Origin of the sequence: Limisphaera sp. 4302-co (assembly GCF_049537155.1) — a bacterium.
Taxonomy (GTDB): Bacteria; Verrucomicrobiota; Verrucomicrobiia; order Limisphaerales; family Limisphaeraceae; genus Limisphaera.
In genome coordinates this window covers 1-57,671 of sequence record NZ_JBMVQZ010000004.1, presented here as the reverse complement: position 1 = coordinate 57,671, position 57,671 = coordinate 1, and the positions used below count along the sequence as shown (strand labels likewise).

45 protein-coding genes and 2 tRNA genes (1 of these 47 running past the window's edge) are annotated in these 57,671 nt (G+C 66.2%); 22 read left to right on the top strand and 25 right to left on the bottom strand.

All coding sequences use genetic code 11. From position 1 onward, the window contains the following. On the top strand, positions 1-2,711 hold the 3' portion of the coding sequence (locus tag ACPDIX_RS05670) for a DUF5696 domain-containing protein (protein WP_423430810.1). The gene continues 7 nt to the left of window position 1, outside the view; the window shows 2,711 of its 2,718 coding nt (coding positions 8-2,718); its start codon lies off the left edge, out of view; it ends in the stop codon at positions 2,709-2,711. An 84-nt stretch (positions 2,712-2,795) separates the two neighbouring features. Here ACPDIX_RS05670 and amrB read toward each other — a convergent pair whose 3' ends face one another. The 10 genes from amrB to ACPDIX_RS05620 all read right to left on the bottom strand — a co-directional run bounded on the left by amrB (position 2,796) and on the right by ACPDIX_RS05620 (position 14,156). After that, positions 2,796-3,620 (bottom strand): AmmeMemoRadiSam system protein B, encoded by an 825-nt coding sequence (gene amrB, locus ACPDIX_RS05665; protein ID WP_423430809.1) that lies wholly within the window; start codon positions 3,618-3,620, stop codon positions 2,796-2,798. 281 nt (positions 3,621-3,901) lie between these two features. Beyond that, positions 3,902-5,263 carry a Gfo/Idh/MocA family protein gene (locus ACPDIX_RS05660; protein ID WP_423430808.1) on the bottom strand — a complete coding sequence of 454 codons (1,362 nt, stop codon included), beginning with the start codon at positions 5,261-5,263 and terminating at the stop codon, positions 3,902-3,904. 247 nt (positions 5,264-5,510) lie between these two features. After that, a complete protein-coding gene (locus ACPDIX_RS05655; protein ID WP_423430807.1) occupies positions 5,511-5,750 on the bottom strand; it encodes a CDGSH iron-sulfur domain-containing protein in 240 nt (79 codons plus the stop codon). A gap of 2 nt (positions 5,751-5,752) precedes the next feature. After that, positions 5,753-5,899 (bottom strand): hypothetical protein, encoded by a 147-nt coding sequence (locus ACPDIX_RS05650; protein WP_423430806.1) that lies wholly within the window; start codon positions 5,897-5,899, stop codon positions 5,753-5,755. 228 nt (positions 5,900-6,127) lie between these two features. Next, positions 6,128-8,221: an elongation factor G gene (locus ACPDIX_RS05645; RefSeq protein ID WP_423430805.1), complete on the bottom strand. Its 2,094-nt coding sequence runs from the start codon at positions 8,219-8,221 to the stop codon at positions 6,128-6,130. A 381-nt stretch (positions 8,222-8,602) separates the two neighbouring features. Next, positions 8,603-9,937 carry an ABC transporter permease gene (locus tag ACPDIX_RS05640; RefSeq protein ID WP_423430804.1) on the bottom strand — a complete coding sequence of 445 codons (1,335 nt, stop codon included), beginning with the start codon at positions 9,935-9,937 and terminating at the stop codon, positions 8,603-8,605. Beyond that, the gene (locus ACPDIX_RS05635; RefSeq protein WP_423430803.1) at positions 9,934-11,163 is read right to left on the bottom strand and encodes an ABC transporter permease; all 1,230 of its coding nucleotides are present in this window, start codon (positions 11,161-11,163) and stop codon (positions 9,934-9,936) included. The genes ACPDIX_RS05640 and ACPDIX_RS05635 overlap by 4 nt, the downstream gene beginning before the upstream one ends. Next, complete coding sequence (locus ACPDIX_RS05630; protein ID WP_423430802.1) at positions 11,160-11,849, bottom strand: ABC transporter ATP-binding protein; 690 nt, start codon at positions 11,847-11,849, stop codon at positions 11,160-11,162. The genes ACPDIX_RS05635 and ACPDIX_RS05630 overlap by 4 nt, the downstream gene beginning before the upstream one ends. An 89-nt stretch (positions 11,850-11,938) precedes the next feature. Next, complete coding sequence (locus tag ACPDIX_RS05625) at positions 11,939-13,267, bottom strand: efflux RND transporter periplasmic adaptor subunit (RefSeq protein WP_423430801.1); 1,329 nt, start codon at positions 13,265-13,267, stop codon at positions 11,939-11,941. A 97-nt stretch (positions 13,268-13,364) separates the two neighbouring features. Continuing rightward, positions 13,365-14,156 (bottom strand): hypothetical protein, encoded by a 792-nt coding sequence (locus ACPDIX_RS05620; RefSeq protein WP_423430800.1) that lies wholly within the window; start codon positions 14,154-14,156, stop codon positions 13,365-13,367. A gap of 436 nt (positions 14,157-14,592) precedes the next feature. Between ACPDIX_RS05620 and ACPDIX_RS05615 the strand changes: the two genes are divergently transcribed. The 5 genes from ACPDIX_RS05615 (at position 14,593) to ACPDIX_RS05595 (ending at position 20,150) form a co-directional block, all read left to right on the top strand. Beyond that, the gene (locus tag ACPDIX_RS05615; RefSeq protein ID WP_423430799.1) at positions 14,593-16,419 is read left to right on the top strand and encodes a 2-oxoacid:acceptor oxidoreductase subunit alpha; all 1,827 of its coding nucleotides are present in this window, start codon (positions 14,593-14,595) and stop codon (positions 16,417-16,419) included. 35 nt (positions 16,420-16,454) lie between these two features. Further along, positions 16,455-17,390 carry a 2-oxoacid:ferredoxin oxidoreductase subunit beta gene (locus tag ACPDIX_RS05610; protein WP_423430798.1) on the top strand — a complete coding sequence of 312 codons (936 nt, stop codon included), beginning with the start codon at positions 16,455-16,457 and terminating at the stop codon, positions 17,388-17,390. A 310-nt stretch (positions 17,391-17,700) separates the two neighbouring features. Next, a complete protein-coding gene (locus ACPDIX_RS05605; protein ID WP_423430797.1) occupies positions 17,701-18,555 on the top strand; it encodes a type II secretion system protein in 855 nt (284 codons plus the stop codon). After that, the gene (thiD, locus tag ACPDIX_RS05600) at positions 18,552-19,343 is read left to right on the top strand and encodes a bifunctional hydroxymethylpyrimidine kinase/phosphomethylpyrimidine kinase (RefSeq protein WP_423430796.1); all 792 of its coding nucleotides are present in this window, start codon (positions 18,552-18,554) and stop codon (positions 19,341-19,343) included. The genes ACPDIX_RS05605 and thiD overlap by 4 nt, the downstream gene beginning before the upstream one ends. Positions 19,344-19,721: 378 nt before the next feature. Next, entirely contained in the window at positions 19,722-20,150 is a 429-nt protein-coding gene (locus ACPDIX_RS05595; RefSeq protein WP_423430795.1) for a hypothetical protein, read from the top strand. 173 nt (positions 20,151-20,323) lie between these two features. Here the strand turns inward: ACPDIX_RS05595 and ACPDIX_RS05590 are convergent, their stop codons facing one another. The 3 genes from ACPDIX_RS05590 to ACPDIX_RS05580 all read right to left on the bottom strand — a co-directional run bounded on the left by ACPDIX_RS05590 (position 20,324) and on the right by ACPDIX_RS05580 (position 22,418). Beyond that, positions 20,324-21,199 (bottom strand): sugar phosphate isomerase/epimerase family protein, encoded by an 876-nt coding sequence (locus ACPDIX_RS05590; protein ID WP_423430794.1) that lies wholly within the window; start codon positions 21,197-21,199, stop codon positions 20,324-20,326. A 234-nt stretch (positions 21,200-21,433) separates the two neighbouring features. Then, positions 21,434-21,508, bottom strand: a tRNA-Val gene (locus ACPDIX_RS05585). Between the two features lie 418 nt (positions 21,509-21,926). Continuing rightward, positions 21,927-22,418: a Spy/CpxP family protein refolding chaperone gene (locus ACPDIX_RS05580; RefSeq protein ID WP_423430793.1), complete on the bottom strand. Its 492-nt coding sequence runs from the start codon at positions 22,416-22,418 to the stop codon at positions 21,927-21,929. Between the two features lie 258 nt (positions 22,419-22,676). Between ACPDIX_RS05580 and ACPDIX_RS05575 the strand changes: the two genes are divergently transcribed. Together ACPDIX_RS05575 and ACPDIX_RS05570 are read left to right on the top strand one after the other, a co-directional pair. Next, on the top strand, positions 22,677-23,522 hold the full coding sequence (locus ACPDIX_RS05575) for a sugar phosphate isomerase/epimerase family protein (protein WP_423430792.1): 846 nt from the start codon (positions 22,677-22,679) through the stop codon (positions 23,520-23,522). 48 nt (positions 23,523-23,570) lie between these two features. Then, positions 23,571-24,623, top strand: coding sequence for a Gfo/Idh/MocA family protein (locus ACPDIX_RS05570; RefSeq protein ID WP_423430791.1), 1,053 nt, complete (start codon positions 23,571-23,573; stop codon positions 24,621-24,623). Positions 24,624-24,638: 15 nt separating this feature from the next. Here ACPDIX_RS05570 and ACPDIX_RS05565 read toward each other — a convergent pair whose 3' ends face one another. The 3 genes from ACPDIX_RS05565 to gyrB all read right to left on the bottom strand — a co-directional run bounded on the left by ACPDIX_RS05565 (position 24,639) and on the right by gyrB (position 31,369). Further along, positions 24,639-25,994, bottom strand: a complete 1,356-nt coding sequence (locus tag ACPDIX_RS05565; protein ID WP_423430790.1) for a LysM peptidoglycan-binding domain-containing protein — start codon at positions 25,992-25,994, stop codon at positions 24,639-24,641. Between the two features lie 105 nt (positions 25,995-26,099). Beyond that, on the bottom strand, positions 26,100-28,784 hold the full coding sequence (gene gyrA, locus ACPDIX_RS05560; protein WP_423430789.1) for a DNA gyrase subunit A: 2,685 nt from the start codon (positions 28,782-28,784) through the stop codon (positions 26,100-26,102). A gap of 56 nt (positions 28,785-28,840) precedes the next feature. Continuing rightward, positions 28,841-31,369: a DNA topoisomerase (ATP-hydrolyzing) subunit B gene (gyrB, locus tag ACPDIX_RS05555; RefSeq protein WP_423430788.1), complete on the bottom strand. Its 2,529-nt coding sequence runs from the start codon at positions 31,367-31,369 to the stop codon at positions 28,841-28,843. Positions 31,370-31,832: 463 nt separating this feature from the next. Between gyrB and tyrS the strand changes: the two genes are divergently transcribed. Together tyrS and ACPDIX_RS05545 are read left to right on the top strand one after the other, a co-directional pair. Next, positions 31,833-33,107, top strand: a complete 1,275-nt coding sequence (gene tyrS, locus ACPDIX_RS05550; protein WP_423430787.1) for a tyrosine--tRNA ligase — start codon at positions 31,833-31,835, stop codon at positions 33,105-33,107. A gap of 61 nt (positions 33,108-33,168) precedes the next feature. Next, positions 33,169-34,467: an MFS transporter gene (locus ACPDIX_RS05545; protein WP_423430786.1), complete on the top strand. Its 1,299-nt coding sequence runs from the start codon at positions 33,169-33,171 to the stop codon at positions 34,465-34,467. A gap of 45 nt (positions 34,468-34,512) precedes the next feature. Here ACPDIX_RS05545 and ACPDIX_RS05540 read toward each other — a convergent pair whose 3' ends face one another. Next, positions 34,513-35,787: an MFS transporter gene (locus ACPDIX_RS05540; protein WP_423430785.1), complete on the bottom strand. Its 1,275-nt coding sequence runs from the start codon at positions 35,785-35,787 to the stop codon at positions 34,513-34,515. 147 nt (positions 35,788-35,934) lie between these two features. Here ACPDIX_RS05540 and ACPDIX_RS05535 point away from each other — a divergent pair, with 147 nt between their 5' ends. From ACPDIX_RS05535 to ACPDIX_RS05505, 7 genes are all read left to right on the top strand, one after another. Continuing rightward, positions 35,935-36,936, top strand: a complete 1,002-nt coding sequence (locus tag ACPDIX_RS05535; protein ID WP_423430784.1) for a PLP-dependent cysteine synthase family protein — start codon at positions 35,935-35,937, stop codon at positions 36,934-36,936. Positions 36,937-36,975: 39 nt separating this feature from the next. Further along, positions 36,976-37,833, top strand: a complete 858-nt coding sequence (locus ACPDIX_RS05530; protein WP_423430783.1) for a sulfurtransferase — start codon at positions 36,976-36,978, stop codon at positions 37,831-37,833. A gap of 92 nt (positions 37,834-37,925) precedes the next feature. Continuing rightward, positions 37,926-38,585 (top strand): endonuclease III, encoded by a 660-nt coding sequence (gene nth / locus ACPDIX_RS05525; protein WP_423430782.1) that lies wholly within the window; start codon positions 37,926-37,928, stop codon positions 38,583-38,585. 24 nt (positions 38,586-38,609) lie between these two features. Further along, positions 38,610-39,407 carry a lipoate--protein ligase family protein gene (locus ACPDIX_RS05520; protein WP_423430781.1) on the top strand — a complete coding sequence of 266 codons (798 nt, stop codon included), beginning with the start codon at positions 38,610-38,612 and terminating at the stop codon, positions 39,405-39,407. Between the two features lie 27 nt (positions 39,408-39,434). Next, a complete protein-coding gene (gene prmC, locus ACPDIX_RS05515) occupies positions 39,435-40,349 on the top strand; it encodes a peptide chain release factor N(5)-glutamine methyltransferase (protein ID WP_423430780.1) in 915 nt (304 codons plus the stop codon). A gap of 48 nt (positions 40,350-40,397) precedes the next feature. Continuing rightward, positions 40,398-41,660 (top strand): UDP-N-acetylglucosamine 1-carboxyvinyltransferase, encoded by a 1,263-nt coding sequence (gene murA, locus ACPDIX_RS05510; protein ID WP_423430779.1) that lies wholly within the window; start codon positions 40,398-40,400, stop codon positions 41,658-41,660. A 104-nt stretch (positions 41,661-41,764) separates the two neighbouring features. Beyond that, positions 41,765-41,840, top strand: a tRNA-Arg gene (locus ACPDIX_RS05505). Positions 41,841-41,958: 118 nt separating this feature from the next. Here the strand turns inward: ACPDIX_RS05505 and ACPDIX_RS05500 are convergent. Beyond that, positions 41,959-43,308 carry an MFS transporter gene (locus ACPDIX_RS05500; protein WP_423430778.1) on the bottom strand — a complete coding sequence of 450 codons (1,350 nt, stop codon included), beginning with the start codon at positions 43,306-43,308 and terminating at the stop codon, positions 41,959-41,961. A 372-nt stretch (positions 43,309-43,680) separates the two neighbouring features. On the opposite strand from ACPDIX_RS05500, the gene ACPDIX_RS05495 reads away from it, so the two are divergent. Then, positions 43,681-44,811 (top strand): haloacid dehalogenase-like hydrolase, encoded by a 1,131-nt coding sequence (locus ACPDIX_RS05495; protein ID WP_423430777.1) that lies wholly within the window; start codon positions 43,681-43,683, stop codon positions 44,809-44,811. A 107-nt stretch (positions 44,812-44,918) separates the two neighbouring features. On the opposite strand, the gene ACPDIX_RS05490 is transcribed toward ACPDIX_RS05495, so the two are convergent. The 5 genes from ACPDIX_RS05490 to ACPDIX_RS05470 form a co-directional block, all read right to left on the bottom strand. Then, on the bottom strand, positions 44,919-46,487 hold the full coding sequence (locus ACPDIX_RS05490; protein WP_423430776.1) for a glycoside hydrolase family 57 protein: 1,569 nt from the start codon (positions 46,485-46,487) through the stop codon (positions 44,919-44,921). A gap of 82 nt (positions 46,488-46,569) precedes the next feature. Further along, positions 46,570-46,800, bottom strand: a complete 231-nt coding sequence (locus ACPDIX_RS05485; RefSeq protein WP_423430775.1) for a hypothetical protein — start codon at positions 46,798-46,800, stop codon at positions 46,570-46,572. Between the two features lie 46 nt (positions 46,801-46,846). Continuing rightward, on the bottom strand, positions 46,847-48,235 hold the full coding sequence (locus ACPDIX_RS05480; RefSeq protein WP_423430774.1) for a DUF4912 domain-containing protein: 1,389 nt from the start codon (positions 48,233-48,235) through the stop codon (positions 46,847-46,849). 131 nt (positions 48,236-48,366) lie between these two features. Further along, positions 48,367-49,188, bottom strand: a complete 822-nt coding sequence (gene scpB, locus ACPDIX_RS05475) for an SMC-Scp complex subunit ScpB (RefSeq protein WP_423430773.1) — start codon at positions 49,186-49,188, stop codon at positions 48,367-48,369. An 8-nt stretch (positions 49,189-49,196) separates the two neighbouring features. Then, positions 49,197-50,018, bottom strand: coding sequence for a segregation and condensation protein A (locus ACPDIX_RS05470; RefSeq protein WP_423430772.1), 822 nt, complete (start codon positions 50,016-50,018; stop codon positions 49,197-49,199). A gap of 352 nt (positions 50,019-50,370) precedes the next feature. Here ACPDIX_RS05470 and ACPDIX_RS05465 point away from each other — a divergent pair, with 352 nt between their 5' ends. The 4 genes from ACPDIX_RS05465 (at position 50,371) to larA (ending at position 54,899) form a co-directional block, all read left to right on the top strand. Then, positions 50,371-51,768 (top strand): purine-cytosine permease family protein, encoded by a 1,398-nt coding sequence (locus ACPDIX_RS05465; RefSeq protein WP_423430771.1) that lies wholly within the window; start codon positions 50,371-50,373, stop codon positions 51,766-51,768. 4 nt (positions 51,769-51,772) lie between these two features. After that, positions 51,773-51,946 carry a hypothetical protein gene (locus ACPDIX_RS05460; RefSeq protein ID WP_423430770.1) on the top strand — a complete coding sequence of 58 codons (174 nt, stop codon included), beginning with the start codon at positions 51,773-51,775 and terminating at the stop codon, positions 51,944-51,946. Positions 51,947-52,001: 55 nt separating this feature from the next. Then, the gene (locus tag ACPDIX_RS05455; protein WP_423430769.1) at positions 52,002-53,501 is read left to right on the top strand and encodes a rhamnulokinase; all 1,500 of its coding nucleotides are present in this window, start codon (positions 52,002-52,004) and stop codon (positions 53,499-53,501) included. Between the two features lie 126 nt (positions 53,502-53,627). Next, on the top strand, positions 53,628-54,899 hold the full coding sequence (larA, locus tag ACPDIX_RS05450) for a nickel-dependent lactate racemase (protein WP_423430768.1): 1,272 nt from the start codon (positions 53,628-53,630) through the stop codon (positions 54,897-54,899). Between the two features lie 167 nt (positions 54,900-55,066). Here larA and ACPDIX_RS05445 read toward each other — a convergent pair whose 3' ends face one another. Beyond that, a complete protein-coding gene (locus ACPDIX_RS05445) occupies positions 55,067-56,530 on the bottom strand; it encodes a Gfo/Idh/MocA family protein (RefSeq protein WP_423430767.1) in 1,464 nt (487 codons plus the stop codon). Positions 56,531-56,554: 24 nt separating this feature from the next. After that, complete coding sequence (locus ACPDIX_RS05440; protein ID WP_423430766.1) at positions 56,555-57,607, bottom strand: PmoA family protein; 1,053 nt, start codon at positions 57,605-57,607, stop codon at positions 56,555-56,557. Positions 57,608-57,671: the final 64 nt, after the last annotated feature.

Sequence of the window (57,671 nt, the reverse complement as noted above, 5' to 3'; positions counted from 1 at the left end):
CCCGTTTGCGAACCCTGAAAGCCGGTCTGGCGATCGCCCTCCTGGCAGCGCCGGCCCCGGCAGCCCCACGCCAGACCGCCGGAGCAGAGATGATCCTCCTGGATCACGGATCCGCTCGCCTGGTCTTCTTCCCCCGGGAAAGCCGCCTGGTTTTGACCGACCTGGGGACGGGCGTGTCGTGGGAATCCGGCAGCAGCAAGACGCCCTGGGCGAACGTGACCTTGCAACTGCCCGGGGGAACGCGCACCGTCCCGCTCGTTCATTGCCACGTCCACACCGGGCCGGAAGGCCTGCAGTTGGAGTATCGGCCGGATCCCGCCCACCCGCGGAGCCGGTTGCAAATCCGCATCACACGCCCGCCGGATGGCCCCGGCCTGCTTTTCGCCTGGCAGGCCGATGCCGACCTGTCCGTCACACGCCTCCGCCTGTTCGAAGGTCTTGAGTTGGGAACTGCGGGCGAATCAGCAGCCGCGCTCGTACCGGTCCGCACCGGACTGCGCGTGCCGGCTGAAGGCAGGCAACCTTTCCGCCAACGATTCGAGACCTATGCCTACGAGGGTTGTCACATGGCGATGCTCGGCACCGTCCGACTCGGCGCGGCAGCCCTCTGGGCCTGGGATTCGACAGGAGTCACGCTGGATTTGCAACGCCGGGTAACGGGCGAAACCAACCATGCCTCCCCCGCCGGCCTCCTGGCGGCCTTCGAATTCCAACCCGGTTCATACCGGATCCGGTGGCTGCCCCTGGGCCGGGGTGACCATGTGGCAATTGCCCGCGCATACCGCAACCTGGCACGGGCCGCCGGGTGGTGGGTCCCCTGGCCGGAGAAACTTCGCGGCCATCCCGAGCGCGCCCGGTATTTCGGTGCCGCAAACGTGAAACTCTGGAGCCTGCTCACGCGCCGCATGGACGAAACCAGCACCCGCGAACAGGAGGTCCGCGTGAATTGGACCTTCGACCAGGCCGCACGCGTGGCCGAACATCTCAAAAACGAGCTGAAATTGGATCGGATCCTGTTCGGCATGGGTGGTTGGATCCACCGCGGCTACGACAACCAGCACCCCGACATCCTGCCCCCTGCGCCCGAGTGCGGCGGTGAACCCGCTTTTCGTGAGGCCTGCCGCAGAATCCTCCGACTCGGCTACCTGCTGAGCCTGCACGACAATTACCAGGACATGTACCGCGACGCGCCTTCCTGGGACGAGTCGTGGTTGAACAAGGACCCGGACGGCTCGCCCACGCGCGGCGGAGTGTGGGCGGGCGGGCGCGCGTGGATCGTCTGCTCACGCAAGGCCCTGGAACTGGCCATGCGCCCCTCCAACCTTCCCGCCGTCAGGGCCTTGTCAGGGGCCAACGCGTACTTCATTGACACGACCCTCGCGGCCGGGCTCTACGAGTGTCACGACCCGCAACATCCCCTCACCCGGCGCGAGGATCTTTACTGGAAACAGGCCCTCTGCGACTACGCCCGCGCCCTGTTCGGCAGTTTCGGCAGCGAAGACGGCCGGGAATGGGGCATCCCTCACGCCGATTATTTCGAAGGCCTCGCCGGTGTGGCCGGCCACCCGTTGCACAATCGTGAGCTGCTGACCCGCTTGGAAGCCGAACCGGTGCCGTTGTTCGAACTGGTCTATCGCGAGTGCATCCAGGTTTATGGCAAATACGGGTACGACCCCGCCCAGGCCGCCGATTACGTACTGCACCATCTCATGCTGGGCCGTCCCCTCCACTATCACAACCTGCCAGCCGGCCTGTACTGGGAACAGGACCCACAGGAACACGCCCGGCCCGAGGTCGCCCAGGTACAGCCCCTGGGCCCGCGCACCTTCACCATCCGCTACGCGTGGCACGTGACCGCGCCACCGGATCGAGACTGGCGTGTGTTCGTCCACTTCTGCGACGCGCGGGGCAACATCCTGTTCCAAAACGACCACGACGCGGACCCGCCCACCTCGCGCTGGTCACCGGGCCGCCACGAAACGGGGCCCTTCCGCATCACCGTTCCCGAGGGTCTGACCGGCCCCTTCTTCATCCGGATGGGGTGGTACGATCCGGCCTCCGGCCGGCGTGCACTCCTCAAGGGACCGGGCGATGCCGAGCGGCGCATTCGGGGCGGACGGCTGGCCCTGACAGATTCCGGGGTGCGATGGGAACCCGAACCCGACCCGCCCGAATCAACCGGGCTGAACCCTGCTCTGTTCCTCCGGGCCGACCGGGGCTGGGCGGAAGGGTTCCATCCTTGGGACAGGTTCGTGAAGAACACATATGAACTGCTCAGTCCCCTCAATGCATTGACCGCCACGCAGGCGATGACCGCACACGCCTTTCTCACCACGGATCATCGAGTACAAATGACCACGTTCGGCACCGGCCGGCAGGCCACCACAGTGGTGGTCAACCGGGGTTCCCAAACCTTCCGCTGGGTAAGCAGCCGGTCCGGCTCCATACTCCTTCCTCCGGGCGGGTTCATGGTCGAAGGCGACCGTTTCATCGCGTTCCACGCCCGGGAGTGGAACGGCCTGACTTACGAAGACGCACCGTTCTTCACGCTCCAAAGCATGGACGGCCAACCGCTGGACCGCTCCCGGCAAATCCGCGTCTATCACGGGTTCGGAGATCCACGAATCCGGCTCGGGCGCCATACCTGGGAGGTCGAGCGGGAACAAATCGTGGATCCGGGCCCGGCGCAACGGTCGGTACAACCCGACTGACAGGCTCACCGGGCTGCCTCACATGGTGGAAGGGTGGCTTTCCGCGCTCTTGCGGCCCACACTCGCGCCAATCCCCCAGCCTACTCAGGAGCCGCCGGCCGGTCGTGCCTCGAACTGGAACGCCCCGTACCCCACCACGCGATCCCGCGGCCCGGCGGTGTCACCAGAATTGCGCAGATCCACCGTTTCAGCGGCCAGGTTCTGCGCCGCTTGCGCGCGCAACAGCCCGCGAATGGCGCGGAACCCACAAGCGTTGCGTGAGGTGAGGCTCTCGGCCCGACCTTCCTCGATGGCCTCCGCGGTCGCACGATCGAGGCGCACAGCCATCTCGTAAGGGTGATAGTGGCTGAGGTCGGAACTCACCACGATCCGGGTTTCCGGCCCGCCCCACAACCGGTCCAGAACTTCCGCCACCTCTTCGTCCGACGCTTCCCCTACCACGAGGGGGACGATCGTGAAGCGGTCCAACAGCACCTGCAGAAACGGCAGTTCCACCTCCAGGCTGTGCTCGGCCGCATGAGCGGGGTCGAACAGGCAGACCTGCGGCAGATCCGCGATCCGTTCCACGGCCTCCCGATCCACGGGCACGCGCCCCAGCGGAGTCACGAACGCTCCGGCACGCGGCAGCGCAATACCGTCGAACCAGACGTGATGAGAGGGCCCGATCAGGACGATCCGCTCGATCCGGTCGCGCGCACCTGCCCAGGGCCGGAAGGCCGATCCCGCCACGGGGCCCGAATACACATAGCCGGCATGCGGCGCAATGATCGCTTTCGGATCCGTGCCGCCGCCAGGTCGGCCCTCCTCAACGAAGCGCTCCACCCACCGGCCCAGTTCGCGGGGATCGTCCGGGTAAAACATCCCTGCCACCGCCGGCGGCCGTGTCTGCTGGAAAAAACCCGCGTTCATGACCCTGAACCTCGAGTACCCTTCCCACCATACGCCCTTGAAGGCCTTCTGTCAGGGGACGGTTCAGGCAACCCTGCCGCGCCGCTGTCTGGAAACCGCAAACGTCAAGCCGGCAGAATCGCGTCCGCCTACCCGCTCTCAGAAAAGGGAGGAGGATCACCCCATCGCCGGGAAGCTGCGCACCCACACGCGCCGTCCCGATGGATCCGGTGGCTTCACAAACCGCCGGCAGAAAGGGCCCAACCGCCCGGCACCGATCGCCCCTCCGCCATGACGGGGGTTCAACCCAAACGGTACCGGCCCGGGATCGGCACCTCCGGAAAAGGCAGCGGACCGAACTCGTATTTGTCCGGTCCGAGCCGGCGCTCCGACTTGATCAGGCTGTCCCACTCTACGGTTTTGCCGCTGTAGGCGGATTCGCGCCCCATGATCCCGGTGAAGGTGGACTGGGCGATCGCCTGCGCCTCGTTGAGGGGCTCCCCCTTGCGGATGCTCTCGATCAGGTCCAGGTGCTCCTGCTCGTAGGCATTGACCTCCGGCTCGCGGAACCGCCAAGTCTCGCCTCCCTTCACCCGGATCCAGCTCTGACAGTTGCTGGTGCCCTTCGTCCCGGCGATGAACTCCTCGACCAGATTGTCGCAATGATCCATCTGCCGGCACTGGCTGAAGACGCGGATGCCGTTGGGGTACTCGTATTCCACGGCGAAATGATCGTAAATGTGGCCGTAGGTGGGACCGGGCGGCCGGGCCTGCCGGCCACCCAGGGCCCGCGCGCGAATCGGGTGTGCCCCGATCACCCAGTTCATGATGTCCAGGTTGTGGACGTGCTGCTCCACGATGTGGTCCCCCGACAACCAGGTGAAATAGTTCCAGTTGCGGATCTGCCATTCCATGTCCGACCATTCGGGACGCCGTTCCACGACCCAGATGACCCCGCCGTTCCAGTAACAGGTGCCGTACATCAACTCGCCCAACGCACCGTCCCGGATCCGTTTGATGGTCTCGTTGTAACTCCGCATGTGCCGGCGCTGCGTCCCCGCCACAATGCCCAGGCCCTTTTCCTTGGCGATCCGCCCGGCTTCCATGACCATGCGCACCCCGGGGGCGTCCACGGCCACCGGCTTCTCCATGAACACGTGTTTCCCGGCCTGCACCGCCGCCATCAAATGCATCGGCCGAAAATGCGGCGGCGTGGCCAGGATCACGTAGTTCACCTCCGGAATGGCCAGCAACTGCTTGTACGCATCGAACCCGGTGAAACAGTGGTCGTCCGGCACGGTGATGCCCACGCGCGCCAGATTCTGACGGCACGCAGCCAGACGGTCCGGAAACAAATCCGCCAGCGCGATCACCGAAACGTTCTTGCGCGTCACGGCGGCCCCTTCTTTGACCGTCTCCGTATGGTAGCCCTCGCGCGGGTAAACCACTTCCGTCTGAACCCCCAACACGTCCAGGACCGCCCCACCTCCACGCCCGCCACAGCCGATCACGCCAACCCGGATCGGATCGTCCGGCTCGGCCCGGCTGGTGATCACAAAAGGAAACCCGCTCACCGCGGCCGTTCCCGCCACGGCCAAGGAGGTCTTGTGAAGAAACGTGCGTCGGCTGACGCCCGAACGTCCCTGGGTCTGATCCTCTTTCATGATGCTCCGGAAATCACCTTGTTCCTGAACCAAAAAGAAGTATGCAGCCCACACGCCCCGCTGTTCAAAACAAAATCCGCATCCCGCATTGCAGGCGGGGTCCGGCCAGACAAGCCCCGGCGCCTGGAGGCCCGGCGAAAAAGCCGGCGACGATCCCCCCACGCCCTCTCGCGTCTGCGCGCCGCCCAATCGACCCGCCACGCGGCCGGCCGGGCTCACCGGCGGGCGACACCACGCCAGCACCGGGTCAACCCAGCCGTGCGTGGGTCCCGTCGCAAAACGCGCCGTTGCCGGAACGTTTGCACCCGCACCAGGCCACGGTGCGCGGAGTTTCGATCACCACCTTCACCGGGCCCAACCCGGTGCCCTTGTGGGAACCATCGCAAAAGGGTTGCTCCTTCGAATGCCCGCAGGCGCACCACCAGTAGGTGCCCGGCTGCATCTCCCTCACGTAAGGCTGCCGCGCGGCGATTTTGGGCTCGCTCATGGTCAGTGCGAAACGGAGGAATTCACGTGGGTAGACCGCTGCCGGTTCCGTTCCGAACGCCGTTCCACGAACACCCAGGCGATCAGCGCCGGTCCGAAACAGAGCAGCACGCCAATCGGCACGCAAAAAATGCTCCAAAAGATGTCCATAACCCCGGCTCAAAATGTTCGAAACCCGGCCCGGTGTAAAGCACCAGCCGGAGCGCCGCGCCGTACCGGCGCGGCCGGTCCGGCCTGGCCGCACGACCCTTTGCCACCCCGCCGGCGCTGGCCGTCCCGGACGCCACCGCATTTGCCGCGCCGGCTGTCAAACACCTCCCCGCCGGCCCCGGGCCCAAGCCGCCCGCCGGAATCCAGGGCACAGGAAAACCTCGCCGGCTATTTCTCCGCCGCCTGTTGTTCCCGTTGCCGTCGGCTTTCCTCGATGACCTTTTGCGCCAGGGCCGCCGGCATTTCCTCGTAGTGGCTGAATTCCTCCGTGTGAACACCCCGGCCGCCGGTCAGGGAACGCAGCGTCACGGCGTACCGGTACATTTCCGCTGCAGGCACCTGGGCACGAATGATCTGCATGCGGCCCAGACTTTCCATGCCCAAGATCTTGCCCCGGCGACTGGAGAGGTCCCCCATGACGGCACCCATGTATTCCTCGGGCACGCGGATTTCGACGTTCTGGATGGGTTCCAGCAGGATCGGGTTGGCCGAACGAAACGCCTCCTTGAAGGCCTCGTAGCCGGCGATCTGGAAGGCGATGTCCTTCGAGTCCACCGGGTGCATCTTGCCGTCGTAGAAGTCCACCTTCACGTCCGTAACGCGGTATCCGGCCAGGATCCCTTCAGCGGCGGCCCGTTGCACACCCTTCTCCACCGAGGGCACGAAGACGCGATCCACGTTCTGGCCCACCAACGACTCGGTGAACTCCAGGCCGGTGTCGCGCGGCTTCGGTTCGATCCGCATCCACACCTCGGCGAACTGGCCGGCGCCACCGGTCTGTTTCTTGTGCCGATATTTGGCCTCGCCCCTGGACTTGATGGTCTCGCGGAAACGGATCCGGGGCGGGACCAGGTCCACTTCCACGCGAAACCGCTTCTTCAGTTCGTCGGTGATCACCATCAGATGAAGCTCGCCCTGGGCGGACAGAATGGTCTGGCGCAGCTCCGCATCCACGGTGTAGGTGAACGTGGGATCGGCCGCATGCAGGGCTGCCAGGCCCTGGGAAAGCTTGTCCTCCTCACCCTTGACCTTGAGTTCGATCGCGGCGTGGATGCTCGGCTTGGGCCATTCCACGCCCGGCAACCGGCAGATGAACTTGGGGCTGCAAAGGGTGTCACAGGTGTGGGTGCTTTTGAGTTTCACCGTGGCACCCATGTCGCCGGCCGGAATCTCGTTGATGGGCTCCCGGTTGGCCCCGTTCAGGAGATAGAGCTGACCCACCTTTTCGGTGGCCCGGCTGCGCGGGTTGTACAGTTCCGAGCCCACCGCGACCTTGCCCGCGTACACGCGGAAGAACGACACCTCGCCAAACTTGGGTTCGCTGACCGTCTTGAAGACGTAGGCCACCGGTTCGGGATCGGTGAGCGACACCTCCACAGGCTGATCGTTGGCATCCAACGCCCGAACCTTGGGGCGATCCGTGGGTGCCGCTCCGTACTTGGCGATGAAATCCATCAGCCGCGCCACGCCCACATTGTGCTCCGCACAGGTGGCAAACAACGGGATGAAACTCTGCCGCAAGATTGCCTGATGCAACCCGCCCCGCAGCTCTTCCTCGGTCAGACGGCCCTGTTCAAGATACTTCTCGGTGAGCGAATCGTCCGCCTCGGCAATGTACTCCATCAGTTTTTCGTGCAGTCGGTTGACCAGGTCGGCCTCCGGTCCCCCGGCAGGGGCCTCGGCAAACTTGCCCGCGCCGTCCCGCTGGTACGTGATGATCTCACTGCGCGGCACGTCCAGGACCTTCTGAAAGCTGGGACCGGCGTCCAGCGGCACACTCAACGGAAAGACCCGTTCCCCGGCAAATTCGCGGATCTGGGCAAGCGTGCGTTCAAAGTCCGCATTCTCCTTGTCGAGGCCGTTAACCACAAAGACCTTCGGCATGCCGAACTGCGTGGCCCAGTCCCACACCTGCATCGTGCCCACCCCGGGACCGTCCTTGGCATCCACCACAATCACCGCCAGATCGGCCACCCGCAACGCGCCCAAGGCCTCGGCAATGAAATCGAGATACCCCGGACAATCGAGGATGTTGAACTTCCGGCCCAGCCATTCCAGGTGCAGCATCGAGGTCTGGATCGAGATCTTCCGCTCCCGCTCGTTCTCGTGGTAGTCGGAGACCGTCGAACCCTGCGCCACGCTCCCCAACCGGTTGATCACGCCTGCACAGGCCAGCATGCATTCGCTGAGCATGGTCTTGCCGGAGGAGGCGTGGCCGACGATGGCGAAGTTCCGAATGTCCGAAGGTTGATAAGTTTTCATGCCGTTTCGCGTCGTGTTCAATCACCCCGGGAGACCGGGGTTGACGGACCCCGGACCTCCCACCCCTGCGGCCGTGTGCGCAGCTTGGTTTCCGGATTCGCCACCGGCGTGGCCCCGGAGAACCGGCCTGCGCCCGGGCCGCGCACGTCAACATTCGGGCGCCAACTTAGGACGCCGCCGCCGATCACGTCAATGGCGCGACCCGGTCCGCGGCTCGTGTCAAACGGTTCTCCGCCCGCCTGCATCGCCGGCGGGCCCTGCCCGGGCGGCCCTCACACCCCGGGAGCCCCGGCAGGAGCCACGCTTGGTGGCTCCCTCCCCGGGGACCGCCGCCGCGTGTGCGGATCCGGCACGTGAGGACCCGCCACCCGGCGGGGCTCCCTACTCATACCGCAGCGCCTCGATGGGATCCAAATAGGCCGCCTTCAACGCCGGGTAGGTCCCGAACACCACCCCCACGGCCGAACAACTCAGCAGCCCCACCAGCGTCCAGTCCCACGGCAGGGCAGGGGGCACCTTGAAATACCAGGCCGTCAGGTTCCCGCCCACAATCCCCAACAGGATGCCCAGCACGCCGCCCACCTGGCACAAGACCACCGCTTCCAGAATGAACTGGCCCAGGATGTGGCGCCGTTTCGCGCCCACCGCGCGTCGGATCCCGATCTCCCGGGTGCGTTCCGTCACCGACACCAGCATGATGTTCATGATCCCCACGCCGGCCGCCACCAGCGCAATGGAACTGATCACCGCCACCCCGACGCGCACCGCCAGGGTGAACGCCTGAAACTGCTCGATCAGAGAGTCGTTGGAGAAGATCTCGAAGTCGTCCTCCTCCCCCGGCGGCACCCGGCGGGCCAGCCGGAGCAGGCCCCGCACCTCCTCCACACAATCCTCGAACACCGCCGCATCGCGCGCCTGCACCAACAGGGTCAGACTGCGATTGCTCCGGCCGTACCGGTTCAAGGCCGTCTGCAGCGGCACCGCCACGAAATCGTCCTGTTCGCTCCCTTGGGCGCCCCCCTTGGGCGCGATCACGCCCGCCACACGGTACGGCACGCCGTCCATTTTGACGGTCTGCCCGACCGCGCCGCCGAACGGAAACAACACCCGCGCCACGCCATCGCCCAACACGCATACCTCGCGGGCATTGACCACGTCATCCTCCGTCAGGGCCCGTCCCTCGGCCACGATCCAGTTCCGGGCGGGAAAACAGCCGGGGGTCACACCGAGCAACCGGATCGTGGGCGCCGTCCGGCCGTACCGGCTGGAGACCTCACCGGCCCAGAATTCGTCCTCCACACCGATGGCCGCCGTCAATTCGGCACGCGCCGCCACTCTCTGGGCCTGTTCCCAGGTGATCGGCTTGCGGCGCCAGTATTTTTCGAACCCTTCCGGTCCCCCGAAGTAGAGCGCGGGCCACTTGCGCACCGCGAACGTGTGTGCCCCCAGTTGGCTCATCTCCCTCTCCACGTTCCGCTGCAACACGCGCAGCGCGGTCATGGTGACCATGATGGAGAACACGCCCACCAGCACACCGAGCAGCGTCAGTCCCGAACGCAACTTGTGCGCCGACAGGGCCGCCATAGCCATGCGGAACGCCTCGGCCATCTCGGCCCAATACCAGGTCCGCCGCGATCGTTTCCGCCCCGGCGACACTACGTCCAAAACCGGAGGAACCGCCGCGCCCGGTCGGGAGGGATAAGACCGCTCGTTCATTCGGCTCGCAGTGCGTCCACGGGATTCAAGCGGGCGGCCCGCCACGCCGGCATCAACCCGGACACCAACCCCGTTGCCAGCGCCACTCCCAGCGCCAGAGCCGCCACCCGCAACGACAGTTGCACCGGCAGCATCAGTTGAAGCACCCACGTCAACGGCCAGGCCAGCGCCAGCGCCAGCAGACCACCCATCAAACAGATGGCGGCCGCCTCCAACAGAAACTGCATCAGGATCGCCCGCCGTTTGGCCCCCACCGCCTTCCGAATCCCGATCTCACGCGTGCGCTCGGCCACGGAGACGAACATGATGTTCATGATCCCGATCCCTCCCACGAACAACGACAAACCGGTGATGAACAATCCCACCACCGCAAGAGTCCCCCCGACCTGTTCGAAGACCCGGATGAACTGCTGCTGCTGGTTGATCGAAAAATCGTCCGGTTCCCCCGGTTCCAACCGGCGCACCCGACGCATGGCCTGGCGGAGTTCCTCCCGGGCGTCCTCCAGGGCCGCCACGTTGCCCACCTTGACCTGAATCTGCAGGTCCGGCCGGTTCTGAAACCACGTCAGAAACGCCCCCAGCGGTACGATGATCTGGTTGTCCAGACTGAACGCCCCGAGAAAGGTGCCCTGCCGCTCCAACACCCCCACCACCTCGAACGTGCCGCCGCCAATGCGAACGCGCCGCCCCAGCGGCGACTCGTGGCGAAACAGGTTCGTGGCCACCTCGGTGCCGATCACACAGACCGGTCGTGCACCGGCCACCTCCGACCCGCTCAGGAACCGCCCCAGCGCCACCCGCACACCTGCCGTGATCGGATACTGCTCGGTCGTCCCGATGATGAACACACTGCCGGCGCTGCGGTTCTGATAGCGCACCGGCTGGTTCCCCCGCGCCACCGGGGCCACCGCCAGCGCAAAGTCCGCCTCCCGCGCCAGGGCCCGCGCATGAACCGGCTCGATCCGCGGCCGTTTCTGCATCCGCAGCCAGACCTCCCGCGAACCGATGAACCAATCCATCCGGTCCACAAACAGCACATCCGCGCCGATCCTCGACACGCTCTGGAGGAACGAACGGTTCAACCCCTCGATGGCCGTGCCCATCAGCGTGACGGTGGCCACCCCGATCACGATCCCCAGCGTGGTCAGCGCGGCCCGCAGCTTGTTGGCCACCAGCGCCGCCAGCGCCATGCGCAGGGCTTCTCCCAGTTCAATGGCCAGCCTCATGGACCCGACCGCCTTTCGTCAGCGGCAATCCGCCCGTCACGGATCCGCACCACGCGCCGCGCGTGCCGGGCCACGTCCTCCTCGTGTGTCACCAACAGGATCGTGTGGCCCTGCCGCCACAGGCTGTCGAACAACGCCAGGATCTCCTCGCCCGTTTTCGAATCCAGGTTCCCGGTGGGTTCGTCGGCCAGCAACAGCGCCGGCCGGTTCACCAGCGCCCGGGCAATCGCCACACGCTGGCGCTGCCCGCCGGACAGTTCGTTCGGCCGATGATGCACCCGATCCGCCAAACCCACCCGTTCCAAGGCCTCCCAGGCCCGGCGGCGCCGCGTCTCCGCCGGCACACCGGCGTAAATCAATGGCAGTTCCACATTGTGCAGCGCCGTCGAACGCGGCAGCAGATGAAAACTCTGGAAAACAAAACCGATCCGTTCGTTGCGAACCTCCGCTAGTTGATTGTCGTCCATCCGACTGACGTCCACCCCGTCCAGTTCGTACCGGCCGGAAGTGGGACTATCCAGGCACCCGATGATGTTCATGAGCGTGGACTTGCCCGAGCCGGAAGGCCCCATGATGGCCACGTACTCGCCCCGTTCGATCTCCAGGTCCACCTCCCGCAGGGCATGGATCGTCTCCGCGCCCATGCGGTAACAGCGTCCCACCTGAATCAACCGGATCAGACTCATCCTTCCCCTCTTCGGCCCGGAGACCGTCCTCACGCACCGGCGGGAGCAGCCCCCTTTCGATCGGGCCGCGCCGGGCACCCGGGTCCGGATCAACCGCCCGTTCCCCCGGCACGTCCCTCCCGGGGAACCACACGCACCCGCGCGCCGTCGGTCAAATCCCGATGGATCACCTTGTATCCGCCCGAAACCACTTCCTGCCCCTCCTCCAGCCCCTCCAGCACCTCCCAATGGTCCGCATCACTGATTCCCACCTTCACCGGTACCATGCGCACACGGTCGCCCTCCACCACAAACACCACCGACTGCGTCTGAGGCTTGTCACGGTCCCGCCGCCGGGCGGACGCATCACCGGCCGAATCGGTCGATTCGGCGCCGTCTCCCATCCGCTCCGCGTCACTCTTTTGCGCCGAACCCTTTTCTCCACCGGAAACCTCCAACGGACGCGCGGTCACGCTGGCCAGCGGCACCGTCAGGACATTGGTTCGATAACGGGTCTCGATCTCGGCCGTCACGCTCATCCCGGGACGAAACACCTCCTTTTCGTTGATCCGGATCCGCACCTCGAACTTCGTGGCCTCCTGGGAACCGAGCGGCTGGTCCAGGTTGCGCGAGGAGTTGGCAATCTCCGTGACGTAACCGGTGAACGTGCGGTCGCGGAACGCGTCCACCTCCAGCCGTGCCCTCTGTCCCGGACGCAACAGCACCACGTCGGTCTCGCCCACCTCCACCCGTGCCTCCATGTTGTTCAAATCGGCGAGGGTCATGAGTTCGGTCCCCGCCATCATGGTGTTGCCGGCCACACGCTCGCCCCGCTCCACACTCAACCGGCTGATGGTCCCGCTGATCGGAGCGTAGATGGTGGTCTTGGCCAGTTCCTCCTCCGCCCGTGCCAGGGACGCCCGGGCCACCTCGACCTGATGCTGCGCATGCTCCAGTTGTGCGCGCGCCACTTCCAGGGCCGTGCGGGCCTCCAAAAACGCCGATTCGGATATCAAATGCGCCCGGTACAACTCCTCCTGACGCCGAAACTCCAGTTCTGCCTTCCGCAAATTGGCTTCCGCCTGCGCCCGGGCCGAACAGGCCGCCTGATACGACGCCTCCGCCGAACGACGGTTGGCCTGATACACATCCGGCTTGATCCGAGCCAGCAGCTCACCCTCCCGGACGAACTGCCCCTCCTTGACCGGCAGCTCCACGATCTCACCGCTCACCTCCGCACTGATCTTGATCTGAACCACCGGCTGGATCCGACCGTTGGCCACCACCACCTCCGTCAAGTTGCGGCGTTCCACCCTCTCCGTCTGCACCTCGTAAACCGGTGCGCGCCGCTGCCACAACACCCCACCCACCACGCCGGCCGCCATCACCACCACGCCTGCCAGCGCGACCCAACGCCATGCCTTCCTGCCCTGTGCCATTTTGATCCATTTCCGTGTCGGAAACCTCCGCCACCAACCCATGCTACGCGCGCAAGGGCCCGGAGGTTTCAATAAACTTGCTCCCGCGTTCGCGGCCTTACATCCCCAACCCCAGCCCCACCAAACCGGCCACCACCATCCAGATCAATCGAAGGCCGACCAACCACCACAACACCCGCACCCAATCCAGGCCGGTCAACTTCGACATCCCCAGGCCCAACACCGCCATGTGCCAAAACCCCAGCAAACTCTGCACGAACCCCACCATCCACAACCATCGTTCGATGGCCGGCGAAAGTGCTTCGCCTTCGGATGAGGCAGCCGCGGGAAAATCACCACCGGGGACCAACAACAGCAGGCTCACCACATCCCCCAGCAGGCCGATCAAACTGGCAAGCCCGGAAACCTCGCAGCAGCGTAACCACGGGACCTTTCTCCGCCAGACCCACCTGGCCAGCGCCCAGCCCACCCCCGCCCACACCAGAAACCGCAGTCCGCTCTGCAGCCCGCCTTCCAACACCACCGAACTCCGGAACCAGGGCGAGTCCAGCGTACGTTCGGCCCTGGCCAACCGTTCCTCCGCAGACGCCCGATCCGACAAGCCGGCCTCCACCCGCGCTTCCCATATCGCCCGATGCCGCATCAGCCAGAGCTGGCGCAAGCCCGCCCCCTCCCACGCCCACCACGTGGCCACCACCCCGATCCAGAATCCCAAAGCCGCCGGCAACCACCAATGAGCCGGATGCGGCCGCGACCGCAACAGGTCGTCGAACACCTGCCCCGGCACACCGAACACGTTCACCATCCGAGCCCATACCGTGAACAGGGGCGGCGTGGACTCGGACCGGGCATCCTGCGGCTCCGGTTCCAACACGGGTGGCTGTTCCATGGCTGACCCGGCGTCTCGCTGGCGAGCTGCCTTCCAATTGGCCCACGATGAAACATGTGCCCGGCAATGTCCAGCCGCTGCAGACCGGCACAACACGCGGCTCTGCAAAACCCTGCTCCACCCGACCACGCAGCCGCACCTTTCGGCTCTCCCGCACCCCACCCGGACTGCCGTGGCAGGGGAACGGACAAACCATACACATCTTTTGGCATCACACTTGCAAATGCTGTGGTTGTGAAACCTTTCACGCGCCGGCGGGTCCAACACCAGGATGAGACCGGCGGGCGCCGAAAGCCCTTAAACGGGGGCATAAGCATTTGACATAACCCCCGGCCGGAGTAGGCTACGGGTGAGGTGCGGGCCAGCCGGTTGCCGCGGGCAATCCACCCGGCAAAAACCCCGGCTGAACCGCGTAGAAGGCAGGTTCCATCGGACCATGAGCGAGACAATTCAGAGCGCCTCCCCGCCGATGGCGGACGAGAGGATGCACCCCATTCAGGAAGCGGTCATTCGGATTGCGGGCAACTCCCAGGACGGCATTCAGGCCATGGGCCAGATCCTGGCCCGGCTGGCCGGCCGGAGCGAACAGGAGGTCATGACGTACATGACCATCCCGTCCACGATCTCCGGAGGGCCGTCCATCTTCCAGGTCCGTATCGGCTCCGGTGAGGTGCTGAGCGCGGGGGACGAGGCGGATTTTCTCCTGGCATTCTACCAGCATTCCTACGAGAACCACATCTATTCGCTCCGGAAAGGCGGGATCGTCCTCTACGACACCGACAACGTGGAGCCCAAGCCGGACTGGCAGAAGGATTACGTCCACATCGGCGTCCCCATCACCAGCCAGACCATCGAGGCCATCGGCGGCACCGCCCGCGACAAGGGCAAGAACATCTTCGCCCTGGGTTTGGTCGCCCGGTTCTTCGACCTCAACGTTCCCAAGTTGGAACAGCTGATTCGCGAGCGTTTCCAGGGCAAGGACGAGAGCGCGGTGCGGAATGCCCTGCTGGCCTTCCACGCAGGGTATGCGTACGCGTCCAACCACCTGAAGGAGGTGTATCGCCTGGCCGAGAGCCGGAAGCGCGAACGTCCCCAGGTGGTCATGAGCGGAAACGAAGCGTTGGCCTACGGGCTGATCGCCGCCGGCGTCCGGTTCGGTGCCGCCTACCCGATCACACCCTGGTCGGACGTGATGGAGACCCTGCGCCGCGAACTGCCGAAGTACGGCGGGACATTCGTCCAGGCCGAGGACGAGATTGCAGCGGTCTCCATGGCCATCGGGGCCAGTTACGCCGGCTACCTGGCGGTCACGGGTTCGAGCGGTCCGGGTATCTCGCTCAAGAGCGAGGCCGTGGGCTGGGCGGTCAACGCCGAGGTGCCCCTGGTGGTCATAGACGTGCAACGAGCCGGGCCTTCGACGGGGATGCCGACCAACCCCGAGCAGTCGGACCTCTACATCGCGTGTTTCGGCAGCCACGGCGACGCGCCTCGCGTGGTACTGGCGCCGGCCGATGTGGAGGACTGTTTCTACACGGCCATCGAGGCGGTCAACATCGCCCGGGAGTACAGTGTACCAGTGTTCATCCTGAGCGACCAATCCATCGCCACCCGCATCGAGGCGTTTCTGGAGCCCGAGCTGGAAAAACTCTGCCAGGACATCTCCCCCAAATTCGACCCGGTACCCGATCACAAGCCCTACGATCTGAACGCACCCGACGGCGTCACCCGGCACATCCCGCCGGGCACCAAGGTCCTGAGCGGCAAATACCCGGTGCTGACCGGCTTGGAACACGATGAAATGGGACATCCGTCCGCCTCGCCCAAGATCCACGCGGCCATGACCGCCAAGCGCCGCCGCAAACTGCAGGCCCTGGCAAAGCGGCTGCCCCGGCCGGAAACCTACGGCCCCAACGAAGGTCAGGTCCTGCTGGTGGGCTGGGGCTCGACCCGCGGCCCCATCCGCGAGGCGGTGGACCGCGCCCGGGCGCAGGGGCTGAGCGTCTCCGCCCTCCACCTCCGGCATCTGAACCCGCTGCCGAACGGGCTCGATGAAATCTTCTCCGGCTTCCGCCACATTTTCGTGGTCGAGATGAACGACGAAGGTCTCTACGGGTATGGCCAACTGGCCACCCTCCTGCGGGCCCGCTACTGCAACCCCAACATCCGGGGAATCAACAAGACCGACGGGCTCACCTTCAAGGTGCGCGAAATCCTGGAACGGTTGCAGGAGAAGCTCAACGCCTTGCAAGCCCAGCCCGTATGAACCCGGTTTCCCAACTTTCAGCCAGGAGCCAGACCATGAGCACTGCCACCACCGTCCCATCCTCCACCGGTCAACCGCCGGCCGCACCGGCCGCCCAGGAACCCAAGCCGTTGACCAAACGCGAGCTTGCGGCCGATCACCCCACGTGGTGCCCCGGCTGCGGCGATTTCTCCGTGCTGGCCATCTACTTCAAGTTGATGGAACGCGCCAGAATCCGGCACGAAAAAATCGTGAGCGTGTCCGGCATCGGCTGTTCCAGCCGGTTTCCTTACTTCGTCCAGGCCCACGGGGCCCATTTCATCCACGGCCGGGCCCTGGCCTTTGCCACGGGGCTGTCGCTCACCCGCCCCGATCTGCATGTCTTCGTCTTCAGTGGCGACGGAGACGCCTTCTCCATCGGAGGCAACCACTTCCTCCACGCCGCCCGGCGCAACGTCAACCTGACCCTGGTGGTCATGGACAACCAGGTCTACGGCCTGACCAAAAAGCAGACCTCGCCCACCTCCCCCATCGGATTCAAGAGCAAAACCGATCCCTGGGGCGCCGTTGACCAGCCGCTCAACCCCATCAAGACCGCCATCGCCGCCGGCGCCACCTTCGTCGCCCGCACCATCAGCACCAATCCCAATCACCTCCTCCAAATGATGGAGGCGGCCATGCAACACGAGGGGTTCAGCTTCGTCGAGTGCCTCAGCGAATGCGTGGAGTTCTACGAGGGCGCCTTCGACGGTGCCAACCCTCGAAAGGGCGGCGTGTTCAACACCGTGCCGGCCAACCACGACGTCACCGACGAACTGGCCGCCTACGAACTGGCCAACGCACCTTTCCCCGGCTACTTCGGCATCTTCTACCAGGTCAAACGCCCCACGCGAAACCAGCGGGAGCAGGAAATCATCCGGGCCGCCCGGGAAAAGGTCAAAGACCTGAAAGATTGGCAGATCCTTCAGCGGACGTTCGACCGGATGAAATGATCGCGCGCGGCCGCCGGGTGCCTGCAGACGCAGCAGCCGGCTCCCGTTTGCTCTTTTCCCCAAGGGCCGGGCAGACTCTGCATCCGCTGCCCGGCCTTCGTGCGTTTGAACCGTAGAGCCCCCGATCTGAGACAGGAAGGGCCCCGCCCCGCCGGCCGCCCCCGTCGGTTCGGCGCGCAACCCGACCCGCCGGTCCCCGGGCACCGGCTGCACCCGTTTGGCGGGCGCGCCCGGGTCGACCAGGCACGTCCATTGCCGCAAACGGATTTCTGCAGTAGGCTGCCAGTCGGAGGCCGTCGCCATGCGCCCCATGCCGATGGAACACAAACAGGCACGAGCGGGAGAGCCCCGCCGGGCCTTCACCCTGATGGAACTGCTCACGGTGATGGCCGTGGTGGCGCTGCTTGCCGCGCTGCTGTTGCCGGCGCTCGGCCGCGCCAAGGCCCGTGCCACGCGCACGGTCTGCCTCGGCAACCTCCGCCAACTGGGGCTGGCCTGGCAGATGTACGCCCAAGAGAACAACGACCGCCTCGTGCCGAACGGATATGGCACGCGCCAGACGGCCGCCAACGTGCGGCTCTGGGTCCTCGGCGCCACCCACGCCGCCGCACCGGAACATCGGGCGACCCTGACCAACGCGGCCTTCCTCACCGATCCGGCCCTGGCCGCCTTTTCGGGCTACGTCCGCGATCCGACCCTCTACAAATGTCCCGCCGATCACGGGCTTGTGGACGGCACGCCCAAGGTTCGGTCCTACGCCCTCAACGCCTATCTCGGCTGGACCCTGCCCGAAGGCGGCGGCGAATTCCTCCTGAGCCCGCGCCACCTCAATTTCCGCACGCTGAACCAAGTGGCCGCAGCCGCGCCGGCTGAGCGACTCCAATTCGTGGACGTGGCGCCGGATTGGCTTTGTCACTCGGCCTTCGGTGTGGCCATGTCGGCCATGTTCTACCAGTTTCCCACCGCCGAACACGGAAAGGCTTCCCCCCTCAGTTTTGCCGACGGCCACGCCGAGGTCCGGCGCTGGCAGGATCCGTGGACCCTGAGCATGGCCCGTTCCCGATTCGTGACCCATCTGAACTGGGCCTTCCAACCCTCGGCCGATCTGCTCTGGCTGCGGGAACATGCCACCGTACCGGCACCGGTCACCGCCGACCCGCCATGAACCGACGCCCCTCCCGCCCCATCGCGCTGACCATCGCAGGATCCGACAGCGGCGGCGGCGCAGGCATCCAGGCCGATCTCAAGACCTTTGCCGCCCTGCACGTGCACGGTACATCGGCCATCACCTGCGTCACTGCCCAGAACCCACGCGAGGTCCGGGCCGTGCAACCCCTCCGACCCGACATGGTCCGGGCGCAACTGGAGGCGGTCTGCGCCGAACTGCCCCCGCGGGCCGTCAAGACCGGGATGTTGTATTCCCCCGCGATCATCCGCGTGGTCGCCGGGTTCACTTTCCCCGGCAACCCTCCGCTGGTGGTGGACCCGGTGATGGTGGCCACCAGCGGCGCCCCCCTGCTGCAACCGCGGGCGGTGCGGGTCCTCACCGCCGAGCTGTTGCCCCGGGCCACCCTGGTCACGCCGAACGTGCCCGAAGCCCAATGGCTTGTGGGCCGGCCGCTGAAGGACATGGAAGATCTCAGGCAGGCAGCCCGGTCCCTGCACGAACGTCACGGCTGCGCCGTTCTCATCAAGGGCGGGCACCTGAAAGGGCTGCGGACCGCGCCGGACCTGTTCTACGACGGCAGACAGGAGCTCCTGCTCGAAGCCCCGCGGATCGCCCGACTCCACACCCACGGCACCGGCTGCACCTATGCTGCTGCCGTCACGGCTTGCCTCGCCCGTGGCGAGTCACTCGTCCGGGCCGTGACAACGGCGAAGGCATTCATCACCCGGGCCCTTGCAGGGGCCTACCGCGCCGCGCGCCACGACGTCCTGCACCCGGGGGCCTGAGCCCGGCCCGGCCCGACCCGCCTGCTTCACGGGGACCGCCGCATCCTTGCCGGAGTTGCCCGGCTCCGGACCCGCCGGCTGACGCACTCCAGCCTTGCGAAGCCTTGGAGATTCAGCCTGTCCTGCAGCGTCCTTCGCGACTCCGAGGAACTCCCCGGCATGGCAGCGACCGTGCACGATCACCGGCTGCACGATGCCGGCATCCGTCGTGCGCATGCATCTTCTTTCTTCAGACTTCGACCGCCTGCGCCAACCCGCCAGACGCCGCGTCCAGAACCGCCGCCCCTTCGGATCCCGGGTCGCACTCGTGGCTTGGCCCATGCGGCCGTGCAAGGTTATGGTTCCAACAGAAAAGCAGGAAGGTTGCCGCAGGAAGCCATGGGCCGAACGTTCATCTTCGAATGTCCCAAGTGCCAGTACCGCGCCCACGTCTCCGGTGGACCCGACTCGGGCTTCCGCTTCAGCGTCCAGACGATCCTCTGCCAGACCTGCAAGGAGCTGCACGACGCGGTGGTGCGGCTTCGGGTGCCCGTCCTCAGTCCGCTGCAACAGTCCACCCGCTGGGGTTTCCCGGGCGCGCTGGCCGGCAGAAAACGGGTGGAAACCCCCAAACATCCGCCTCCGTTCCAGCAGGTCCTGAACCAGCTCTGGCCTCCGGGGGTGCGCCAGTCCCGGTGGATCCAGTATCCCCTGGTCTGTCCGAGGGGTTCATGGCACAACGTTCGGGAGTGGAACAACCCGGACCACTGCCCGCGCTGCGGCGTGCTGATGGAGCAAACCGTGCTCCCTTACCGGCTCTGGGAGTGAAACGCCCGCCCCGCAGCGGACCGGGATGGCCCTTGCAAAACCCGCCTCCACCGGCGGCCAACCGTTCCCGCCCGGGCGAAGCGAGCGCCCGCAATCCGATCAACCGGCCCGGCGTGGATCCGATTGGTTGACAGCGGGGAAACTCCGTCGAAGGAGTCCGGGCCGTGCCCGGTTCAATGCGTTGCGGCGCGGCAGGCTGCGTACCCGCGGAAGAACCCGATGCACTGCGCCACATCCGGAACGTTGTTCTCCCACTTGGTCTCGTACTCGATGGAGATGTTGCCCGCAAAACCCTGGCGGCGCAGTTCCTCCAGCAAGGCACCGACGTTGACCACGCCCGCACCGTAGGGCACGTCGGTCGTCAGCCGCCCGATGGCGGTCCGATCCTTCAGATGCACGCTGACGATGCGACCCGCCAACAGGCGGAGTCCTTCCAAAGGCACGATGCCCGAGGTGGCCCAGTGTCCCGTATCGGCCGCGGCACCCAGGCGCGGATCACGGTTCCTGACCATCTCCAGCACGTTGGTCGGGCTCCACACCCGGTAGTCCGGGTCATTGGGCCGGCGCGGATGATTGTGGATGCCCACGCGGATGTCGTACTCGCGCGCCAGCCGTTCCAGCAGATCCAGCTTGTCCACGTCCTCGGTGGTGACCGCGTAGAGGTCCAGCTTGCGCGCAAACTCGAAGATCCGCCGCCACTCGGCCTCGTCCCGGCCGTGCACCACACCGTAGTTCACCGGCCGGATCCCGTGCCGGGCCAGGTGTTCCTTCATCCGGGCGATGACCTCGTCGGAAGCATTGTGGTCCCACCGCTCGTCGCTGTCCGGTCGCAGGCGCTGTCCGGGGTAGAACTCGATCACCCGGGCACCCGCCGCCGCGGCCTTTTCCACCGCTTCATAAGCCGTAAAGCGGTTGAAGGTCCAGGCCTGACAACCGACGGCAAACCCGCCGATCTTCACCTCGTCAGGAATCGGCCCCGCCGTCGCCACGATCACACCGCCGTATGCAAAGACGGCCGCCAAGCTCGCCATCCAGGAAACAGTTCTCATGGTATCCTCGTCGGTTCGGGCGCTCCGGTCCGACTGGTTCCGCGTGCCACGACCGGTCCGCACGCCGCGGTCTTTTGCCGCACGGCCCGGAGCCTTGCCCATCCCTACCCGCACCCACGGCCGCTGCCAAGTAAAACCTCTGCCCCTCCCACACCGCAGGGGCACCCGCACCTCTGGCAGGGCCGGGCTCCGGCCATCCCGTGGAGCCGGCCGGAAAACGGGGACAAAAAAATATGGTGCGCGCTGCAGGATTTGAACCTGCGACCCCCAGTGTGTGATACTGATGCTCTACCGCTGAGCTAAGCGCGCAACCGACTTCACTGTATCGCGGGCCGCGCCGTTTTCAAGCCTTTCGATGGGGCAATTTGGCAGAAGCGACCTTGGGAACTTTCCAGCCGGCGCAAGGCCGGACCGCCGGCCCGGCCCGCGTGACGTTTGACCGCCCGAACCTCTGGACGCCTCCGCGGCCGCCTGAGTCCGTCGGCAGGTCCCGCCCAACCCACAGCCGCTCCGCCCTTACGGGGCGCCGCGGTTCTTCAGAAACCGCGCCGGGGACGGCCGTCGGGACACCCTTTGTTCCCATCCCTACGAAACGCCTCCCGCGTTTGAAAAGAAAAGCAGCCCCGCTGCATCGGCGGCGCTGCTTTTCCCGTCGGTTTCGGACACGCCGGTCCCGGGGGCAAAACCCGCCAGGAGCCCGACACGCGCCCGTCGTCAACCTCGTCGCTCAACGGTCGGCCGGTGGTGGAGGGGGCCGTCGTTCGGGCCGCGGGCCCGGACGGTCCGGACGCGGGCCCGGACCCGCCGCCGGACCCCGGCGATTGCGCAGTTCCTGCCATTTTTCGAACTGCTCCGGTGTGAGGATTTCCTTCATTTTTTCCGTCTGCTTATCGCGGAGGGCTTGCATCTTCTCGCGCCGTTGCTCGGGTGAGAGTTGGGTGTCCTGGCGAATCTTTTGGGCTTCCTCACGGAATTCCTGCATGGCAGCGCGCATTTTTTCGCGCTGTTCCTGCGTCAGATGCAGGTCCGCACCCGGCCGGCCGGGCCGAGGTTGATCGGCACGCCGCAGACCCGGCCCGGGCGGTTCACCGGTAGGAGGTCCCAACCGCCTTGGCGGTCGGTCTGCCGGCCTGCCATCGGCGGCCCACAAGGTCGGGCCGCCAACCAAGAGGGTGGCCAAACCCACCAGCCACACCTGCTTCCACACGTTCGTTTTCATATTGGATCCTCCTGTTCTGTTTCGTCCTGCTTGTTTGATCGTTCTGGCCTTTGGGGAGGTTTCCCTCCTTGCCATTCCATCTCATCAGACGCAGGCGGGGGTGTGCAGGTTACTCCTCCCGCCCCCAGCAGGCCGCAAGGAGCTCGGACCGAACCCCTCCCCAAGGCATGGCCGGGCAAGCTGGCTGGCAAGGAGCAGTCCCCGCGTCCACCTCGGTGCTGGACAGGGGCGGTCCTTCTGGTGTAGAGCCTGCGCACGATGAACGGGACCCGATCACTGGCGGAACGCCTGGCCGTCTGCAGTTGGTCACTCCTGCCGGAGGGAACGGACCATTTGATTCGACTGCTGGAGCAGGTGGGTCTGTTCCGCATTCAGCTTGCGCTGGACCCGTTGCATGAATCGCCGGTGGCCTGGCGCCTGACGCGCGAGTCCCTGGCCGTCAATGGCGTGGAGGTCGTTTCCGGAATGTTCACGACCGTGGGGGAGGACTATTCCACCTTGGAAAGCATCCGCCGGACCGGCGGTCTGGTCCCGGACGAACATTGGGAGGAGAACTGGCGCCGGGTGCAAATCGTGCGCGACATCGCCCGCAGTCTCCATATCCGCCTGGTCACCTTTCATGCGGGTTTCCTGCCCGAAGACCCGGGCGACCCTGCCTGTCAGCGGTTGTTCGAGCGCGTTTGCCGCGTGGCCGACTGCTTCGGCGAGGCCGGCATCCAACTGGCCTTTGAAACGGGCCAGGAAACGGCCGAGACGCTGGCCGGGTTTCTGACCCGATTGAACCGGCCCAACGTGGGGGTGAACTTCGACCCGGCCAACATGATCCTGTACGACAAGGGCGATCCAGTGCAGGCCCTGCGCGTGTTGGCCCCCTGGTTGCGCCAGTGTCACCTGAAGGATGCCCGCCGCACACGTGTTCCCGGCACCTGGGGCGAAGAGGTCGTGCTGGGCACGGGCGATGTGGATTGGCCGGCCTTCTTCCGCACCCTGGCCGAAATCGGATTCGACGGCAACCTGTGCATCGAACGCGAGGCAGGCAACCGGCGCGTGGAAGACATCCGGGCCGCGCGCGAGTTCGTCGCACGCTTCGACGCACCGCGGTGATTCCCTCCTCCACATGCCGGCAGGCTTCCTCTCACTCGGAGCACTCACATGAGCAGGCGAACCTCCTCAACCGACCGAACGGTGCGCGTGGGCGTCGTGGGACTGGGTTTCATGGGCCTGACGCATCTGCGCGCCTACGAGAAGATCCCCGGGGTGACCATCGCGGCTGTCAGCGACCCGGTGAAACGACCGGTGAACGGTCTCCTGCCGGGTGTGGGGGGCAACCTGAGCGCGGCCGACGCCCGGCCACTGCCCAGCCACACGCGCTTTTACGAGGACGCCCACGATTTGCTGGCTGACCCGGAGGTGGAACTGGTGGACCTTTGCGTGCCCACGCCGTTGCACGTACCCCTCTCCATCGCGGCGCTGCAGGCGGGCAAGCACGTGCTGTGCGAGAAACCGCTGGCCCGCACCGTCCGTGAAGCCCGTCGCCTCGTGCAGGCGGTCGAAAAAGCGCACACCTTTTTCATGCCCGCGATGTGCATGCGATTCTGGCCGGGCTGGGACTGGGTGGCCGAACGGATCCGGCGGCGGACCTTTGGCCGCGTGCTGGCCGCGCGGTTCCGGCGCGTCAGCACCCCGCCGGGTTGGAGCCGCGCCACCTATTTCCGCGGCGAGGCATCCGGCGGCGCCCTGCTCGATCTGCACATCCACGACACCGATTTCGTCCAGTTCTGTTTCGGCCCGCCGCGCGCGGTCTTCACGCGGGGCCTGACCCGTTTCAGCGGGGCCGTTGATCACCTGGTCACCCAGTACGTCGTCGAGGGGGACGCCGTGGTGAGCGCGGAGGGCAGCTGGATCATGAACGGCGATTACCCCTTCCAGATGACCTTCACCGTGAACTTCGAACGCGCAACCGCGGAATTCGATCTGGCGCGCGGCCCGGAGGCGTTGCGCCTCCACCGGGACGGCCATCCCGCCGAAACCATCCCCCTGCCCCACACGGACGGCTACGTCGAGGAACTGCGGTACTTCGTGACGTGTATCCGGCAGGGACGACCCCCGCGGCGGGTCACGGCCTCGGACGCCCTTCGCGCCGTGGCCATCTGCGCCGCTGAAGAGCGCTCGGCTCGCACGGGCCGACTGGTCTCCGTGGCGTGAGGACCCGCGCGCGGCTCACTGCGACGGCACCGGGATGTAGATCGTGTCCCCGGGGCGGAGCCGGTGAAAGTCCAGCCCCGGATTGGCCTTGAGAATGGCGCTCAACGGCACGTCGTACTGGACGGCCAGGCTGATGATCGTTTCCCCGGCCCGATAGGTGTGTGCCCGCAGCGTCGGCGGAGGAGGAGGCTCCGGCAATCCCTCGCCCAACACCTCGGCCTGCGCCTTCAAGGCTTCCAGCTCGAGCTGGCGCCGCTGGATTTCCCGTTGGAGCGCTGTCAGGCCGGTGTTGGTCTGGACCCGGGCGACCTCCTCGGCCAGGGCCTGGCGGATGGCGTGGAAAGTGTCAGCCAGTTCGGGCCGACCGCTCCGTTGGGCATCGGCAAGGGCCGCGCGATACTCGGGATCCTGCAATCGCTGGTACAGCCGGTAACGGTCTTCGCCCAACGCCAGCCGGATCGCCTCCCGGTACTGCGCCTCCAGTTGCTGCAATTGCTGGGCGGTGGCGGGGCTGTCCGACTCGGCCAGCGCGGCCCATGCCTGTTCGTACCGCCGGCGTGCATGGAACCAGGCGCGGAACTGGTCGGGCGTGAGCTCAAGCCCGCCCAGTTGCGCCAGTTCCTCCCGCAACGCCCGAGCCGTGGGAGAGTACCGGAGCAGCAGTTCTTCCAGTGGTGCGGGCGACAGGATGCCGGCCAATTCCTGTTCCCACTGTTGTTGGAGGCGGAACTGCTCGGCCTGTGTGACCGTGCGCTGTTCCGCCACGGCAAGCTGCTGGAGGGCGGCCCATCGTTCCTGGTGACGGCGGTAGCTGTCCTGAACCTGTTGTTTCACCTCGGCCGGCAAAGGCCCCAACAAGGGGCCGTCCAGGGCCAGGCCGGGCTGGGAGGGACGCGGCAGGCTGATCTGGTCGCCCGTCTCCCAACCGGGACCCAGCAGGGCCGTCAAAAGGGCGCGCCGCTCGGTCTCCAGGGCCTCCAACTGGGCGCGAGCCCGGGCTTCGACCTCCGGATCCGGCTGGGTCCGCCACCACTGTTGCTGGGGTGTCATCACCTCCGTGGCCCGGCGCCGCGCAAACAGGGCGTTCACGTCGGCGATGATGATGTCCCGAATGGTCTGTTCCGGACAACCGATGGCAAGCAGGTTGGCCACGTAGGTGGCGTAGTCGGGCGATTCGATTTCGCTCCAGTGAAAGAACTGGCGGCGGGGGACGAAATTCGTGCGGGTGAGCGGCGCGGCTGCCGCCGTGTTGGTGAGGGCAACCGGTGACGGCTCCGGTGCCGTGGCCCGATGCCTCCAGGCGGTCCACCAGCCGGCGGCCAGGACCACGTTGGCACCCAGCGAAAGGTACAACCAGATTCGTCCGCGCATAACAGCGGCTGCCCCGCCGGCATCCATGCCACATCGGGGCACCCGTGGCAACGGCCAACCGAGCCCCACCGGCGGCGCGGCGCACCCGCGCGGCCGCGGCGGATCTTACGTCCCGGCGGCCTCCCCGTCCGGGGCCGCCTGATCCGGCGCCGGCGGCCGGCCCGCCCGCGGCAGCGACCGGTCCACCACGGCGTCCTCCTCATGTTCCGCGATCACCGGCGCCACGGCCTGAAGCCGGTCCCCCTCCTCCAGGTCAATGATCTTCACCCCCTGGGTGTTGCGACCGGCCTCGCGGATGCCGTGCACCCAGGTCCGGATCATCTGCCCCCGCCAGGTGATCAGCATGATCTGGTCGGAGTCCCGCACCGTCAGCGCACCCACCACCGGCCCGGTTCGCTCGGTGGTTTTCATGGTGATGATGCCTTTGCCACCCCGTCCCTGGGTCCGGTATTCGTCGAACGACGTGCGTTTGCCCAGGCCGTTTTCGCCCACGACCAACAACGTCGCGTCCGGCTGGACCACGGCCATGGCGACCACCTCGTCGCCCGGCTCCAATTCGATGCCCCGCACACCCGCCGCCGGCCGGCCCATGGGACGGACCTCCTCCTCGGAAAACCGAATGCTCATCCCCTGCCGGGTGATGAGGACCACCTCGTCCCGGCCGGAGGTCCATTTCACGTCAATGACGGTGTCCCCCTCCTCGATGCCGATGGCAATGATGCCGCCTTTGCGAACGTGGGCGAATTCTTCCAACGCGGTCTTTTTGACCTTGCCCAGCCGGGTGGCAAAGAACAGGTAGCCGGGTTGCGACCAGGTCACGTCCCGGCGCGCGGCATCGGTCCGCGACGGGATGCGGATCAACGCGGCGATGCGCTCCCCCTCCCTGAGTTCCAGCAAATTGGCAATGCTGCGGCCCCGGGCCGTCCGGCTCATGTCCGGTATCTCCAGCACGCGCTCGACGTGCACGCGACCGGTGTTGGTGAAGAACATGAGATGGTCATGGGTGCTGGCGGCGAAAAGGTGCTCGATGAAGTCGGCCGGTTCGCCCTCCGGGGTCGGGCCTTCTTTTGTGCCCATGCCGATCACGCCCTTGCCGCCGCGGTGTTGGGCCCGGTAGGCACTCAGCTGGGTGCGCTTGATCAGGCCGTTGTGTGTGAGGGTGATGACCACCGGCTCGTTGGCCACCAGATCTTCAATGGCCATGTCGCCGGCCTCCTCGAGGATCTCCGTCCGGCGCGGCGTGGCGTACTTCCGTTTCACCTCCTGCAGTTCGTCCTTGATGATCCCCAGCAACCGTTCCTCGCGTGCCAGGATGTCCTGCAGGTCGCGAATCTTCTCCAACAAGTCGCGATACTCCCGGATGACCTTGTCAATCTCGAGCCCGGTCAACTGATAGAGCCGCAGCTCCAGGATCGCGTCCACCTGCGCCTCGGACAGGGCATAGCGACCGTTCACCAGCCGGTCCTCGTGACGGAGGTGGATGTGCCACGCCTCGATCTGCTGGCGGGTCCATTCGAAGGCCAGCAGTTTGACCCGGGCCTCCTCGCGCGTGCGCGAGTTGCGGATGATCCGGATGAACTCGTCGAGGTTGGCCAGGGCAATGAGATAACCTTCCAGAATCTCGGCCCGTTCCTCGGCCTTGCGCAGCTCGTGGCGTGTCCGGCGCAGGATGACCTCACGCCGGTGCTCGATGTAACAGCCCAGCGCATCCTTCAGGGTCAACAGGCGCGGCCGGCCGCGGTCGATCGCCAGCATGTTGACCGCAAAGGTGCTTTCCAACTGCGTCAGGCGATAGAGGTTGTTGATGATCACCTTGGGCGTCGCGTCGCGCTTGATCTCCAACACCACGCGGGTGTTTTCGTCCGATTCATCGCGGATCCCGGTAATGTCGGCCAGACCGGGAGTCTTCTGGTTGACCAGCTCGGCGATGCGCTCCACCAGGGCGGCCCGGTTCACCCCGAAGGGGATCTCGGTGATCACGATCTGCTCGCGGCCACCTTTGAGTTCCTCCACATGGACGCGCCCGCGCACCTTCAGGGTGCCGCGACCGGTTTCGTAATACTGGCGGATCCCCGCGCGGCCGCACACCATACAGCCGGTGGGGAAATCCGGCCCCGGCATCAGGCACATCAACTCCTCGACGGATATGTCCGGGTTGTCGATCTGGGCGCAGACGGCGTCAATCACTTCGCCGAGGTTGTGCGGCGGGATGTTGGTGGCCATGCCCACGGCAATGCCCGTGCCCCCGTTGACCAGCAGATTGGGAAAGGCGGCCGGAAAGACGGAGGGCTCGGTCCGCGTGTCGTCGTAGTTGGGCACGAAGTCCACCGTGTCCTTGTCCATGTCCTGCATCAGCAGGGCCCCCAGCGGCGCCAGACGCGCCTCGGTGTACCGCATGGACGCCGGAGGATCGCCCTCGATGGAACCGAAATTGCCCTGCCCGTCCACCAGCGGCTCGCGCATGGACCACGGCTGGGCCATGTGCACCAGCGTGGGGTAGATGGCCTGATCGCCGTGCGGGTGGTAATTCCCCATCGTCTCCCCGACGATTTTGGCGCACTTGACGTGTTTCCGGTTGGGCCACACGCCCAGCTCGTGCATCGCATACAGGATGCGCCGTTGCGACGGTTTCAGCCCGTCGCGCACGTCCGGCAGGGCGCGCGAGATGATCACCGACATCGAGTAGTCGAGGAAACAGCTCTTGATCTCCTCGGCCACGTTGACGGTGGCGACCTTTTCACCGGCGGGTTGCGGAGCCGCCGCGGAGTGAGATTCGGGTGTCTCTGGCATGGATCAGAATCGCTCGCGAAAAGGGTGGACGGGCACCGGACGCCCCGCCCGCTGAATCAAATGTCCAGATTGCGCACGCTCAACGCGTTGTCCTCGATGAAGCGCCGGCGCGGTTCGACCTCCTCCCCCATGAGGGTGGTGAACATCCGCTCGGCCTCCACGGCATCGGTCAGCTCGATGCGCAACAACTTGCGCCGGGCCGGGTCCATCGTGGTTTCATAAAGTTCCTTGGGATTCATCTCGCCCAGACCCTTGAAGCGTTTGATCTGCAGGCCGCGCCGTCCCACCTCCTTCACCGCCGTCAGAATCTCCGGAATGGAAAACAGCGGCCGCACCCGGGCCTCCTCGCCCTCGCCCTCGATGAGCTCGAACAACGGCTGGTCCTGCGCGGCGTAATGTTCGAGATGGAACCCCTTGCTTTCGAGCTTCCGCAAAAGCTCGCCGATGGCCTTGCTCTCATGCAGCTCGACGTGAACGGCCCGGCGCGTCGGGCCGTTGCGGGATTTGCCGGGGGGCTGCGCCTCCTCCTCGTCACCGAAGAGGCCCAGGTCCGGATTGGCATCGCCGAACTCGCGCAGTTGTTGTTCGGTGTGGAAGTAGTGCACCTGCTCGTCGTTGCCCTGGCGCACCCGGACGAGGTGCCGCGGCAGCTCGTGGTTGACCGGGTGGCGGTGTTCGATGTAGTCGGCGAAATCCGCCCCGTGCCGGGCCAGCGCCCGCGCGTACTTGTCCAACTGGTCCAACAGGCCCAGTGTTTCCTCCAGTTGCTTCTGTGAAAGTTCCCGCTGGTCCGCCAGGTTGCGGAGGCGAACCTCCTCGGCCCCGAGCCGGATGAGGATCCGGTTCAACTGCGCCTCGTCCTCGACGTATTCCACCCGTTTCTTCCGGGTGACCTGGTACAGGGGAGGCTGTGCGATGTACACATGGCCGCGTTTGATCAGCTCGGGCATCTGCCGGTAGAAGAACGTCAGGAGCAACGTGCGGATGTGCGAGCCGTCCACGTCCGCGTCGGTCATGAGGATGATCTTGTGATACCGGAGCTTCTCAATGTTGAACGCGCCCTCGCCCTCCCCGTTGCCGATGCCCGTGCCGATGGCCGTGATCATGGTCCGGATCTCGGCATTGTCCAGCACCTTGTCCAGCCGCGCCTTCTCCACGTTGATGAGCTTGCCGCGGATCGGCAGGATGGCCTGGTAGCGCCGGTCCCGACCCTGCTTGGCCGAGCCGCCTGCCGAGTCCCCCTCCACGATGAATAGCTCGCACTGGGCGGGGTCGCGCTCGGAACAATCGGCCAGTTTGCCGGGCAAGCCGCCGCCGGTCAGCGCCGTCTTGCGGACCGTCTCGCGCGCCCTCCGTGCCGCCTCGCGCGCCCGCGCCGCCAGCAGCGCCTTTTCCACGATCTTCCGCGCCACCGCCGGGTTGGCGTCAAGGTAGCTCATCAGCCCGTCGTACACGACGGACGAAACAATCCCCTCAATCTCCGTGTTGACCAGCTTGACCTTGGTCTGTGATTCGAAGCGCGGGTTCGGCAGTTTCACGCTCAACACACAGACCAACCCTTCGCGCACGTCGTCGCCCGTCAGCGTCGGATCCTTTTCCTTCAACAAGCCCTGCTGCCGCGCGTACTGGTTGATCGCCCGCGTCAGGGCGGACCGAAACCCGGTCAGATGCGTGCCCCCGTCCGGGTTGGGAATCGAGTTGGCAAAGCAAAGGATCTGATCGTTGTAGCCGTCGTGGTACTGGAGCACGCAGTCCACGAACACCTCCTCCGGGCGGCCCTCGATCTCCACCTCCCGGCGACCGGTGATCACGATCGGTTTCGGATGCAGCACCTGCCGGCTCTGATTGATCTGCCGCACGAACTCCTCGATGCCGTGCCTGTAAAAGAACCGTTCGGTGCGCTCCACCCGCTCGTCTTTCAGCGTGATCTCCAGGCCGGGATTCAAAAACGCCAGCTCCCGCAGCCGGTTGGCCAACAGATCAAACTTGAATTCCGTGGTCAGGGTGAAGATCTCCGGATCCGGCTTGAAGGTGATCAACGTACCGGTCTGCCGCGACTTGCCGATCACCTCCAACGGACGGACCGTCTTGCCGCGGCTGAACTCCATGTAGTACACCTTGCCGTCGCGGCTGACCTCCACCTTGAACCACTCCGACAGCGCGTTCACGCACTTGGCACCCACACCGTGCAGGCCGCCGGAATACTTGTACGCCCCCTGCCCGAACTTCCCGCCGGCGTGAAGATTCGTCAGCACCAGCTCCACCGCCGGAATCCCCCACTTGGGGTGAATGTCCACCGGAATGCCCCGGCCGTCGTCGCGCACCGAAACCGAGCCGTCCACGTGCAGCACCACCTCGATCTTGCGACAAAAACCGGCCAGGTGCTCGTCAATCGAGTTGTCCAGCACCTCGAACACGCAATGGTGCAACCCGCGCTCGTCCGGATCGCCAATGTACATGCCCGGCCGCTTCCGCACCGCCTCCAGACCCTCCAGCTTGTCGATCTTGGAAGCGTCATACGGCTCGGCCGTCGAAACCACTGCCGCGCTTTGCTCCGCCCGCGTCTCCAACGTCTCTTCAGGCATACAGAATCGCTTCTTGAACCTCGGTCGAAGATCAGTCCCCGACCGACCTGATCATAAAAAATTTGCATCCCGGACACAATCGCCTTTTCGGCAGGGAAGCGCCTGTCGCTGCCCGGACAAGTCATTGTGAACAAATATGTTACACTGCCGCACGTGGACCCCCGGCCGCTGCCGCCGGAAAAAGCGGTTCGCACGAGGCAAAAACATGCCCTCCCGCGCCTCGTCGTTTTCCGTTGCCGCCCGAAGCCGCACCCGGCGCCGGAGGGCCCGGCCCGGTGGTCGCTCTCCCCGCAGGAACTTGCCGGCCGGGCAAGCATCGGTTGGTCAACCGGCCCGCCCGAGCAGGCGCTCCGCGCCCGGCGGCCGGATGCCGGGCCCGCAGCACCTGGGCCACACACCACCAAGCCGATTGCCCGTTGGCAAACCGCCGGCCCGCGTTTTACCCTGCGCGCCGATGCGTGCCATGAACATCTGGCAGGAGTTGTGCTGGCGGGAATTGATCGCCGACTGCACCGACGCGGCGGCACTTCAGGGTCGGACCCACCCATGGACACTGTACTGCGGGTTCGATCCCACCGCCGACAGCCTGCATGTGGGGCATCTGGTGCCCCTGCTGGCCCTGCGCCGTTTCCAGCAGTTCGGCCATCACCCCATCGCAGTGGCCGGCGGAGCCACCGGCTGCATCGGCGATCCCAGCGGCAAAAGCACCGAACGGCCCCTGCTGACCAAGGAACAGATCCGCGCCAACCTCGAGTCCATCCGCCCGCAACTGGAACGGTTGCTCGATTTCGAGTCGCGCACCAATCCGGCTCGACTGCTGGACAACGCCGATTGGACGGCGTCGGTCACCTACCTCGATTTCCTCCGCGACATCGGCAAGCACTTTTCCATCAACCAAATGCTGACCAAGGAGAGCGTGCGGGCCCGGCTGGAGGATCGCGAGGCCGGCCTCAGCTACACCGAGTTCAGTTACATGCTGCTGCAGGCCTACGACTTCTACGTCCTATGCCGCGACCACCAGTGCGAACTCCAGATCGGCGGCAGCGACCAGTGGGGCAACATCACCGCCGGCATCGATCTGATCCGCAAAAAACTCGGCCGCACCGCTTACGGGCTCACCCTCCCATTGGTCACAAAGGCCGACGGCACCAAATTCGGCAAGACCGAGTCCGGCAGCGTGTGGCTCGACCCCAACAAGACCAGCCCCTACCGCTTTTACCAGTTCTGGATCAACACCGACGACCGCGACGTCATCCGTTACCTCAAATACTTCACCTTCCTGAGTCAGGACGAGATAGGCGCCCTGGAGGCCGAACACCAGCGCAATCCCGGTGCCCGTACCGCCCACCGCGCCCTGGCACGGGCCGTGACCGAACTGGTCCACGGCCCAACAGCGGCACAGGAAGCCGTCCGCGCCAGCGAAGTCCTCTTCGGCGGCGGGTTGGAAGGCATCCCCGAATCCACCTTCCACGAAATCATGGACGAGGTCCCCACCCTCCACCTGCCCCGCACCGAACTGGACGGCGAAGGCGCGCCCCTGGTGGACTTGATCGTCCGGGCCGGTTTGGCTCCCTCCAAGAGCCAGGCCCGAAAAGACATCGAGGGCGGCGGGATCTACGTCAACAACGTCCGCGAAAACCGCATCCAACGCCGGGTTCGGGCCGACGACCTGCTCTTCGGTCGTCACCTGCTCCTGCGCAAGGGCCGCAAACACTACGTCCTCATCACGGCGGAATGAACCCGGGCCTCGCCACACACCCTACCCGCCGCACAGCCGCCGCCGGCGCCGCACCGTCCCCATGACCACCAGCCCCGCTCCCGAGGAACCGCCCCTCCATCCGGAGCGACCCGCCGGACCCGATCCCTATGCCGTCTTGCGCAACCGCGATTACCTGCTCTACCTGATCGGCCGGTTGATCTCCGTCTTCGGCCAACAAATGGCCGTGGTGGCCGTGGGCTGGGAACTCTACGACCGAACCGGTACCGCCCTCGCCCTCGGATTGGTGGGCCTGGTCCAGATGGTTCCCATGCTCCTGTTCACCCTGCCGGCTGGACACGTGGCGGACAACCACGACCGCCGCCAAATCGTCCTCTTCTGCACGGGCGCCATGACTCTGGCCGGGCTGGGATTGACCTGGGTCAGCGCCACACACGCCCCCGTGGGCTGGATCTACCTACTTCTGTTCCTCGCCGGCGTGGCGCGCACCTTCCAATGGCCTGCCAGCGCCGCTTTCCTTCCGCAACTGGTGCCGCGGCAACTCTTCTCCCGCGCCGTCGCTTGGAACAGCAGCTCCTTCCACCTCTCCTGTGTCGTGGGCCCTGCCGTCGGCGGCGCCGTTCTGGCCTGGACCCACCGGCCGGCAGTGGTCTACCTCTGCTTCAGCCTCGCGCACCTGATTTGTTTCCTCCTGATGACCGCCATCCGGCCCCGGCCCCTCCGTCACCCGCCCGAACCGCTCACCTTCCCCAGCCTTCTCACCGGATTTCGCTTCATCTTCAGCCAGCGCGTGTTGCTCGGGGTCATCACACTCGATCTCTTTGCCGTCCTGCTCGGCGGCGCCACCGCCCTGCTGCCCATCTTCGCCCGCGACATCCTCCACGCCGGTCCCGACGGTCTCGGCCTCCTGCAGGCCGCCATGCCCTTGGGCGCCGTCCTCTGCGCCCTGATCCTGGCCCACCGGCCCCCCCTCCAACACGCCGGCCGCACCATGCTGCTGGCCGTCGCCGTGTTCGGCCTGGCCACCATTGGATTCGGGCTGTCCCAATGGTTCTGGTGCTCCTGGCTGCTGCTCTTGATCTGCGGCGCGGCCGACAACGTCAGCATCGTCGTCCGTCACACACTGGTGCAGCTCCTGACCCCGGACGAAAAGCGCGGCCGCGTCTCGGCAGTCAACAGCCTGTTCATCGGCACCTCGAACGAACTCGGCGGTTTTCGCGCCGGCACGGTCGCACACTGGTGCGGTCCGGCACTCGGCCATTCCATCGCCACCGGCGCCATCGCCTCGGTCGTCCTCGGTGGAATCGGCACCCTCCTGAGCGTGCTGGCCGTGGCCTTCATCTGGCCCGAGGTCCGGCGCTACGGCCGCCTCGACACCTGAGCTCCCGGCCACGACCCCGACCGGCCACACCGCCGCGAACGCCCCTCACCCGCCTGCGCCGCCCGGCGAAACCGGCATCCCCGCCTTCAACGGCTCGGCCACCTCCGCCGGTCCCGCCCTGCGCCAGCCACCTCTCCGTCCGTGGTACGCCCCCAGGAAGTACACCAGCACCGCCACGGTCCACAGGGCCAGACCACTCCAAAAGCGCGTCCAATCCGCCTCACCCGATCCCCCGGCACAGATCGCAAACCAGAGCCCGCATCCAAGGTAGCCGATCAAACTCCCCAACCCCATAGTCAGAAGCGTCAGCAGCGCCTGCGCACGTGCGCGCCAGCCTGGTCCGATCCGCTCCGCCACGTACACCTGGGCAGTGATCATCACACAGGCAAAAGCCACACCGTGCAACGCCACACCCAGCAACACAGGCAAGGGACGGTCCACCGCACACAAGCCCAGTCGCAACGCCCCGGCCGCCAGCCCCAGCACCATCGTCCATTTCAGACGCCATCGAACCAACAGGCTCCCCAGCAGGAACAACGCCACCACCTCGCTCACCTGCGCCAACGACATCCATGCGCTCAACCGCCGAAAACCCAGGTCGGACAAGTGCGGCGGCGTGTATGGATACAATCCCGCCAGGCTCACACTGAACAGCCCCGCCGTCAGATACACCACCCGGTGATCCCGGTCCCGCAACAGCCCAAGCGCATCCCAACCCAACCGCGCGCGCCAACCCCTCCCCGGATCCACCGCCGGCGGAGGCACCTCCGGCAGCCGCCATGTGTACAGCCCCACCAACAACCACGCCGCGCCACACAGGTAACCCGACAACACCGACCCATCCGCACCCGCGGCACTCGTAAGCCAACAACCGCACATCCAACCCACCGTCGCCATCGCCCGGATCGGCCCAAACTCCCGGCCCGAATCCGTCAACTGCGACAACACCGCCGCCGTGGACAGACTGAAGGTGGGGGCCATCGCCAGCGCCACTGCTTGGATCCATATCCACGCACCAACCGATCCAATGCCCCGTCCCAGCCACCAGGTCGTCGCCAGGATCAGCACCCCCGTCACCACCGCCAAACCCCGGACCACCCGCACCGGCGACACATGCCGATCCGCTACCGCACCGAACACCAGCGGCGAGACAAACGCCGCCACCGCCGAGGCCGCAAACGCGTACGGACGCAACCCGTCATGGCCCGTGCCCGCCAGCAACGCGCTCAACGGCACGAACCACATCCCCATGGCCATGGCATGCAGGAAAAACAACGCCGCCCACCGGCCGTGACCCGCTCGAATCCAACCCAAACGCACCCCCGCAGAAGAACCGCACGCACCCGGATTGCAAGGGAAAACCCAACCCGACCCACCCCGGCTCAACACCTCGGGGCGGACAAAACCCGGTTTGTCGCGCGAATTTGACACCATTTGCGCCCCGCCCTATTGGTTTGCGCATAGCGCATGGAAACGCCAGGTCAGATTCCACATGGGCCCGGTCACGCCAGGCGGGTGTACGACAGCATCTTCGAGCTGTTGCCCGACGTGGACAACCCGACGCCCTTGGTCCGTGTCCGCCGGCTGAATCCGTCGGACCGTTTTGACCTGTTTGCCAAGCTGGAGTGGTACAACCCGTTCGGATCGGTCAAGGATCGCGCGGCCTGGGCCATGTTGCGCCGACTGGAGGAGGAGGGCCAGGTCAACGAACGCCGCGGCATCGTGGAACCGACCAGCGGCAACACCGGTTTGAGTCTGGCGGCCATGGCCGGTGCACGCGGGTACCGCATGCGGGCCGTCGTACCGAACAAGGTGCCCGCCGAGAAAAAGCTGCTGCTCAAGATCGTCGGAGCCGAACTGGACGTGGTCAGCGACGAACTCTGCCCGGCGCCCGGTTTGGGGGACGGATCCATCAACCTGGCCAAGACACACGCCCGGGCGCAGGCAGATCGCTACGCCATGCCCAATCAATACGAAAACCCGGCCAACGTGGAGGCCCATTATCGGACCACCGGCCCGGAGATTTGGCGACAAACCGAAGGCCGGATCACCCATCTGTTCGTCTCCCTGGGCACCTGCGGCACCGTCACCGGCACCGGCCGGTTCCTGAAAGAAAAGAATCCGCGCATCCGCATCGTGGCCGTGCAGCCCACACCCGGCCACGACGTGCCCGGACTGCGCAACGTGGAGCAACTGGCCGTTTCCAAGCTCTTCGATCCCTCGCTGATTGACGATCTGCTGGAGATCGACTTCGAACTGGCCTACCACCGCGCCCTGGATCTCTGCAGGCAGGAAGGACTGTTGGCCGGGCCCAGCTCCGGTCTGATCCTGGAGGGCGCGCGGCGGATCATCGAACGCGATCGCGAGGGGCTGGGCGTCATGATCTTTCCCGACAACGTCTTCAAATACACGACCAACCTGGCCAAACACGCGCGAGAACTCCGGGAAGGATTGGAACCTCCCCGGTAACCCCATGCAGTACCGCAACCCCAGAAACGGAGGTCTACCATGAGCAACCCCAGTGAATACGCCCATCCCGAGGTGCTGGTCAGCACCGATTGGGTCAAGGAACACATCGGTCAACCCGGCATCCGGATCGTCGAGGTTGACGTGGATACACAGGCCTACGACGCCGGACACATCCCCGGCGCCGTGGGATTCAACTGGCAAACCCAGCTCCAAGACCCGGTCCGACGCGACATCCTCAGCGCCGACAGCTTCGAACAACTCATGCGCCAGGCCGGGATCCGCAACGAAGACACCATCATCCTTTACGGCGATCACAACAACTGGTTCGCCGCCTACGGGTTCTGGCTTTTCAAGATCTACGGGCACCAGGACGTCCGCCTCATGAACGGCGGCCGGGCCAAATGGCTCAACGAACCCGACAAACCGCTCACCACCGAAAAGCCGACCTTCCCGCCCAGCGACTACAAGGTCAGGGTGGTCCATCACGAATTGCGTGCCCTGCTGCCCCAGGTTTTCGAAGCATCCCAAACGGGCAGGTACAACCTGGTGGACGTCCGCAGCCCGGACGAGTTCACCGGCAAGGTCATCGCCCCGCCCGGCATGACCGAAACCGCCCAGCGCGGCGGCCACATCCCCGGCGCCAAAAACATCCCGTGGAGCATGGCCGTCAACCCGGACGGCACCTTCAAGTCGGCGGCCGAACTCCGGGCACTGTACCTGGAGCAGAAAGGTGTGGACCCCGACAAACCCACCATCGCCTATTGCCGCATCGGCGAACGATCCAGCCACACGTGGTTCGTCCTCAAATACCTGTTGGGTCTGCCGGATGTCCGCAACTACGACGGCAGCTGGACCGAGTACGGCAACCTCGTGGGTGCGCCCATCGAAAAGCCCTAACCGGTCCCCACAGCGGCCGGACCGCACCCGAACGCGGGCGCTTTCTGTCCACTTGCCGTGCCGTGGCGACCTCGACCACATTGATCCCCGCCATGGCACGGCAAACTTCGCGGTCAACCGCCGACCACATCCAGGCAGTCATCGCAGCCCTGCGTCGCACCTACCCCAACGCACACTGCGAACTGGAGCACTCCAACCCGTTGGAGCTGCTCATCGCCACCATCCTGTCGGCCCAGTGCACCGACAAACGGGTCAACGAGGTCACACGCACCCTCTTCCGAAAATACCGCACCGCCGGGGACTACGCCCGCGCACCGCTCTCCGAACTTCAAGAGGCCATCCGACCCACCGGTTTTTACCGCAACAAGGCGAAAAACATTCAGGCCTGTTGCCGCGCCTTGGTCGAACGGCACGGCGGCCAGGTGCCCCGCACCATGGAAGAACTCACGGCCCTGGACGGTGTCGGGCGCAAAACCGCAAACGTCGTCCTCGGCAACGCCTTCGGCATCAACGAAGGTATCGTCGTCGACACCCACGTCCGCCGCGTCGCACGCCGCCTCGGCCTCACCCGCCACACGGATCCCGACAAAATCGAGCAGGACCTCATCCAAAAGGTGCCGCGGGAACTGTGGACCCAGTTCAGTCACTGGCTCATCTGGCACGGCCGGCGCCGCTGTCTGGCACGCAAGCCGGATTGTGACCACTGCGAACTCCGCCACCTCTGTCCCTCCGCCGGAAAAGCCTCCGATTAACTCCCCACACCTCCCCGACCCTCCATGAGCCACGATCCGCAACCGTCGCAGCCGACCGTGCACGCGCCGGGTCGAGCCCTCCCCGAGGGGCGCGAATCTCCGGAGGTCCCCGCCGCCACCCACCCGGAGAGCCCGGACAACTTCTGGTGGGTCTGGGACTCCGGCCCTTGTCCACCCACCCACAACATGGCTTGGGATGAAGCCCTCCTGCATTTCGTGGCCCGGGAGGACTCCCGACCGGTGCTGCGCCTCTACGGATGGACCGTCCCGGCCGCGTCCTTCGGCTACTTCCAACGCTACCAGACCGTGGCCGCCGCCACCTCGCTGCGGCCCTTGGTGCGCCGGCCCACCGGCGGCGGCCTCGTACCCCACGCCTCCGATTGGACCTACGCTCTCGCCCTTCCGGCCGGGCATCCTTGGCATCGGCTCCGCGCCGAAGAGAGTTACATTCGACTCCACACCTGGCTCCAAACGGCCTTCCGCGATATCGGCATCCCCACCGAACTGGCCCCGGAAGCCCGCAGGCCCCGGCCCGGCTGTTGTTTCGAGGGGCACGAACGGCACGACCTGCTCTGGAACGGGCGCAAAATCGCCGGCGCCGCCCAACGCCGGACCCGAACCGGCCTGCTGATCCAGGGTTCCATCCAACCCCCGGCCGCCGGTTGGGACCGTGCTACCTTCCATCAGGCCCTCCTCCACGCCGCACAACTCCTCTGGGGCGTCCGGTGGAAGGCCTTCGAACCACCCGACGATCTGATCCGCCACCACGGCGAATTGCTCCGAACCCGTTACGACCAGCCGGCATACCATCGCCGCCGCTGAGCACGGCAAGCAACCCACTCGTCTCCCATGCCCGCGCCACCCCCGCAGGGGTTGGCCTTGAAGAAGCCCCTCTGGCATCCTGACCCGGCCGTGACCGTGCTCGAAGCCATCCAACGCAGTACCGAGTTCCTCGCCCGCAAGGGCGTGGAATCACCCCGCCTTCAGGCGGAACTCTTGCTGGCGCACGTCCTTCAACTCCCACGTCTCAAGCTCTATCTCCAGTTCGACCGCGTCCTCACGCCGGCCGAGACCGATCAACTGCGTGAGGCGGTCCGTCGCCGGGGCCGGCGCGAGCCAATCCAGTACATCACCGGCTGCGCCGCCTTCTGCGGCCGTGACCTGCGCGTCACACCGCACGTCCTCATCCCCCGCCCCGAAACCGAGCAACTGGCCGAGCTGGGCTGGACCCGTCTGGTCGCGATGCCTCCGCCCCGACTCGCCCTCGACGTGGGCACCGGTAGCGGTTGCCTCGCCATCGCGCTGGTCGAACACTGCCCGGACACACGCTGCCTCGCACTGGACGCCTCGCCGGAAGCCCTCCAGGTCGCCCGCGAAAACGTGACCGCCGCAGGCCTGACCGACCGCATCGAACTGCTGCTCAGCCACAAACTGGAGGCCGTGCCGCCCCAGCCCCGGTTCGACCTCATCATCAGCAACCCACCTTACATCCCCAGCGCTGAAATCCCCGCCCTGCAACCCGAGGTTCGCGATCACGAGCCGCGCCTCGCACTCGACGGCGGGCCCGACGGACTCGACGCGTTTCGCTGGCTGGCTCCCGAGGCCCGCTCGCGTGTCCGACCCTCCGGGTTGTTGCTCGTCGAATGCGGAGACGGACAGGCCGACGCCGTCGCGGCGCTCCTCCGACAACACAACTGGATTGTGACCGGAATCCACCCCGATTACACTCAGCGTCCCCGATTCGTAGAGGCGCGGCCCGGGTGAGGCCGCCCCGGAAAACCTCGGGGCCAACCCAAACCCGGTGGTGGAAACATGGACAGCCTGATCATCAAAGGCGGCGTGCCCCTTCACGGCGAAGTGACCATCAGCGGCGCCAAAAACGCCGTCCTCCCCATCATGGCCGCCGCACTGCTCACGTCCGAACCATGCGTCATCCGGCGTGTGCCGCAGCTGACGGACGTCAAATTCATGGCCCAGATCCTGACCTGGCTCGGTGCCAGCGTCTCCTTTCAAGGAGACGAACTCCGCATCGAGGCCCGCAAGATCAAGGGCATCGGCGATTACGATCTCGTTCGCAAAATGCGGGCCTCCATCTGCATCATGGGACCGCTGCTGGCCCGGTTGAAAAGCGCCACGGTGTCCCTCCCCGGCGGTTGTGTCATTGGCGCGCGCCCCATCAACCTTCACTTGAAAGGCTTCGAAGCACTCGGTGCACGCGTCACCATTGACGGCGGCTATGTCCACGCCCGGGCACGCAAACTGGTGGGCACCGAGATCTTCCTCGGCGGCCGGGCCGGCTCCACCGTGCTCGGCACCGCCAATGTCATGATGGCCGCCACCCTGGCCGAGGGAACCACCATCATCCAGAGCGCCGCCTGTGAACCCGAGATCGTGGACCTGGCCAACTTCCTCAACGCCATGGGGGCAAAAATCATCGGCGCCGGCAGCCCCACCCTCATCATCCAGGGAGTCCGGGAACTGCACGGGGCGGAACACGAGGTCATCCCCGACCGCATCGAAACGGCCACCTACGCCATCGCCGCCGCCGCAACCAACGGTGAGATCACCATCCGCGGATCCAATCCCGGGCACCTCACCGCGGTCCTGGACAAGCTGCAGGAAGCCGGCGTCAAAATCGAACGGCGCGGCCCCGACCTCATCGTGCGCCGCGGGCGCCGGCTCAAGCCGGTCGACGTCACCACACTGCCCTACGCCGGATTCCCCACCGATGCCCAGGCCCAGATGATGGCCCTCCTGACCCTCGCCCCCGGTATCAGCATCATCACCGAGCGCATCTTCGAGTCCCGCTTCATGCACGTCAGCGAACTGGCCCGGCTGGGCGCCGACATCGAGCTCGAAGGCCCCAGCGCCATCGTCAAGGGCGGCCGCCCCCTCAGCGGCGCACCCGTCATGGCCAGCGACCTGCGCGCGTCCGCCGCCCTGGTCATCGCCGGACTCGCCGCCAAGGGCACCACCCGCGTCCTGCGCGTCTACCACATTGACCGCGGCTACGAAAACATTGACGGCAAACTCCGCGCCCTGGGTGCCCGGATTGAACGCGTCTCCGAAGGTTGACCCCCACAGTGTCAGACGGCTGCCTCCCCAAACCACGCACCCGCATGGCGGGATTTACGCACGCGCCCTCCTGCGCTAATCTGGAGCTGCCAAGGGCCCCGGGTGCCCCCATAGCTCAAATGGATAGAGCAGCGGTTTCCTAAACCGCGGATCCCTGTTCGATTCAGGGTGGGGGTACCAAACTTTTTTCGGCCAGAAAACCACGCCCGACCAACTCCAACCTCCCCGCCCGGCGAGACCTGCACAAGAACCCACCCAACCCAGGGTGCAAACGGCCGGGCGATCGGGTCCGTGCCCATCAATCCTCCGGCAACGGCCGGCCCTTCGTCTCCGGAGCCCAGATCAATGCCACGATCCCGATCAGATAAACCGAGCACATCATCACCGCCGCCATCCGGAACGGCTCGGCCACCCCCCGCTCGCTCAACGCGACGCTCAACTGCCCCAGCAACATCGGCGCCGGAGCCGCCAGATAACGCACCGTGTTGTAACAAAAGCCCACCCCGGTCCCGCGCAGCCGGGTCGGAAAGATCTCGGGGAAATAAATCGAATACCCTGCAAACACCGCCAGTTGCGCAAACCCCATCATGGGCAGCATCCAGTAGGCGTCCGTGGCCGTGCGCAGGTTCAGAAACACGAATGCCGTCGTGACCAGGCACAAGACGAACGCCAACAGAAAAGCCAGCCGCCGGCTCAACCAGGCCGCCACCACCGTGAAAGCCGTCATCCCTGCAAAGGCCCCCAGATCCTGAAAGAACGTTCCCCAACCCCGCACCGTGTCCACCGTGGACTGCGGTGCGCCCTTCAGCGCCGTGGAGATCAGTTCGGGAGAGAAAAACCCGATCCCCCACAATCCCACCATGCCGGACACGCCCAGCAGCAGCCCCACCAGCGCATGCTTGCGCCACCGCGGATGCGCAAACAAATCCCGGATGGACCCCACCTTGTGCTGCTGCGCACCGCTGCGGGCCAGCTCGCGCGCACGCTTCCACGGTTCGGGCTCCCGCAGCACCAGCAACATGGGCGCCGCCAGCAGGGACGGCAGAATCCCAACGAAAAACAACACCCTCCACCCGCTCCAGTCCCCCCAGAAGTTCTCCGCCCCGGGCTGCACCCAGAGACTCACCAGCGAACCCATCATGTTGCCCACGGCAGAAAGGGCCTGCAGCGCCCCCAACGCCACCGCGCGCACCCGCCCTGGCACACTCTCGGCCACCAACGTCGTCGCGGCACCGAACATCCCGCCCACGCCCAACCCCACCAGAAACCGGTAGATCGTGAAATCCACCCAGCTCTGTGCCAGACCGCACAGGCCGGTGAATCCCGAATAAACCAACAGGGTCGTCACCATCGTCTTCACCCGACCCCACTTGTCACTGAGCATGCCGAACAAGATCCCGCCGGTGGCCCAGCCGAGGATCATCGAAGTGGTGGCGTAACCGATGTACTTCTTGATCACCTCCGAAGCCGTTTCCGTGCCCAACAGCTCCCGCAACGCCGATTCCCGCGCCAGGACGAACAGCCGCTGATCCATGCAGTCGAACAACCAGCCGGCCGAAGCGATCAACACCACCACCCAATGATACCAGGTCACGCGTTCTTCGACGCCGACCTTCCCGTCTGTGGCGAGCTGTCCGGAAACCTGCATGGCCGGCATCGTCAAAAACCGCACCTCAACGTGTCAAGCGAGACCGGCACAGCACCAGCACAGCTCCCCGCAGGACAAAATCCGTGCACAACCCGACGACTCATCCCCCGCCCCTTGCCATCCCTTTGGATGGCCGCGACCCTCACCAGTCGTTCTGCCACCTGCATATCCCCACCAGTCGCCCACAAGCCGAACCACCACGCGCCCGGAGAAACGACCGGGCCACTTTTCCATCGCAAACTTGTGCGCTTCCGTTTGCTCCCATGCTCCGAGGATGCCCCTATCACCGCCGGCGCCCCGCCGCGGCCCGTGGGCCGGCGTCCCCATCGGCTTCTTGCCTTGTGGCGTTTCCTCTCTCTACCGTGCCGCCCCGTGGCCGAGACCCGACAGGAAACACAACAAACCGATCCCGACCCGGTCCCGCTCTGCGTGGATCTCGACGGCACGTTGATCCGGTCCGATCTCCTCTGGGAGGGACTCGTCCGCTACTGGAAACAACATCCCCTCCATCTGATCCAGTCCCTGCTCTGGTGGCTCCGCGGCCGTGCCTTTCTGAAGGCCCAACTGGCGCGACGGATCCATGTGCCCGTGGACCGCCTCCCGTGGATCGGGAGTTTTCTCGACCATCTCCGGCAACAGCACCGCGCCGGGCGCTCACTCTACCTCGTCACCGCCTCCGACCGTCGCGCCGCCCAGCCCGTGGCGGATCATCTCGGGCTGTTCCGCGAAACCCTCGCCAGCGACGGCCAAACGAACCTCCGAAGCCGCGCCAAGGCCCGCGCCCTCGTGGACCGCTTCGGCGAACGGGGCTTCGATTACGCAGGCAATTCGCGGGCAGACCTGCCGGTCTGGCGACATGCGCGCCACGCCATCGTGGTCAACGCACCGCGCGCGCTGCTGCGCCAGGCAGCCCGGCTCGCCCCCGTCGCCCACACCTTCGAGGTCCCACCCCGCCGCGCCCGGGCCCTCCTGACCGCCCTACGACCGGCCTCGTGGTCCCGAAACCTGCTCGTCTTTCTCCCGATCCTCTTTGCCCCTCAACCGACCCGAGCCCTTCTCCAGCCGGACCTTCTCGTGACACTCCTCGCATTCTGCCTGTGCTCAGCCGCCACCTGCCTCTGGGACGATCTCATGGACCTGGACGCCGACCGCGAACGCCACGACACTTCGAAAAGGCCGGTGGCCTCGGGGGCGCTTCCCCTTTCCTGGGCCGCAGCCGGGACGGGTGTCGGCCTGGTTGCGGGGCTAGCCCTGGCCGCCCGGGCCGGAGACACGGCCCTGCCGGCCTGCGCGGCCTGCTCGGCCCTGGCACTCCTCGTCGCTTGGACCGCACCTTCACACGGTCCCTGGCGCCTGGGCCTGGAGACCGTGCTCCTGATGCTTCGTCCCCTGGCCGGCCATACAACCGCCGGTATTCCCTGGACCTGCACGGCGGCCCTTGCCGAGCTCGGGCTCTGCCTGCTGGTGGCGGGCTGGGCATTCGTGCGTCGAACAGAAGGTTGAGCCGGTTCACGACACACCGGTTCGAAACCAACACGCAACCGCCCTCGGAACGAACCCGCCGGCCATCCGGCGGAGCTCAGCAAAGCCGGCCGCGCAACCCGGCGGCCTCAAGCCCAGTACGTGGGATCAAGGTTCGGAAACAGATTGTCCCGTTGCTCCACCTGCTCCAGCCACAGCGGGTCCACCCGCCCGTGCAGGAGCTGGTCGTACAGGGTGTTGAACCGCAGCAGATGATCCTTGATCCGCTGCCGGGCGTAACCCGGGCTCGTTCCCGTGCGCAGGATGAAGGGCCAGTCGCTGGCCTGTGCCAGCAGCAGCTCCCGACCGGCCTGCTGCAGCGCACGTTTCACCAGCGTGTGGGGACGGCGGTGCTTTTTGACCAGTTGGGTCATGCGGTTCTGGGCCACGCGCAGGTGCGGCCAGATCCAGGCATTGCTTTCGTTGACCCAGACCTGCCAATAGCCGGCTTCCCCCCAACTGGAGGGCATCGGTCGCGCCACCTGATGCGTCGCATGGCGCTGCAGGTACTCCCACGGTGTGATGAAACTCAACGTTCGCTGCTGGGCCATCAGCCGCACCAGGGCGTCCAGGAACTCCGGTCCCTCGTACCACCAATGACCAAACAGCTCGGCATCGTAGGGGGCCACCAGAATGGGCGGCACGGGCGTGACACCCTGCAGCCGCCGGACCTGCTCGATCCGTGCATGGAGGAAATGCGCCGCGTGCTCGCCGGCACGACGCACCGCCAGGGCACGATCGTAGGGACGTTTGTCCGTCCCGGGTCCGGTGATGCTGTAATACTTGATCCCGGTAAAGGTCCGCTGATCCGGCGACGGCAGGTACGGCCGGAGATAGTCCAGGTCCAGATCGAACCCGATGTCGCGATAGAAATCGCGGTACACGGGGTCGCCCGGATAGCCTTCGTCCCGACTCCACACCTGGCGCGACGATTCCGGGTCGCGACCGAACACGGCGATGCCCTCGGGCGTGTACACCGGGGCAAACACACCGTATCGCGGGGCCGGCCGGGCACCCAACAACCCGTGCGTGTCCACGATGAACCAGCGGAAGTCCGCCTCCTGCAACGGCGCTTCCACCCCCTCGCCATACGCGCATTCGGGCAACCAGAACCCCCGGCACTGCCGGCCGAACACACACTGGTAGTGATCCCGCGCCACCAGCACCTGTGCCCGCACCGAGGGCGCATGTTGCAGAAGGGGCAGCACGGCGTGCGTGGCCGCGCAGGTGATGATCTCCAGATGCCCGCTTTCCTGATACCGGGCAAGGGCACCAACCAGATCCCGTTGCACCCCCAGCCAGAGTTCACGCAGCTCCCGCAGGCGCTGGTAATAAAAGCCGGCCAGCTCGTGCAGGGCGCGATCCCAGTACGTCCGCTGCAGTTCCAGGCCGGCCAGTTCGATCAGTCCGTCCAAATGCCGGGTGTACCGCGCCTGCAGGAGCGAATCCTGCAGCATGCTCACCAGCGTGGGTGAAAGGGACAGTGTCAGCCGCACCGGCAGGTTGTCACGGCGCCATCCCTCCAACCGCTGCAGCAGCGGCAGGTAACACTCCGTGATGGCTTCGAAAAGCCAGTTTTCCTCCAAAAACCGCTCGTGCTCCGGATGCCGCACGAAGGGCAGGTGCGCATGCAGTACAATGGCCAGATAACCTTCCATGCAAACTCAACCGTCCCGCGGACCGCGCCCGCCCACCCGGCGAAGCGCTGCCGCGTCATGATCCAACCTCCCGCTCACGGCCTCACTCATCCCAATGCCGTGTCAAGCGCCGGGCCCACGAGCCGCTGCCCACCAGCAACACCACGCCGAGGATCAGCACCAGCCCGCTCACCAGCCGCCGGTGCGGATCTCCCTCCCCGGAGCCCGTGCGCTGCTGCAGATAATCCAGGAAAAGGGCCAGCCCCGCCAGAAAGATCATCCCCAACGCCAGCAGGCGCAGCAGCGAGGCCAACAGCCGCCCATAGGGATTCACTTCGCACCCCCTCAATCGGAAAGTCTCCCCGGCCGCCGCAAGCGGCTCAGCGGCGCCCCGGCGGCGGCGGTTGCAAGGCCGGATCCGACGGCGCCTGTCGCACTTCGCCGGTGTAATCCGTCCGGCGGCTGAAATGCAGCACCGCCCTGCGGCTCTCCGAGCCGTCGGCCTTGGTCGCCACCGCCTCCAGCGCGTACCGACCGTCCGGCAAAACAAAGCGACAACTGAATGACCCGTCCGGACGCAACGCCACGGGCCGGCCGTCCAACGTCACCCGGGCATCCGGCTCGGTCGCACCGTACACGATCAATTCGGCGTGCACGTTGAACCAGAATCCACGGGCCGCGGCCGCACCCGGCCCCATCGGACTCGAAACCGCCGCACCCGCCTGCAGCATCCCCGACCAACCGATTCCACCGGGCGAGGTCGGCCAGCCTGCCTCGCCCCGGCGCGCCCATTCGGACACTTCGAACGAGCCCGCCACGGGCCTGCGAGCCTCCTCCGCTCGCACCCAGGATTCCATCACGGCCTGTTGCGCCGCACTCCAGGACGGCCCTGCCACGGCCAACGCAACCGGCAGGACCGGTTCACCCCGCCGTCGGGCCTCGGCCACCGCCCGCGCCACGGCCGGTTTTTCGTCAGTCAGACGGGCCACCACCTTCGCCTCCACCCGGGCCAGCGGCACCTCCGGAGGCACCGCCATGAACCGCACCGGTTCCGGCTCCGGCAGCGGCTCCGGCGGTGTAACCGCAGGTTCGCTCGCGCTCAGAGACACCCACGCACCGTCGCGTTTCCGATAGTAGCCGAGCTCGGCCACGTACGCCGCCCCGGCTTCCGCGACGTGCACGAACCACTGTCGGCCCTCCGGCGGCAGGGCCACTTCCACATGAGGCTGGCCGGACCGTGCCTGCCGGTAAATCCGCAGCGTCAGATGCCCCTCCCGCGCACGCTGGTTGTACCGGGCCAACTGGGTGCGCGTGAAATCCCAGTAAACGAAAAGCCCGTGGGGATCCCGGGGAAGCAGAAACAACTCCCTGGTCCCGTACGCCTCCGGCAGGTCCACCTCGCCCTCCCCACCGGGAACGGGCGGCGTCGCGGCAGACACCTCGTAACGCCGTCCCGGACCGCTCACCGCCGGTGGCGCCGGACGATCGCCCTCCAACAGAATCGGCGGGACCTCCACCGGCGCAACCCCGGCCGCACCGGCTGCAGCTGCCCCGGCCGACTCAGCCGCGCGGGCGCGCCGCACCGGCCGTTTGCGGGTCGGCTTGGCCTGGTCGCCGGTGGTCTCTCCGGTGGCCGGGGTCGGTTTCGCCGCGGCTTTGGCCGGCGTCGCCGCTTCCTTGGAAGCACCCTTGAGGGAGCGTTCTTCCCGGGTCGCCGTGGCTGCGGTCCGTCTGCTGACCCGTTTCGTCGCTTTCTTCTTCGGTTTCATGCGGTCTTCCTGCAACGCCACCGGTGCTCGCAGTGGCACTTTATGTCACCCCTGCGGAACTGCGCAACCGCAATTCCCGCAACCGACACGGCGCACCGCAACCACCCAGGCCCGAACGCGGCACCGGAGCGTTACCCGCGCCCATCGGAAGGCTCGAGGCCTTGGCGAGCCGGTTCCTCCGGGGATCCCGCGGGATCGGGCGCGCGGGAAGTCGCGCCTGCTACACCCTCCGCGGAGCCGGTCGCGGGAGCTCCCGCGACCGGGGGATCAGCCCCGGGTGCAGACCTTTCGGCCGGGGCGGTCTCTTGGGAATCGGCGGACGACACGCCCGGATCGGCGGATCGGGCCTCCGGGGCCGTCTCACGCGGAGCCGCTGACACGGCCGGTTGCCACCGGCGCAGTTCATCAGCCGCGGGCAGATCCTCCAGGCTGCGCAACCCGAAATACTCCAGGAACTGGTCCGTCGTCCCGTAGGTGACCGGGCGACCGATCGTCTCGGCGCGTCCCACCTCCTGGATGAGCCCGCGCTGCAGCAGCGTCTGCATCACGCCGTCCACGTTCACACCCCGGATTTCCTCGATTTCCGCCCGCGTCACCGGTTGCCGGTAGGCCACGATTGCCAGCGTTTCCAACGCAGCCTGCGACAGCCGCGGTGGCCGGGGTTTGGCACCCACAAGCACCCGGATCCAGGGAGCAAACTCCGGCCGGGAAACGAACTGCCAGGCCCCCGCCACGCAGACCAGTCGGTAACTGCGTCCGGCGCCCTCGATCCCGGCCGCCAGCGCGGCCAACTCCGCTTCCACGTCGGCCTCCCGGATCTTGCGCCAGGTGCGCGCCTCCTCCGATGCGTCCTCCGCCTCGGCCGCGCGAACCAACACCTCACGAATCTCTCGAGGGGAAAGCGGCTTCTGCGAGACGAACAACAGGGCTTCCAAAACAGAACGCAGTTCCATTGCTTGCCTCAGGACAAAGATTCGCCCGGGCCGTCCCGCTCGGCAGACCCGGCAACAACGGCAGAGCCCGTCTCCGCCGCCGCCCCGGCCACGGGCACGGCCGCCGGTTCCCGGCGGATCAACTCGATTTCGCCAAACTCTTCCGTTTGCACCGCCACAATCTGCTGGAGCCGGATCAGCTCCAGGAGCGCCAAAAACGTCGCCACCACCTCGGCCCGGTGTTGCATCGGGCCGAACAACGCGCCGAACGTCACCCGCGACCGTTCCGAAAGGACCCGGACGATGAGCTGCATCTGGCCGGCCACCGTCCAGCGATCGTCCACGATTTCCTCCGGCGGCTGCCGTTCCGCCAGGCGCTGCAACACCTGCTGCACCGCGGTCAACAGGTCGAACAACGACGCCCGCGGCCCCGCCTGCACCACCGGCTCCACCTCCCGCACCGGCGGGGGCTGATGCGGAAAAACCGCCTCCTGCTGCCGCTCCCGTTCCTGCAACTGCATCGCGGCGTCCTTGAACTTTTTGTACTCGACCAGTTGCCGGATCAGTTCCCAGCGCGGGTCGGGTCCCTCCTCCTCGCCCTCGTCCGGGGTCTGTTGATCGGCAGGCAACAATTCCCGGCTCTTGATGTAGAGCAAGGTGGCAGCCATCACAATGAATTCGCCCGCCACCTCCAGGTCCAGTTGCCGCATCAGTTCCAGGTATTCGAGGAATTGATCGGCCAACCGCGTGAGGTTGACCTCGTAAATGTCCACCTCCTCCCTCTTGATGAGATACAGAAGGAGGTCGAGCGGCCCCTCGAAAACCTCGAATGTGACCTTGTACTCCGCCATGAGACGATGGAACGGACCGTCCCGTCACCAGGGTCACCGCATCCTAGGTGCCCGAACGGCTCTTGGCAACCGCACTCTCCGAAGGTGCACCCCATGGCGGTCAACCCGCCACGATGCCCTGTCGGATGCCGGCGTCCGGCCCCCGCAGCCCGCCGCCCGCAGGGCACAGCCGGGTGAGCCACACCAGCGGATGGGTTCCGGGCCCTCCCCGCCCGGCCGCTCCCGAACCCAACTCCTCCCGCCCGGCGTATTCGGGCTGGTCAAGCGCGCGCCGTCCGTTTAATCTGCGCGCCCGAACATGCGCGACGCGGACGCTCAGCCCAACCGGGGATCGGACTGTTGTGCCACGGCCATGAACGAGACCGCACCTGCCAGCAGCCCTCCACCCGCGCACGCGGGCGACGAATTCGAACGCGAACCCGTTCCCCCGCACGCCCTCAAAGGTCCCACCGCCTTCTGGGGGATGTACGCGGGCGAACACACCGCCGGCACCGAATTCATGATCGGCCCGCTCTTCGTGGCCTGGGGCGTGAACGCCTTCGACCTGCTGGTGGGCCTGTTGGTGGGCAATCTCCTGGCCGTTTTGAGCTGGCGCTACATCACCGCGCCCATCGCCACGCGCTACCGGCTCACGCTCTACTACCAGCTCGAACGCATCTGCGGCCGGAAACTGGTCGTCCTCTACAACCTGGCCAACGGCATTCTCTTTTGTTTCCTCGCCGGAGCCATGATCACCGTCTCGGCCACGGCCGTGGGTGTGCCCTTCCCGCACATCCAGATGCCGACATTCCAGGACACCCTCCCCACCAACGCCGCCTGGTGCGTCACTGTGCTGGCCCTCGGGGCGCTCATGACCTTCGTGGCCATCCGCGGTTACGGCTTCGTCGCACGCGTCGGCCACCTGGCGGCGCCCTGGATGTTCCTGGTGTTCGTGGCCTGCGGCCTGGTCATGCTGGGCAAGCTGGGCACCTTCAACCTTGTGGAACTGCTCACGCCGGCCGACGGCCACGAAAGCCGGATCGGCTTCTGGGGCGTGGTGTTCTTCGCCTGGTTCTGCAACGCGGCCATGCACATCGGCATGTCCGACCTTTCGGTGCTGCGTTTCGCGCGCAAGCCTTCCTACGGCTGGGCCTCCGCGGCGGGGATGTTCCTCGGACATTACATCGCCTGGATCTGCGCGGCCCTTCTGCTGGTTTACTGGGTCAGGGAAAAGGGCGTGGACCCGAGCCAGGGCATGGCGCCCGGTCCCATGGTCTGGGACGCCGTCGGCTGGGCGGGTCTGATTTGCGTGATCATCGCCGGTTGGACCACCGCCAATCCCACCATCTACCGCGCCGGTCTGGCCTTTCAATCGCTCTACCCGCGCATGTCACGCGCCACCGGCACACTCATCGCGGGCACGATCTGTACACTGGCGGGCATGTTCCCCGCCGTGGCGATGAAACTGCTGGATTTCGTGGGTCTCTACGGCACCACCCTGGCCCCGGTGGGGGCCGTCATCCTGGCGGAGGTCTACCTGGCCCGGCGTTTCGGTCTGCCCCGGGAATGGGCCGCCGCCACCGGCAGGAGCTTCAACCTGGCCGTCCTGCTGGCCTGGGCCATCCCACTGGGATTGTTCTACTGGGCCTACCTGCATTGGGGCATCTTCCCATCCTACCTGACCTTGCCGGTCTACCTGTTGACCGGCGTTCTCTATCTCATCCTGGCCCGCGTCCTCCACGGACGCACGGCCGCCACAGCGAGGGGGTGAAGCCATGCAAACGGTGTTGCGAATCCTGGCATTCGGCGCGCTGGGTCTGACCGTGGTCCCGCCGTTCCTTTTCATGATCCAGCAACTCGGTGAATCCGCCATGAAAGGTTGGATGCTGGCGGGCACCTTCCTCTGGTTCGCCACCGCCCCGTGGGCCCTGCACGGCGGCGCCCGCTGACGCGGTGGCCAATCGGAATCACCCGCTCAACCCGGCAAAGGCACAAAAGGCAGGCATGAACGCGCAAGTCTATCTGGCGGTGGACCTGGGCGCCGAAAGCGGCCGGGTCATGGTCGGACGCTGGACCGGCAAACGCATGCTCATGGAGGAGGTCCATCGCTTTCCAAACGGACCCGTCTGGCTGGGCGAGAGCTTGCGATGGGACGTCCTCCGCCTGTGGCAGGAAATCCAGCACGGGCTCTCTCTGGCCGCACGCCAGCACGGCCGCCGGGTCGTCTCGGTGGGTGCCGACACTTGGGGCGTGGATTACGTCCTGCTCTCCCGAAAAGGGGAACTGCTCGGCCTGCCCTATGCCTACCGCGACAGCCGCACCCAGGGCGTCATGGAGCGCGTGTTCCACAAGATCCCCCGCGCCCAATTGTTCCGCCGCACCGGCCTCCAGTTCCTCCCCTTCAACACGCTGTTCCAGTTGATCGCCCATCAACAAGCACACCCCGAGGTGGTGGCCACGGCACACCGGCTCCTGTTCATGCCGGATTTCGTTCACTGGGCCCTCTGCGGCGCCGACCGGGTCGAATACACCATCGCCAGCACCTCCCAATGCCTGGACCCGAAACGCCGCACCTGGGCCGCCGCTCTCCTCAAGGAACTGGGTCTGCCCACCCAACTGCTTCCCAAAATCGTCCCGCCGGGAACCAAACTGGGACCGTTGCGCCCCGGTGTCGCCGCGCGCACGGGCTTGGATGGTGTCCAGGTCGTGGCACCGCCCGCCCACGACACGGCCTCCGCCGTGGCCGCCGTCCCCGCCGGAGACCGGGGCCAGCTGCCCTGGGCCTACATCAGCTCGGGCACGTGGTCCCTCATGGGCGTCGAGGTCCGGGAACCCGTCCTCTCCGAGCGCGCCCTCCGGTTCAACGTCACCAACGAGGGCGGCGTGGACGGCACCATCCGGCTCCTCAAGAACATCATGGGCCTGTGGCTGGTCCAGCAATGCCGCAGGGCGTTCGAAGCCCGCGGCCGCAGTTTCTCCTACCCGGAGCTGGTGCAGAAGGCAGCCGAGGCCGCGCCCCTGCGCTCCCTGGTCAACCCCGACGATCCCCGGTTCCTCAACCCGCCGGACATGCCGCGCGCGATCCAGGATTTCTGCCAGGAAACCGGTCAACCCGTCCCGCGCTCGGAGGGCGAACTGGTCCGTTGCGCCCTCGAAAGCCTGGCCCTGCGTTACCGCCAGGTCCTGGGTTGGCTCGAAGAACTGACGGGACACCGCATCGAGGTGGTCCACATCGTGGGCGGCGGCTCGCAAAACCGTCTGCTCAACCAGTTCACCGCCGACGCCTGCCAGCGGCCCGTCATCACCGGACCGGTGGAGGCCACCGCCATGGGGAATGCCCTCACCCAAATGCGTGCCCAGGGCGAACTGAAATCCCTCGACGAAATGCGCGAGGTCGTCCGCAAATCCGTCAACCTCGGCCGGTACGAACCCCGCAAACCCGAGCTCTGGGAGGAAGCCTTCGCCCGTTTCCAGACCCTCACCCAAAAGGCCGAAAGCCTGTGAACCCGTCCCGACCCACCGTCGCAGTCCTCCGGCCACACGCCCTTTGCCGTCCCCTTCGGCCGGGACTACCATGATGGCAGGGAAGCATCCGACGGAACAACCCGTGCAAACGGAGGAGAGCCGGTCATGATCGTACGACTCGCTTACGGCGAAGGCACCCTGCCGGTGGACCTGCCAGACGACCGCACCACGGTCATCGAACCGCGTCACCAGCCCGGCCTGCCGGACGAGCGCCAGGCCGTCTGGGACGCGCTCGACCATCCCATCGAGGCCCCGCCTCTGCGCCAATGGATCCGGTCGGGCATGCGACTCTGCATCCTGTTCACCGACATCACCCGCGCCACCCCCAATCACCGGCTCATCCCGTGGTTGCTGGAGTACCTCTCCTTCGTCCCGCCGGAGCAGATCACGCTGCTGAACCAGACCGGCACCCACCGCCCCAACACACGGGCCGAATTGGAACGCATGCTCACACCGGAGGTCGTCGCCCGTTACCGCGTCGTCAACCACGAGTGTGAAAACGAAGCCGACCTCGTCTACCTGGGTGATCTCCCCAATGGCACACCGCTCTGGATCAACCGCCACGCCGTCGAGGCCGACCTCCGCATCGTCACCGGCTTCATCGAACCCCATTTCTTCGCCGGCTTCAGCGGAGGCCCCAAGGGCATCATGCCGGGCGTGGCCGGCCTGCGCACCATCATGGGCAACCACGGCGCCCGCAACATCGGGCACCCCAACGCCACCTTCGGCATCCTGGACGGCAACCCGATCTGGGAGGAGATCCGCGATGCCGCCCTGCGTGTCGGACCCAGTTTCCTCCTCAACGTCACCCTCAACGAAAAACGCGAGATCACCGGTGTGTTCGCCGGCGACCTCATCCGCGCGCACCGCGTCGGATGCGACTTCGTCAAGTCCTCCGCCATGTACCGGTGCACCGAGCCCTTCGACGTGGTCGTCACCACCAACAGCGGCTATCCACTCGACCTCAACCTCTACCAGGGCGTCAAAGGAATGAGCGCCGGCGCGCGGATCCTCAAACCGGGCGGCACCCTCATCCTCGCAGCCGAATGCCGGGAAGGCGTACCCTCGGGCAGCCCCTTGGACCGGCTGCTCCGCCGCGTCCGCCGTCCGGAAGAAATCCTCCAGCTCCTCGCCACGCCGGGCTTTGAACAACCCGAACAATGGCAGGCTCAGATCCAGGCCCTGGTCCAGCAGCGGGGACGCGTCCTGTTGTACAGCTCACTGCCCGACGATATCGTCCGCGCAGCCCATCTGGAACCCTGCCACGACATCGCCGCCGCCGTGCGCGAAGCGCTCCGCCAGGCCCCCGCAGGGGCCCGGGTGGCCGCACTCCCGCAGGGCCCGCTCAGTATTCCCTACATCGAGGCCACAAATTGAACCGCCGCCCTCCGCACGGCCCTGCCCCACACCCGGCCGCTTCGCTCCGGCAAAGAAGGCACTCCCGGCCCGCCCGGCCGCTCACCACTGCGGCTGCCGCCGCCACCACGCCCCCCTGCGGCCGCTTGCGCAGAAACGGCACCCGCCCCGCGGGCCCACCGCGCTCCTTACACCCGCGAGGGCACCACGTACGGCTCCCGATACTCCCGCGTCAGCATCGCATCCGCCTCTCGATCGCCCACGAACGTCTCCCGATCCGGCCGGATCCGCAGCAGGCGGCCCAGGATCAGAGGCGTCATCCGAAAGTCCACCTCGTTGGCACGCAGGTGTTCCATCATCCGACCGAACATCTCCTCCATCTCCGGCTGTTCGCGCAGCCGTTCGGCAATCCCGTGCGGCGAGGCGAACGTACCCAGCCGGTACGAGATGTTCGCCGTGTGACACAGCGCGGCGGAGACATGCCCCTCGTATGCGTCCGAGTGCAACCGTTCAGGCCTGCGCGACCGCACCGCCTCGATGAAGTTCGCGTAGTGGTTGCCTCCGCCGTCGAACACCCGCATCTCCTTGCCGTCCCGATCGTAAACGATGGCGCGCGTGTAGCTGGGGATCACCACGGTGCCACCCTCGCAGTCCACCACCACGCCGATGCTGGCCCCGCGGTAGTTGTCCATCCGGTTCGATCCCTTCTTCTCCGGCAGCCCGCGCACCTCGAACAGCAACGGCGCCGGTTTGTAATCATGGAACACGATCAGCGTGTTCGGCGTCTCCCCGTCATCAATGTAACCCAGGCGCCCGCCCACCGCCCACACGGCCGGGGAAAGCTTCTGCTCGCCCAGGATCCATCGCGCGATGTCCACCTGGTGCACCCCCTGGTTCCCCAGATCGCCGTTGCCAGTGTCCCAGACCCAGTGCCAGTCATAATGCAACTGTGCGCGCCGCAGTGGCTTCAACGGCGCCGGTCCCAGCCAGAGATCATAATCCACGGTGGCGGGAATGGGTTGCGGACCGAACGTGCGGCCGATGCTGTCCCGCCGCTTGTAACAAAGTCCCCGCACACGCAGGATCCGGCCCAGATTGCCCTCCCGGATCCACGCCACGGCCTCCCGCAGCCCCTCAGAGGAACGGCACTGCGTCCCCACCTGCACGATGGCACCGTATTTCTGCGCCGCTCTCACCAGTTGACGCCCCTCGAACACGTTGTGCGAAACCGGCTTCTCCACATACACATCCTTGCCCGCCTGCACCGCCCAAATGGAACCCAGCACGTGCCAGTGGTTCGGCGTGGCGATGCTCACCACGTCCACCTGCGACTTCTCCAGCAGCTCGCGAATGTCCGTGTACGCCTCCACCTTCTCCCCACGGTCGGCAAACCGCCGCACCTCGCGCTCCAGGATGGCACGATCCGCGTCGCACAGGGCCGTCACCCGAACGTTGGGCAGTTCGTGGAAGTTCCGAATGTGATCGCGGCCGCGCCCGCCGAATCCCACCACCGCCACCCGGATCGTTTCGTTGGCCCCCAACACCCGGGCCCCCGGCCGCGGCCGTGGTGCCAATGTTCGACATCCCGTGCCTGCCGCCAAAGCTGCCGTGGCCAGCACCGACTGTTTCAGGAAGTTCCGTCGATTGATCATGACCTTCGTTCTCGGCTGTGGGTTTTACCGGTTCTCAGGAGTTCCGGCCCGCGCACCGTCCCGGCTGCCGATCCAGGCGGTGTAACGCTCGGCCACGCGGGCCTGTTCCGCATCGCCTTCATGCAGGTAGAGCCGGTAACGGAACGTGCGTCGATCGCCGGCCCGCAACACCCAGTTGCCGGCCGTGGCATCCTGCAACCGCTCGAAATCGTGTCGCCCAAATGGGTTGGCGGCAAACAAACCGTAGTCCCGCACGTGCCACCACGTCGGATGCCTCGGATTCGCGGGATGATCGAAAACCGCAATCCCCATCCACCGGTTCCCCACCGGCCCCGAATAATCACACCAGGCAGCCCGTTTCCCCCAGGCTTCCACGTCCCGATGCCCCTCGCTGGTCACAATGCGACCCGCCGGCCGGCCGGCCGCGGTCCGGTTCGGCCGCACCCGCATGCTCTCCGCCACCCGGACGGCCAGCGTCCCCTCCTTCGTATCCCCGAAAACGACCTCTCCATGCGTGGCCATCAGCGTGACCTCGAAATCCACGAACCGGGTCCCGTCCGACCCCGCCACGAACCGCAACAGCCGCTCATCGCTGCAAACCACCCGGCCGTCCGGCGCCACCCACCGGTTGCGCGTGCGCAACCATCCCTCACCGCGGCCCGACCGCACCTCCAAAACCGCATCCTGCGCGATTCGACCCCGACCCGGTCCCTCGGTCCAAAAATCCACCCCGTTCACACTCCCGTGCGCATACCAGAAACCCCGATGATGCGGATGATCGTGATCCTCGCCCACCGTGTCCTGCATCGGCCACAGCCGCGTGAGGATCACCCCGCCCGGACCGCGCAACGGATGACAGTACGGCTTGGGAACGTCCCGATGGAAATACTCCGTGAACACCTGACCGCCCAGAAGCACCCGGACGCGATCCTCCAACGGCTGCATCTCCACAGCCGCTGCATCCCCGCCGCCCGCACCCGTCGCCGGTCCCGCACAGCCCGGCCCCAACAAAACCCACACACCCAGCAACAGCATCCCGGGCATCCGACCACCACTCCTGGCAGGGATCTTGTGCATGACTCCAAAAAACGCCGGTCCCCACGCCGGGCGCAAGCCGGAATCACTCCTCCGGCACCAACAG

Coding starts and splice junctions, on each gene's coding strand:
- ACPDIX_RS05640 (WP_423430804.1), bottom strand. CDS start 9,937: ATGAACGAGCGGTCTTATCCCTCCCGACCGGGCGCGGCGGTTCCTCCG.
- murA (WP_423430779.1), top strand. CDS start 40,398: ATGGACAGCCTGATCATCAAAGGCGGCGTGCCCCTTCACGGCGAAGTG.
- amrB (WP_423430809.1), bottom strand. CDS start 3,620: ATGAACGCGGGTTTTTTCCAGCAGACACGGCCGCCGGCGGTGGCAGGG.
- scpB (WP_423430773.1), bottom strand. CDS start 49,188: ATGGAACTGCGTTCTGTTTTGGAAGCCCTGTTGTTCGTCTCGCAGAAG.
- ACPDIX_RS05580 (WP_423430793.1), bottom strand. CDS start 22,418: ATGAAAACGAACGTGTGGAAGCAGGTGTGGCTGGTGGGTTTGGCCACC.
- gyrB (WP_423430788.1), bottom strand. CDS start 31,369: ATGCCTGAAGAGACGTTGGAGACGCGGGCGGAGCAAAGCGCGGCAGTG.
- ACPDIX_RS05465 (WP_423430771.1), top strand. CDS start 50,371: ATGAACGAGACCGCACCTGCCAGCAGCCCTCCACCCGCGCACGCGGGC.
- ACPDIX_RS05635 (WP_423430803.1), bottom strand. CDS start 11,163: ATGAGGCTGGCCATTGAACTGGGAGAAGCCCTGCGCATGGCGCTGGCG.
- ACPDIX_RS05440 (WP_423430766.1), bottom strand. CDS start 57,607: ATGCACAAGATCCCTGCCAGGAGTGGTGGTCGGATGCCCGGGATGCTG.
- ACPDIX_RS05460 (WP_423430770.1), top strand. CDS start 51,773: ATGCAAACGGTGTTGCGAATCCTGGCATTCGGCGCGCTGGGTCTGACC.
- ACPDIX_RS05615 (WP_423430799.1), top strand. CDS start 14,593: ATGAGCGAGACAATTCAGAGCGCCTCCCCGCCGATGGCGGACGAGAGG.
- nth (WP_423430782.1), top strand. CDS start 37,926: ATGGCACGGCAAACTTCGCGGTCAACCGCCGACCACATCCAGGCAGTC.
- gyrA (WP_423430789.1), bottom strand. CDS start 28,784: ATGCCAGAGACACCCGAATCTCACTCCGCGGCGGCTCCGCAACCCGCC.
- thiD (WP_423430796.1), top strand. CDS start 18,552: ATGAACCGACGCCCCTCCCGCCCCATCGCGCTGACCATCGCAGGATCC.
- ACPDIX_RS05650 (WP_423430806.1), bottom strand. CDS start 5,899: ATGGACATCTTTTGGAGCATTTTTTGCGTGCCGATTGGCGTGCTGCTC.
- ACPDIX_RS05470 (WP_423430772.1), bottom strand. CDS start 50,018: ATGGCGGAGTACAAGGTCACATTCGAGGTTTTCGAGGGGCCGCTCGAC.
- ACPDIX_RS05455 (WP_423430769.1), top strand. CDS start 52,002: ATGAACGCGCAAGTCTATCTGGCGGTGGACCTGGGCGCCGAAAGCGGC.
- ACPDIX_RS05520 (WP_423430781.1), top strand. CDS start 38,610: ATGAGCCACGATCCGCAACCGTCGCAGCCGACCGTGCACGCGCCGGGT.
- ACPDIX_RS05535 (WP_423430784.1), top strand. CDS start 35,935: ATGGAAACGCCAGGTCAGATTCCACATGGGCCCGGTCACGCCAGGCGG.
- ACPDIX_RS05630 (WP_423430802.1), bottom strand. CDS start 11,849: ATGAGTCTGATCCGGTTGATTCAGGTGGGACGCTGTTACCGCATGGGC.
- tyrS (WP_423430787.1), top strand. CDS start 31,833: ATGAACATCTGGCAGGAGTTGTGCTGGCGGGAATTGATCGCCGACTGC.
- ACPDIX_RS05445 (WP_423430767.1), bottom strand. CDS start 56,530: ATGATCAATCGACGGAACTTCCTGAAACAGTCGGTGCTGGCCACGGCA.
- ACPDIX_RS05480 (WP_423430774.1), bottom strand. CDS start 48,235: ATGAAACCGAAGAAGAAAGCGACGAAACGGGTCAGCAGACGGACCGCA.
- ACPDIX_RS05530 (WP_423430783.1), top strand. CDS start 36,976: ATGAGCAACCCCAGTGAATACGCCCATCCCGAGGTGCTGGTCAGCACC.
- ACPDIX_RS05490 (WP_423430776.1), bottom strand. CDS start 46,487: ATGGAAGGTTATCTGGCCATTGTACTGCATGCGCACCTGCCCTTCGTG.
- ACPDIX_RS05645 (WP_423430805.1), bottom strand. CDS start 8,221: ATGAAAACTTATCAACCTTCGGACATTCGGAACTTCGCCATCGTCGGC.
- ACPDIX_RS05545 (WP_423430786.1), top strand. CDS start 33,169: ATGACCACCAGCCCCGCTCCCGAGGAACCGCCCCTCCATCCGGAGCGA.
- larA (WP_423430768.1), top strand. CDS start 53,628: ATGATCGTACGACTCGCTTACGGCGAAGGCACCCTGCCGGTGGACCTG.
- prmC (WP_423430780.1), top strand. CDS start 39,435: ATGCCCGCGCCACCCCCGCAGGGGTTGGCCTTGAAGAAGCCCCTCTGG.
- ACPDIX_RS05655 (WP_423430807.1), bottom strand. CDS start 5,750: ATGAGCGAGCCCAAAATCGCCGCGCGGCAGCCTTACGTGAGGGAGATG.
- ACPDIX_RS05565 (WP_423430790.1), bottom strand. CDS start 25,994: ATGCGCGGACGAATCTGGTTGTACCTTTCGCTGGGTGCCAACGTGGTC.
- ACPDIX_RS05590 (WP_423430794.1), bottom strand. CDS start 21,199: ATGAGAACTGTTTCCTGGATGGCGAGCTTGGCGGCCGTCTTTGCATAC.
- ACPDIX_RS05625 (WP_423430801.1), bottom strand. CDS start 13,267: ATGGCACAGGGCAGGAAGGCATGGCGTTGGGTCGCGCTGGCAGGCGTG.
- ACPDIX_RS05620 (WP_423430800.1), bottom strand. CDS start 14,156: ATGGAACAGCCACCCGTGTTGGAACCGGAGCCGCAGGATGCCCGGTCC.
- ACPDIX_RS05610 (WP_423430798.1), top strand. CDS start 16,455: ATGAGCACTGCCACCACCGTCCCATCCTCCACCGGTCAACCGCCGGCC.
- ACPDIX_RS05605 (WP_423430797.1), top strand. CDS start 17,701: ATGCCGATGGAACACAAACAGGCACGAGCGGGAGAGCCCCGCCGGGCC.
- ACPDIX_RS05575 (WP_423430792.1), top strand. CDS start 22,677: ATGAACGGGACCCGATCACTGGCGGAACGCCTGGCCGTCTGCAGTTGG.
- ACPDIX_RS05500 (WP_423430778.1), bottom strand. CDS start 43,308: ATGCAGGTTTCCGGACAGCTCGCCACAGACGGGAAGGTCGGCGTCGAA.
- ACPDIX_RS05595 (WP_423430795.1), top strand. CDS start 19,722: ATGGGCCGAACGTTCATCTTCGAATGTCCCAAGTGCCAGTACCGCGCC.
- ACPDIX_RS05570 (WP_423430791.1), top strand. CDS start 23,571: ATGAGCAGGCGAACCTCCTCAACCGACCGAACGGTGCGCGTGGGCGTC.
- ACPDIX_RS05660 (WP_423430808.1), bottom strand. CDS start 5,263: ATGAAAGAGGATCAGACCCAGGGACGTTCGGGCGTCAGCCGACGCACG.